Source organism: Dyadobacter alkalitolerans DSM 23607 (genome assembly GCF_000428845.1).
Lineage (GTDB): Bacteria > Bacteroidota > Bacteroidia > Cytophagales > Spirosomataceae > Dyadobacter > Dyadobacter alkalitolerans.
Window position 1 is genome coordinate 1 of record NZ_AUAS01000006.1, and the last position, 57671, is coordinate 57671.

Annotated in this window: 51 protein-coding genes (1 of these 51 running past the window's edge); 25 read left to right on the forward strand and 26 right to left on the reverse strand. The window is 44.9% G+C overall.

Translation table 11 applies throughout. The annotated features are described in order from the left end of the window. Positions 1-102: 102 nt before the first annotated feature. Both G395_RS33260 and G395_RS0113285 read left to right on the forward strand, forming a co-directional pair. Positions 103-504, forward strand: a complete 402-nt coding sequence (locus tag G395_RS33260) for a DUF4062 domain-containing protein (RefSeq protein WP_510185847.1) — start codon at positions 103-105, stop codon at positions 502-504. Next, entirely contained in the window at positions 501-1082 is a 582-nt protein-coding gene (locus G395_RS0113285; RefSeq protein WP_026630487.1) for a hypothetical protein, read from the forward strand. The genes G395_RS33260 and G395_RS0113285 overlap by 4 nt, the downstream gene beginning before the upstream one ends. A gap of 78 nt (positions 1083-1160) precedes the next feature. Here G395_RS0113285 and G395_RS0113290 read toward each other — a convergent pair whose 3' ends face one another. From G395_RS0113290 to G395_RS0113300, 3 genes are read right to left on the reverse strand one after another with little or no spacing between them, the layout of a single operon-like run. Then, complete coding sequence (locus tag G395_RS0113290; RefSeq protein WP_026630488.1) at positions 1161-1496, reverse strand: HepT-like ribonuclease domain-containing protein; 336 nt, start codon at positions 1494-1496, stop codon at positions 1161-1163. Continuing rightward, positions 1486-1971 (reverse strand): nucleotidyltransferase domain-containing protein, encoded by a 486-nt coding sequence (locus G395_RS32535; RefSeq protein WP_211237775.1) that lies wholly within the window; start codon positions 1969-1971, stop codon positions 1486-1488. Before G395_RS32535 ends, G395_RS0113290 begins: the two co-directional genes overlap by 11 nt. Beyond that, positions 1968-2414 carry a helix-turn-helix domain-containing protein gene (locus G395_RS0113300; protein ID WP_026630490.1) on the reverse strand — a complete coding sequence of 149 codons (447 nt, stop codon included), beginning with the start codon at positions 2412-2414 and terminating at the stop codon, positions 1968-1970. Before G395_RS0113300 ends, G395_RS32535 begins: the two co-directional genes overlap by 4 nt. A 189-nt stretch (positions 2415-2603) precedes the next feature. Between G395_RS0113300 and G395_RS0113305 the strand changes: the two genes are divergently transcribed. The 3 genes from G395_RS0113305 (at position 2604) to G395_RS0113315 (ending at position 4384) form a co-directional block, all read left to right on the forward strand. Beyond that, positions 2604-2849, forward strand: a complete 246-nt coding sequence (locus tag G395_RS0113305) for a hypothetical protein (RefSeq protein ID WP_026630491.1) — start codon at positions 2604-2606, stop codon at positions 2847-2849. Positions 2850-3072: 223 nt separating this feature from the next. Beyond that, positions 3073-3603, forward strand: a complete 531-nt coding sequence (locus G395_RS0113310) for a hypothetical protein (RefSeq protein WP_026630492.1) — start codon at positions 3073-3075, stop codon at positions 3601-3603. Between the two features lie 118 nt (positions 3604-3721). Then, complete coding sequence (locus tag G395_RS0113315; protein WP_026630493.1) at positions 3722-4384, forward strand: hypothetical protein; 663 nt, start codon at positions 3722-3724, stop codon at positions 4382-4384. A gap of 168 nt (positions 4385-4552) precedes the next feature. Here G395_RS0113315 and G395_RS0113320 read toward each other — a convergent pair whose 3' ends face one another. The 7 genes from G395_RS0113320 to G395_RS0113350 all read right to left on the reverse strand — a co-directional run bounded on the left by G395_RS0113320 (position 4553) and on the right by G395_RS0113350 (position 13163). Beyond that, on the reverse strand, positions 4553-5932 hold the full coding sequence (locus G395_RS0113320) for a putative oxidoreductase C-terminal domain-containing protein (protein ID WP_026630494.1): 1380 nt from the start codon (positions 5930-5932) through the stop codon (positions 4553-4555). Between the two features lie 45 nt (positions 5933-5977). Further along, positions 5978-6754 carry a glucosamine-6-phosphate deaminase gene (locus G395_RS32090; RefSeq protein WP_026630495.1) on the reverse strand — a complete coding sequence of 259 codons (777 nt, stop codon included), beginning with the start codon at positions 6752-6754 and terminating at the stop codon, positions 5978-5980. A 12-nt stretch (positions 6755-6766) separates the two neighbouring features. Then, on the reverse strand, positions 6767-7948 hold the full coding sequence (gene nagA / locus G395_RS32095; RefSeq protein WP_026630496.1) for an N-acetylglucosamine-6-phosphate deacetylase: 1182 nt from the start codon (positions 7946-7948) through the stop codon (positions 6767-6769). A gap of 31 nt (positions 7949-7979) precedes the next feature. Next, a complete protein-coding gene (locus tag G395_RS0113335; RefSeq protein WP_026630497.1) occupies positions 7980-9302 on the reverse strand; it encodes a sugar MFS transporter in 1323 nt (440 codons plus the stop codon). Positions 9303-9540: 238 nt separating this feature from the next. Further along, positions 9541-10893, reverse strand: coding sequence for a Gfo/Idh/MocA family protein (locus G395_RS0113340; RefSeq protein ID WP_026630498.1), 1353 nt, complete (start codon positions 10891-10893; stop codon positions 9541-9543). Positions 10894-10924: 31 nt separating this feature from the next. Beyond that, a complete protein-coding gene (locus tag G395_RS0113345; RefSeq protein ID WP_026630499.1) occupies positions 10925-11932 on the reverse strand; it encodes a Gfo/Idh/MocA family protein in 1008 nt (335 codons plus the stop codon). Positions 11933-12104: 172 nt separating this feature from the next. Then, the gene (locus G395_RS0113350; RefSeq protein ID WP_026630500.1) at positions 12105-13163 is read right to left on the reverse strand and encodes a LacI family DNA-binding transcriptional regulator; all 1059 of its coding nucleotides are present in this window, start codon (positions 13161-13163) and stop codon (positions 12105-12107) included. Between the two features lie 346 nt (positions 13164-13509). On the opposite strand from G395_RS0113350, the gene G395_RS0113355 reads away from it, so the two are divergent. Then, positions 13510-14964 carry an arylsulfatase gene (locus G395_RS0113355; protein WP_026630501.1) on the forward strand — a complete coding sequence of 485 codons (1455 nt, stop codon included), beginning with the start codon at positions 13510-13512 and terminating at the stop codon, positions 14962-14964. Positions 14965-15009: 45 nt separating this feature from the next. On the opposite strand, the gene G395_RS0113360 is transcribed toward G395_RS0113355, so the two are convergent. From G395_RS0113360 to G395_RS0113380, 5 genes are all read right to left on the reverse strand, one after another. Next, positions 15010-15717, reverse strand: a complete 708-nt coding sequence (locus G395_RS0113360) for a hypothetical protein (protein WP_051350156.1) — start codon at positions 15715-15717, stop codon at positions 15010-15012. Between the two features lie 72 nt (positions 15718-15789). After that, on the reverse strand, positions 15790-16203 hold the full coding sequence (locus tag G395_RS0113365) for a putative toxin-antitoxin system toxin component, PIN family (protein ID WP_026630503.1): 414 nt from the start codon (positions 16201-16203) through the stop codon (positions 15790-15792). Continuing rightward, positions 16193-16405, reverse strand: coding sequence for a hypothetical protein (locus G395_RS0113370; RefSeq protein ID WP_026630504.1), 213 nt, complete (start codon positions 16403-16405; stop codon positions 16193-16195). The genes G395_RS0113365 and G395_RS0113370 overlap by 11 nt, the downstream gene beginning before the upstream one ends. An 87-nt stretch (positions 16406-16492) precedes the next feature. After that, entirely contained in the window at positions 16493-17110 is a 618-nt protein-coding gene (locus G395_RS0113375) for a response regulator (protein ID WP_026630505.1), read from the reverse strand. A 44-nt stretch (positions 17111-17154) separates the two neighbouring features. Next, positions 17155-19083, reverse strand: a complete 1929-nt coding sequence (locus tag G395_RS0113380; protein WP_026630506.1) for a tetratricopeptide repeat-containing sensor histidine kinase — start codon at positions 19081-19083, stop codon at positions 17155-17157. Positions 19084-19283: 200 nt separating this feature from the next. On the opposite strand from G395_RS0113380, the gene G395_RS0113385 reads away from it, so the two are divergent. Beyond that, positions 19284-19688: a hypothetical protein gene (locus G395_RS0113385; protein WP_229204166.1), complete on the forward strand. Its 405-nt coding sequence runs from the start codon at positions 19284-19286 to the stop codon at positions 19686-19688. Between the two features lie 75 nt (positions 19689-19763). Here G395_RS0113385 and G395_RS0113390 read toward each other — a convergent pair whose 3' ends face one another. Continuing rightward, on the reverse strand, positions 19764-20927 hold the full coding sequence (locus G395_RS0113390) for a peptidoglycan DD-metalloendopeptidase family protein (protein WP_026630508.1): 1164 nt from the start codon (positions 20925-20927) through the stop codon (positions 19764-19766). A gap of 138 nt (positions 20928-21065) precedes the next feature. On the opposite strand from G395_RS0113390, the gene G395_RS0113395 reads away from it, so the two are divergent. Beyond that, positions 21066-22187 (forward strand): PDDEXK nuclease domain-containing protein, encoded by a 1122-nt coding sequence (locus G395_RS0113395; protein ID WP_026630509.1) that lies wholly within the window; start codon positions 21066-21068, stop codon positions 22185-22187. 2 nt (positions 22188-22189) lie between these two features. Here G395_RS0113395 and G395_RS0113400 read toward each other — a convergent pair whose 3' ends face one another. Beyond that, positions 22190-22687 (reverse strand): DUF1579 domain-containing protein, encoded by a 498-nt coding sequence (locus G395_RS0113400; RefSeq protein ID WP_026630510.1) that lies wholly within the window; start codon positions 22685-22687, stop codon positions 22190-22192. Positions 22688-22919: 232 nt separating this feature from the next. Between G395_RS0113400 and G395_RS29385 the strand changes: the two genes are divergently transcribed. Continuing rightward, positions 22920-23933 carry a GlxA family transcriptional regulator gene (locus tag G395_RS29385; protein WP_051350157.1) on the forward strand — a complete coding sequence of 338 codons (1014 nt, stop codon included), beginning with the start codon at positions 22920-22922 and terminating at the stop codon, positions 23931-23933. Positions 23934-24010: 77 nt separating this feature from the next. On the opposite strand, the gene G395_RS0113410 is transcribed toward G395_RS29385, so the two are convergent. The 3 genes from G395_RS0113410 to G395_RS32905 all read right to left on the reverse strand — a co-directional run bounded on the left by G395_RS0113410 (position 24011) and on the right by G395_RS32905 (position 29984). Next, the gene (locus G395_RS0113410; protein ID WP_026630511.1) at positions 24011-28171 is read right to left on the reverse strand and encodes a carbohydrate-binding protein; all 4161 of its coding nucleotides are present in this window, start codon (positions 28169-28171) and stop codon (positions 24011-24013) included. A 72-nt stretch (positions 28172-28243) separates the two neighbouring features. Next, the gene (locus G395_RS0113415; RefSeq protein ID WP_026630512.1) at positions 28244-29632 is read right to left on the reverse strand and encodes an alpha-amylase family glycosyl hydrolase; all 1389 of its coding nucleotides are present in this window, start codon (positions 29630-29632) and stop codon (positions 28244-28246) included. A gap of 94 nt (positions 29633-29726) precedes the next feature. After that, positions 29727-29984, reverse strand: a complete 258-nt coding sequence (locus G395_RS32905; protein WP_026630513.1) for a hypothetical protein — start codon at positions 29982-29984, stop codon at positions 29727-29729. A gap of 242 nt (positions 29985-30226) precedes the next feature. Here G395_RS32905 and G395_RS0113425 point away from each other — a divergent pair, with 242 nt between their 5' ends. From G395_RS0113425 to G395_RS0113440, 4 genes are all read left to right on the forward strand, one after another. Next, on the forward strand, positions 30227-30502 hold the full coding sequence (locus G395_RS0113425; protein WP_026630514.1) for an ArsR/SmtB family transcription factor: 276 nt from the start codon (positions 30227-30229) through the stop codon (positions 30500-30502). 191 nt (positions 30503-30693) lie between these two features. Then, positions 30694-31770 carry an efflux RND transporter periplasmic adaptor subunit gene (locus tag G395_RS29390; protein ID WP_051350158.1) on the forward strand — a complete coding sequence of 359 codons (1077 nt, stop codon included), beginning with the start codon at positions 30694-30696 and terminating at the stop codon, positions 31768-31770. 15 nt (positions 31771-31785) lie between these two features. Then, a complete protein-coding gene (locus G395_RS0113435) occupies positions 31786-34911 on the forward strand; it encodes an efflux RND transporter permease subunit (RefSeq protein ID WP_026630515.1) in 3126 nt (1041 codons plus the stop codon). Positions 34912-34943: 32 nt separating this feature from the next. Beyond that, the gene (locus G395_RS0113440) at positions 34944-36308 is read left to right on the forward strand and encodes a TolC family protein (protein WP_026630516.1); all 1365 of its coding nucleotides are present in this window, start codon (positions 34944-34946) and stop codon (positions 36306-36308) included. 110 nt (positions 36309-36418) lie between these two features. Here G395_RS0113440 and G395_RS0113445 read toward each other — a convergent pair whose 3' ends face one another. Both G395_RS0113445 and G395_RS0113450 read right to left on the reverse strand, forming a co-directional pair. Next, entirely contained in the window at positions 36419-37273 is an 855-nt protein-coding gene (locus G395_RS0113445) for a hypothetical protein (RefSeq protein ID WP_026630517.1), read from the reverse strand. Positions 37274-37439: 166 nt separating this feature from the next. Beyond that, positions 37440-38357 carry a hypothetical protein gene (locus tag G395_RS0113450; protein WP_026630518.1) on the reverse strand — a complete coding sequence of 306 codons (918 nt, stop codon included), beginning with the start codon at positions 38355-38357 and terminating at the stop codon, positions 37440-37442. A gap of 277 nt (positions 38358-38634) precedes the next feature. Here G395_RS0113450 and G395_RS0113455 point away from each other — a divergent pair, with 277 nt between their 5' ends. From G395_RS0113455 to G395_RS0113470, 4 genes are all read left to right on the forward strand, one after another. After that, complete coding sequence (locus G395_RS0113455; protein ID WP_026630519.1) at positions 38635-39456, forward strand: SHOCT domain-containing protein; 822 nt, start codon at positions 38635-38637, stop codon at positions 39454-39456. A gap of 102 nt (positions 39457-39558) precedes the next feature. Next, a complete protein-coding gene (locus G395_RS29395) occupies positions 39559-40425 on the forward strand; it encodes a mechanosensitive ion channel family protein (protein WP_035361385.1) in 867 nt (288 codons plus the stop codon). Positions 40426-40580: 155 nt separating this feature from the next. Then, entirely contained in the window at positions 40581-45065 is a 4485-nt protein-coding gene (locus G395_RS0113465) for a M4 family metallopeptidase (protein ID WP_026630520.1), read from the forward strand. Positions 45066-45069: 4 nt separating this feature from the next. Next, positions 45070-45486, forward strand: a complete 417-nt coding sequence (locus tag G395_RS0113470; protein WP_035361318.1) for a T9SS type A sorting domain-containing protein — start codon at positions 45070-45072, stop codon at positions 45484-45486. 91 nt (positions 45487-45577) lie between these two features. Here G395_RS0113470 and ahcY read toward each other — a convergent pair whose 3' ends face one another. Continuing rightward, a complete protein-coding gene (gene ahcY / locus G395_RS0113475; RefSeq protein WP_026630522.1) occupies positions 45578-46894 on the reverse strand; it encodes an adenosylhomocysteinase in 1317 nt (438 codons plus the stop codon). 299 nt (positions 46895-47193) lie between these two features. On the opposite strand from ahcY, the gene G395_RS0113480 reads away from it, so the two are divergent. The 7 genes from G395_RS0113480 (at position 47194) to G395_RS0113510 (ending at position 53073) form a co-directional block, all read left to right on the forward strand. After that, positions 47194-48294: a sensor histidine kinase gene (locus tag G395_RS0113480; RefSeq protein WP_026630523.1), complete on the forward strand. Its 1101-nt coding sequence runs from the start codon at positions 47194-47196 to the stop codon at positions 48292-48294. Continuing rightward, on the forward strand, positions 48294-49019 hold the full coding sequence (locus G395_RS0113485) for a LytR/AlgR family response regulator transcription factor (protein ID WP_026630524.1): 726 nt from the start codon (positions 48294-48296) through the stop codon (positions 49017-49019). The genes G395_RS0113480 and G395_RS0113485 overlap by 1 nt, the downstream gene beginning before the upstream one ends. Before the next feature lie 150 nt (positions 49020-49169). Beyond that, positions 49170-50639: a PKD domain-containing protein gene (locus G395_RS0113490; RefSeq protein WP_035361389.1), complete on the forward strand. Its 1470-nt coding sequence runs from the start codon at positions 49170-49172 to the stop codon at positions 50637-50639. Positions 50640-50641: 2 nt separating this feature from the next. Then, on the forward strand, positions 50642-50959 hold the full coding sequence (locus G395_RS0113495) for a hypothetical protein (RefSeq protein ID WP_026630526.1): 318 nt from the start codon (positions 50642-50644) through the stop codon (positions 50957-50959). Beyond that, on the forward strand, positions 50946-51425 hold the full coding sequence (locus G395_RS0113500) for a hypothetical protein (protein ID WP_157486697.1): 480 nt from the start codon (positions 50946-50948) through the stop codon (positions 51423-51425). Before G395_RS0113495 ends, G395_RS0113500 begins: the two co-directional genes overlap by 14 nt. 56 nt (positions 51426-51481) lie before the next feature. Then, the gene (locus G395_RS0113505) at positions 51482-52318 is read left to right on the forward strand and encodes a TapB family protein (RefSeq protein ID WP_026630528.1); all 837 of its coding nucleotides are present in this window, start codon (positions 51482-51484) and stop codon (positions 52316-52318) included. Beyond that, entirely contained in the window at positions 52315-53073 is a 759-nt protein-coding gene (locus G395_RS0113510) for a carboxypeptidase-like regulatory domain-containing protein (RefSeq protein WP_026630529.1), read from the forward strand. Before G395_RS0113505 ends, G395_RS0113510 begins: the two co-directional genes overlap by 4 nt. Before the next feature lie 119 nt (positions 53074-53192). Here G395_RS0113510 and G395_RS0113515 read toward each other — a convergent pair whose 3' ends face one another. The 3 genes from G395_RS0113515 to G395_RS0113525 all read right to left on the reverse strand — a co-directional run bounded on the left by G395_RS0113515 (position 53193) and on the right by G395_RS0113525 (position 55869). After that, positions 53193-53783 carry a carboxymuconolactone decarboxylase family protein gene (locus tag G395_RS0113515; protein ID WP_026630530.1) on the reverse strand — a complete coding sequence of 197 codons (591 nt, stop codon included), beginning with the start codon at positions 53781-53783 and terminating at the stop codon, positions 53193-53195. 11 nt (positions 53784-53794) lie between these two features. Continuing rightward, entirely contained in the window at positions 53795-54346 is a 552-nt protein-coding gene (locus G395_RS0113520; RefSeq protein ID WP_026630531.1) for a peroxiredoxin, read from the reverse strand. 218 nt (positions 54347-54564) lie between these two features. After that, positions 54565-55869, reverse strand: coding sequence for a UDP-N-acetylmuramoyl-tripeptide--D-alanyl-D-alanine ligase (locus tag G395_RS0113525; RefSeq protein ID WP_026630532.1), 1305 nt, complete (start codon positions 55867-55869; stop codon positions 54565-54567). Between the two features lie 104 nt (positions 55870-55973). Between G395_RS0113525 and G395_RS0113530 the strand changes: the two genes are divergently transcribed. Next, positions 55974-57671, forward strand: the 5' portion of a protein-coding gene (locus G395_RS0113530; RefSeq protein ID WP_026630533.1) for a T9SS type A sorting domain-containing protein. 552 nt of this gene lie beyond the right edge of the window; only the first 1698 of its 2250 coding nucleotides appear in the window; it begins with the start codon at positions 55974-55976; the stop codon falls past the right edge of the window.

Genomic DNA, 57671 nt, shown 5'->3' on the forward strand with positions numbered 1-57671 from the left:
GGACTCGGCAATATGACGCCTTTTGAATGGAAAGACTTGCTGCTGAAAAAGGAAATACAACAACAAATGGCTGTCTGAAAAACGGGGTACATACAAGCAGATATTTTCATATTAATAATTGGAGGCCGCTATAGATCTCTTGTTGATTCTGGAAAGTCAATTACTAATACTGAATACATGCATGCACGAAATAGAGGAATTCCTGTTTACGTCTTTATACAAAGGTCAGTCATTGGAATGCTTGGTTTCTGGGAATCTAATCCTGATTCCGACTTTTCGAAATATGTTGATTCAACTCGTGTGTTTGAATTTGTCAAAGAGGTAAGAGAAACTAATAGAAACTGGTGTTGGGAGTTTGATAGGGTCCAGGATGTTTATATTGTAGTTAAGTTACAGCTAACCCATTTATTTAAAAAGTGCCTTGATCTTCGAAAAAAACTCAGAAAATCTGCTCTACCAGACTTTTACATCAAGTTGTCTCCAACAGCAATTAATATTTGTTGAAAAAAGATGCCCTATTTGAAGCGCACTTTTTTATTCAGGTGCTAAAAGATGAGCTAGAAAAATATGAAGATTTGCGATTCGATTTCAAATATAAAATACTTACTAATAGTGTTCGTGCAATAAAACATAAGAATGAGCTTAGCGACTGGTTGCGGTTAAATGTAGCGTCTGTTACTAACCAGATTCTATCGTTGAACAAGTTATTTAACCAGGCTTACAAAGATTTTTATGGTTTGCCTGGCACACCTGCTGATATAAAGGGATTGTATTATGTTGCTTGCTCAATGGCAAAAGTCTATAAAGAATTAGCATTGTGGTCAATTGATATTAGGTCAACAATGGTAGAGGAGAAATTTGTTCTTATCAGAGATACACTTGCTGACTTCCCAGAGAAAGCATTGGACGAGATATGGATGTACCCAATTGATTCTATTTATAAGATTGAACAGGCTGTGAGGCTTTATCATAGCGGGCAAACTGAGCAGCCACCTATTGAATCTACCCTAACCTTGACGATAGACGAAGAAAAATCAAATATTTTTCATTCAGAACTAACTTTGATCCAGAATGCTATATAGCAACTTGTCGAATCAGTATGTGAAACCGCCGTTAGTTGGTTGACTAAAATTTTGCCAAGAGACTGCTTAATTGACTTTTCATTCAAGCAACCATTCAATCTCCACCCGCAAAACCGGCAAGTGTCTCACCACAATCCCCCAAATAACATCATCAGACACCGAATCATAACCATGAATAATCCGATTGCGGCTGTCGACGAGTATACGAGAATTGGTTATTTGAATAGTGGCATCTTTCTTGATGATCCGGTTCATAGCTTCATCAATAATTTCAATGTTTCTTTCGACGGCGCGTTTGGTGCGTAGGTCGGCTTGGTAATTTGCAAATAGCATTGGCCGATCTGCGAAGAAGCTTTCGATTTCTGCGATTGCGCTGAGGATGTCGTAGAGCCAGGATTTGATCTCAATGTCCATACACAAGCTGCTTCTTTTGATTTACGTTTTGCAGAAAATAGGGATTTTTGATCGCCTTTTCTTCAAGCAGGTCAACTTGACGTTGAAAAATATCTTGTAAGGAAAATTTGAAATCAAAGTAATTGTCCGCGTACTCTTCGACATCCATAGGAGTAAAGTCAACGATCAGATCAATGTCGCTTTTGCTGTCGAAGTGATCAGTAAGAACAGAACCGAATGCATATAAGCTTCTAACCTTGTATGCTTTACAAAGTTTTACAATAGCTTCTTTATATGTTTCCAAGATGTTCATTTCATTGTCATTTCTTTTCAATGTATGAAAATCCTCCGGCATAATCTTCACAATTTTGTCGCCTCTCATTACGACTAAGGGAGAATTTTTCTGTCTTTTAAATTCAAGAACACTTTCAAAGGTCTTTTTCATTCCCAGACGTATCTTCTGCTCTAAATCCTGAAACTTTTCCTCTTCCGTCATAGCGATTCTGAATTTGATTTCCCCCCAATCAACCGCTCCAACCTCCCCATCATCTCATCCTTCTCCTTCAACATCCGCTCATACAAAGCAATCTTCTCCTCATGAAGTTGAATGAGTTTTTCCATTGGATTAATGTTGAAGGTGCCATTCGAATTGCCAATGTAAGCGTCGTTCTCAACATTAAATGTATTCGCAATTATATTCACAGCCTGCTCCTCATCATAATTTCTGATCGCCTCGACGGGCATCTTTAATATTGCAGAAACCTGCTCTAAAATGTCAGAATCGATCCTTTCTTTTTGTTCAAGTAAGGAAACCTTTTGCTGGTTCCAATCGCTGCCGAGCTCCATGGCGAGGACGTCTTGTTTCATTCCGAGCATTTCGCGGAAGCGTTTAAGGTTGCGGCCTTCGTGGATTTTGGGGTTGGGTGTAGCATGTGTCATCGGGAAGGCGGTTGGTTAAAAAGGCAATTTAGATAAATCTATCGGGAAGTTTCCGAGTATTTTACAAGCATTTCAGCGTACGATACGGGCTGGATGCGTGACATTAAGTTAGCCGGAATGCCGTGATTTGCCATAACACAAACAGGAAGCCGCAAAGCACGGCGCTCATCACACATTAAAAACATAAAAATGGAATTAAAAACGCACACTAGCGAGTCGCCCGACGCAAAATGGATCGCCTATGGAAAGGCCGTAAGCGACCTACTCAGCAGCAGCACCGCCGAAAGCTGGAACCGCGAACTTTGGACCATGTTCAGCGGCTTCATGCTCGCCCAAAACGAAATGGGCCGGTCGGAGAATTTGAGTGATACATACTTTTCGTTTAAGGAGATGTTGGAGTTTTTTGAGAAAGTGGAGAGGATTAGGACAGGGTGAATAATTTTTCTTTGTAAAAAATGAAATTTAAGTAACTTGTTGGTTAGTAATGAGTAACGTATCGCTATCACTACACCAAATACATGTTATGAGAATTGCAATTTTACTTATAGGGTCGATTCTGACTTATTTTCCGGCACTTGCCCAAACACAAGTTCCACGCTAGGAATGTGGTATTCAAGCCGAGTATGGACAGGATTATTATCATAAAGAAGCTACACCTATGGGCTCTTACGAGGGTTCGAACATTGATTTTTCTTCAAGTCGCTCTTGGGGTGCGGGGTTTTATTTTGAGCGATCTTTGAATCCACGGTGGTCTGTGCTAGGCCAAGTGGGTTATGCGCAAAAGAAGGTGCATCAGCAGCTTTTTCATGAGTACAATCAAACTGCATCGCACCATTTTTTACGCGAAGTGCATCATAGGAGTGCCGTTGACGCGGGTTTCCGACTGTATCCAAATCCCCATTCCAAGATCCGCTTATTTGTGGATGGGAAGCTGGGTGCAAATGTTTTTATGTCTGTTGTCCAGCATGAACGCTCCCTCGGCAGAATCGTTCGCGGCAATGTCTTCGGCTTCCAACGCGTGGCCCCCGTCGCATCCGCCTCATTAGGAATCAAATGCTCACGCCTAACCATCTCCGCAGAATATCGGGACGATTTGACGGTTTCAAAACGGATTGGTGGAATGAGTGAGGTTTCGGGGAAGGGCGTTTTTGGGAAGGTTGGGTTTGCTTTGTTTAGGGGTGGAATGTAGTGATAAACCATTCGTTCATTCACTTGCGCCGGAAGGAAAGTCTGGATGCCTTTATTCGGGAAATAGGATTACATAGCATAAGCTGTTCGATCCTAATCAATCCAATCCCTCGAATGTTATGAAATCGATAGCCTTTGTTTTCCTTTTAACCATTTGCACTTCACTACACGCTTGGGCACAAGCTCGTTGGGAATTAGGCTTTCAATTAGAACACGGAAGAGATTGGTACAATCGGAAATATTACTACCTGGGAGAACTTCCTGGCGGCTACATTCAAAACTTCCCGACGTATTACTCACGAGGTGCCGGTATTTATGCAGAACGTGTGATCAGTCCAAGACTATCTGCTTTGACACAAATCAGCTACCAACAGAAGAAAATGTACGTGGATATGCTTGCTGAAGCTAGTAGAACACATGGAAGCTGGATTACCAAAGAAATGCATCACCGCGGAGCAATTGACGCCGGAATTCGATGGTATGTCAATCCAAAATCAAAAATAAGGCTCTTCGTAGACGGAAAGGTAGGAGCAAATATGTTCATCGCCGCGGTGCAAAAGGAAGCAGGGCTTGGAAACATTGTAAACCACGACGCTTTCGGTTATGATCGAATCTCTCCTGTTGCAACCGGTTCAATAGGAACGAAATGGCAAAGGCTGAGTGTTTCGGTGGAATACAGGCAGGACTTGGCTGCCGCGAAACGAGAAAGGACTGGGACGGGGATAATGGGTAGGGGCGTTGTTGGAAAGGTGGCTTTTGTGTTGTTTCGGGCTGGGAATTAGTAGCTACCTACTTCCGAAAGAAAACTAGCAAATCGTAACTAACCCTGTCAGCCTGAGCGGAGTCGAAGGCACGCTACTCCTTGGTAACGTGCCTTCGACTTCGCTCAGGCTGACAGGGTTAGATAACATTGTAGCTAGAATGCATTTGACAGTGTTTATTAGCATCTATCACTTAGCCTCCTTCAAAGCAAGCGTCGTCAAATAATACTTCGCAATCATATTGGGAACTTCCCACCTCGGCAGCTGCCCGGCTTTCAAATACTCCATATACTTATTAGCAACCTGTGCGAAATGCGCTTCGTGGCCATTATCATATTTTGCAGGGATGGACAATTCCCAGCCGGCGGCGTTCTTTTTTAGCTCGATGCCGGGATATTTGCCTTGCACTTTTTTGAAGCTTTCGGCTACGGCGTTTTCGTAAGCTTTTCCTTTGTCAACGGTCTCAATGTAAAGCACAGGCTTGTATTTCTGGTCTTTGCCCTGGCGGACGATGAGGTTGGCTTTGGAGCCTTTCATGATGGAGTAATGCGTGTCGCCGGTGCCTTCGGGGGCTTGGAAATTCCAGAGTACTGATACTTTGGCGTGCACACCTTTCAATGTATAATTCATTGCGCCATTGGCGTAAACGCTTAGTGTTGTGTCTTTTACGTCTTTGCTCAGGAAGTCGGGGAAGCTATCGCTTTTGGTTACGAGCTTGAATTGTGACTTGGTAAGTTTCGTCGCGGTGCGTTTTGCGGAAAGAAGTTTAATGTCTTTTTTGTAGTCCAATTCGGTGTTTGGGAAACAGCTCCACTGAACCAAGTCAACTAAATGTGTGGTAACGTCTACCATTCCTTCGCCTTGTTGTTTTACATCAAAAAACCAGGTTGGGCGAACGAGTGGTTCGCCGGAAATGTATTTGAAAAAATGGTGTACACTTTCTTTGGCAACGGCTGGATTTTCAGCTGTTCCTTTTTGCAATTCTCCGAATATATCCGGCATGTTGGCCAGCTCGCGCTGCAATGCATTGGTGATCTCGTAACGCTCGGTCATGATGTCGTAAAGGAGCACTTTGTTTTTCTCAGCGCTTGCGAATGCTTCTTTTAATTTTTCGAAACCCGCCGCATCAATCGCCATCGGTTTGTCGGCAAGCACATTCAGGCCGGCGTCCACGGATTGCTTGATGTAATCGGTCTTCTTTTGGTTATTTCCAGCCAGTATGACCACATTTCCTTTCTTTTCCGAAAGCATTTTTTCAAGAAAATCAGGACCCGTGTACACTTCCTCTTTCCAGCGTGTCGGGTCTTTGGGACTTGCATTGTATTTCTCCACTTTGTCCAGATACGCCTTCACATCGGGGCCTTCGGACGCATACACATGCACGACCGAATCTACATCCGGATACATGGATTTCTGAACCAACGCAGCATGGAAATGCCCCGGCTCAACCACAATAAGGCTCAATGGTTTTTTGGTTGTCTCGTCTTTGGCTTCTTCTTTTTTCGTGTCACATCCCTGATTTAATGCCATAGCGCTCATGAAAGCGATCGTCAAGAGTTGTTTTCTCATGTTGGTGGATTGAGGTAATAATGCAAGATAGGCCCAAAAAAGATGTTACGCCTGACTGTAAGACGAAATTTCTTTCAGCTTCCCTGAACTCGCCTTATCAATAAATAGAACGGCATGCGGATGCTTGCGGAGGATCGTAGACGGATATTCTTCCTGAATTTCTTCGGCAACGGTATGGTAAATGGCCTGCGCTTTTTTCTCGCCCGGAACCATCGCAAAAGCCCATTTCGCCTTCATTAATGTTGGAATAGTGAGCGTCAATGCCATTTGCGGCACTTCGTCGAATGTATCAAAACACGCATCATTCACTTGCTGCTGACGACAAGCCTGGTCCAGATCTACCTGTTTTACAATCAGCGGATCATCAAAAAATGCCACATGAGGATCATTAAAGGCCAAATGTCCATTTTCTCCAATGCCCAGACAAACAATGTCAATCGGATTCTCTTCCAATAGCAGCGCATAACGGTTGCACTCGGCTTCTATATTTTCAGCATTGCCATTCAGATAGTTAACCGATTTCAACGGCACAAAATTAAACAATTTGACTTTCAGGAAATTTCCGAAATTCTGGGGAGCATTGTCCGGCAGGCCCACATATTCGTCCATGTGAAAAGCATTAATTTTCTCCCAAGTAACGCCCTTTTCTTCTTTCAATGCTGCCAAAAACTCATTCTGGGATGGGGCAGAGGCGAAAATTATATTGACCGAATCTTTGGTTTGTTGCAATTCACGGATTTTATCAGCCACTATTTTGGCCGCATTGAGTCCCATTTCCTGTCTGGTGTCGAAAATTTTTATTTCCAAATCGTCAACCTTCATAATCTGTGTTCGTTAAAATTGCTTGTTGTATATAACCCTGCCTCTTACTATTGTCTTTTGGATGTTGATATCACTGTCGAAAATCACGATATCCGCATCCTTGCCAGCCACCAATGTGCCTTTTTTGTGATCCACGCCCATAATTCGTGCAGGCGTGGCCGTCATCATCCGCACCGAATCAAGGAGCGAAACATCTGCCATTTGCACCATGTTTCTAACCAGTCGGTCCGTCGTGGATACGCTTCCTGCGAACGAGGTGCGGTCGGGTAATTTGGCGACGCCGTCTTCAACGATCACTTTCAGGCCGTTTTTCAGGGAACCTAATGTGCTTTCGCCCTCAGGCATTCCGGCGGCGCGCATGGCGTCGGTGATCAGTGCAATGCGGTCGGGGCCTTTTATTTTGTATATCAATTTCAAAAGCGGTGCGGGCAAATGCACGCCGTCGGCAATGATCTCCACGTCCATATCAAGCAAAAAAGCGCTTTCAATGGTGCCCGCATAACGAAACGCATTCTTGCGTGTCACACCGGACATGGCTGAATATAAGTGCGTTGCTAACGTGTAACCGTTTTCATAAGCATCCAGCACTTCCTCATAAATAGCATCTGTATGCGCTACGGCTGCCAGAATGCCTTTTTGTTTTAGTCTTTTGCCAAAATCAATGGCTCCCGGAAGCTCCGGCGCAGCGCTCCACCGCGTGATCGACGAGGAGTAAGCCAGCACTTCTTCATATTCCTTCGGATCGGGATTGCGGATGTAACGCGGGTCCTGCGCACCGCGTTGGCTTAATGCGAAATATGGCCCTTCCAAATGCATTCCGAGGAATTGCGCGCCTTTCAAGTTCGTCGCATTGGCCTCTTCGTAATTGTCCAGCGTTTGCAGCAGATCCTCTTTTTCGCTGGTTAATGTCGTGGGAACCAGTGCTGTGGTTCCGTATTTGGCATGGGTTTCGGCAATGCGCAAAAAGGCATGCACGGTCCCGTCCATAAAATCATAACCGCCACCGCCGTGAATGTGAAGGTCAATAAAGCCCGGCGCAATGTAATTTCCGCCCGCATCAATGATCTCCGCATCCGGAAAATCGACATTTCCTTCATGTATGCCCAGTAGCGCACCATCTTCAACCAGCAATGTTCCGTTCCGGATGTAGCGGAACGGCGTGATGATGTGACCATTGGTTATTTTTAATCTCATATACTCTGTTCTAACTTCTTAATTAGGGTTCTTAAAACCCCCATTTTCTCAATTTATGCCCTTTCACCGCATAAAAAACGAGATACAAATAGCAAGGCAGCAGCACCCAGTAAGCCTGCCGCACATCCAGCGTATCTGCAAAATAGCCGTAGAAAAGGGGCATAATGGCGTTTCCGCACAATCCCATGATCATGATGGAAGCGCCGAGCTTGGTAAATCTTCCCAGATCATCCAGCGCCAGCGGCCATATTCCTGCCCAAACAAGGGAATTTGCCAGACCAAGCAGCACCACAAACCAGATTGAAATGTCTGCCGTATGCCCCAGGAACACCAATTCACCTTTGGCAAAAATGATCAGCAATGTAAAAATGGTCCCCAGCAATGTGCATATTCGGAGCGCCGTAACCTGACTAATGTATTTCGGAATGACGGTGATCCCGATCAAATACCCGCAAATGGTGCAAAAAAGCGTGTAGGAAGGGAAAACCTTCGCTTCTAGCAGATCAATGCCCATAGAATTGGCATAACCAATAATGGTGTCAATGGCGATCACCTGCGTTCCCACGTGCAAAAAGATCGCTAATGCGCCCAGAATGAGGTGTGGAAACTGAAAAATACTTGTTTTACCCGCATTCGCAGTGGCCAAATGTTCACTTTCATGCTCGGTGTCAATTTCCGGCAAGGGTGATTTGTAAACCAAAAAACCAAGGATAAACAGGAAGCTTCCCAGCCCAATGTAAGGGTTAATCACGCGCCGGATCAGCTCGTCCAATGCGGTGCTTCTTTCCACCTCGGTCATCGAGCTCAGTTGTTGGAACATCGCCGTGTCGGTAGGGCGGAGGATAACGGCTGCAAAAACGATGGGAGACAAAATCCCGGCTGCTTTATTGCAAATCCCCATGATGCTGATCCGCTGCGCTGCCCGTTCTTTTGCTCCGAGAATGGTAATGTAGGGATTAGCAGCAGTTTGTAAAATAGCCAGCCCAATTCCAATCGTAAACAATCCAAGCAGAAATATCTCATAAGTCCGCGACATAGCCGCAGGCACAAAAATGAAGGCCCCCAAAGCCATCGCCCAAAATCCGAACATCATTCCCTTCTTAAAACCCACCGCCCTCAGCAAATAGGAAGAAGGCACAGACATCACGAAATAGGCAATGTAAAAAGCAAACGCGACCAGATAAGCCTGGAAACTTGTCAGCTCGCAAGCGATTTTGAAATACGGAATAAGGATGGAATTCACCCAGGAAACAAAGCCAAAGATGAAAAACATGAGCCCGATCAAAAAGATCGAGATCATCGTTTCCCGCTTCGTCAGGTTCTCTACCTTTATTGCTACGGAGGCGCTGCTCATGTGTTCGTTGGCGTTAGGCCCTGGACTGAAGTCCGGGGTTATAAATCTTGATCCCCTGACGGGGATCCCTTTGTATTTGCCCTGGATTTTGATCCTTTAAACCCCAGATTGAAATCTGGGGCCATTTTACGTTTCTCCCCTGACGGGGATATTGCCATTATCCCCGTCAGGGGATTTTTATTTGCTTGCCCCAGATTTTAATCTGGGGGCTTAATAATCTCAGATTTAATCTGGGATCCTAAATAGTTGGTTCCCAGCCCTTTTGATATTCTCTTTTCCAAAGCTTTTCAGCCTCTTTGTTGTTTTTAATGTGTCCGTTTGAGGAATCCACATTCAATGTCCCCCCGCTGCGGAAGGCGATGTTGCCGAGTTGCGCCAGCAGTGTGCTTTGGTGCCCGCCCACAATCTCAGAAGCCAGTGGCGTTCCTTTTTTGATCGCGTCAAAGAAGTTCTGGATATGCAATGCATCCAATCCCTGCGAAGGGTTCATTTTATTTCTCGGATCAATCACAAAGTCATTTTTCACTTCCTTAACCACCTTGTTATCAAGACCATATATCGTATAAGTGTTACCTTCGCCAATTTGAAGTGAACCATTTTCACCATAAAAAACAACACCTACGCTGCTGCCTTCGATGGTGCGACCGTTACAGCTTCGTCCTTCCCAGGTCATGGCCGTGTTATTATCAAATTCCAGATTGATAACCTGCGTATCAGGCGTTTCCCAGTCATCTTTATAGCGGAAACGTCCGCCTGAGGAAGTAACACGGTTAGGATATTCCACTTGCAATCCCCAGCGCATCAGGTCCAGCATATGCGTGCCGTTGTTAAGCGCTTCGCCGGTTCCCCAGTTCCAAAGCCAGTGCCAGTTGTAATGGATCAGATTGTCCTTATAAGCACGACGGGGTGCGGGACCTTGCCATAATTCATAGTCCAGCCAGGCAGGAACGGCAGTTTCTTTTCCCACGCCAATGGACGCCCTGTTATTGGTATACCAACCCTTTACAAAATACGGGCGGCCAATCGCGCCACTATGGACTTCCTTAATCGCAGCCATCACATTCGGCCACGAACGGCGCTGGTTGCCCATTTGGATTACATTCTTATATTTTTTCGCTGCCGCAATCAGCATTTCGCCTTCATTCGGATTGTGGCTGCATGGTTTTTCGAGGTAAACATGCTTTCCGGCCTTGGAAGCCAGAATTGCCGCAGGCGCATGCCAATGGTCCGGAGCGGCTATCACCAATGCGTCCATATCCTTATTTTCCAGTGCTTTCCGGAAGTCAGGCGTGTTCGCGGGCCTTGATTTTTGAATGTCGTTGACCGTATTGATGCACTTTTCCGCGGCTCTCGAATCGACATCCGAAATTGAAACAACTTCACAATTTGGCTGCAATGCATAGTTGGAAGAAAGTGCCAGTCCACGGCTGTTCACGCCCATAACGCCCACGCGAACTTTCTCGTTTGCGCCAATGATCTTCGCATAACTTTTTGGACTATAACCCGGCAAAATGCCACCCACAGTCAGCAACGCACTACCAGCAAGCGTTTTCTTTAAAAAATCTCGTCTTTCGTTCGGAATATTTTTCATATCGTATTGATGATTAAGGGATTTGGCTGAGTTACTTAGCAGACTTCCGCGCTTTATTCAGCACACTTTCCAACATAACGCTTTTTCCACCCTGGCGCTTACTTTCGTCGGCTGCTTCCATAAATGCGAAAATTTCAATCGTTTCCTGAGGTGTCACAGGCATTTCACCCGTTTTGAAATACTTAATAATGTCCACCAAAAGTGGCTCATAACCTGCATATGGGCCTAAAACTTTATTGCCGTCTTCTGTAAAAACCGTCCCGCCGTAATCATGTTTGCCAGTCCGCGTTCCCCGGAATGTGCCCGTGCGGCCATCGCCCCATATGCCTACCACAATGTCGGTGTTGGGTGTGCTTACGCGGGTTACGCTTTTGCAGCCTGTTCCCATGACGGTGTAAAGCGTTTCGACACCATGAACGCCATACCAGAAAAAGTCAGGGTGTGTTTTTTCCAAAACCGCAGGGCTATATGTGTCAGCGCCCAAAACCTTGGCTTTGTCTATATTTTCAAGTCCTTTGATGTAACGTAGGGAAGAAGCCGAGAAAACAGGGATCTTGTATTTTTCAGCAGCATTATAAATCGCAATAGTGTCTGATAATGAGCCTGCTACTGGTTTGTCGATGAACATTCTTTTGCCAGCTTTGAAAACTTCCAAAGCTTGTTCCAGGTGCAACCGGCCATCATTGGTTTCCAGGAGGATCACATCCGTTTCTGCTAGTAATTCCTGGATCGAGCCAGTGATTTTGACGCCGAGCTTTTTGACTTCTTCAATGTAACCCGGAATGCGTTTTGTGCTGGATTCAATGTCCTTACTTCCTTGCGGATAGGCTGCTGTGACCTTGTAGCCGTCATAAACCGGGTCCGGCGTGGCAGCATTTAGTGCCTTTGTAAATGCAATGCTGTGAGAGGTGTCCAGGCCGATAATGCCCACCCGTTTTCCATCAGCAGGCCTGGCAATGGCAGGTAAATATTCCAGTAATCCGAGTCCCACGCCGGTCGCGACGGATTTGAGAATGAAGTTTCTTCTGCTCAAATGCATATACTTATTATAAAGTGTTTAGGAATAGTCGGTCCGAAAAAGTCGTTTCGGGCACGTACCCGTAAATATACAAACATATTTTTATTAACAACTCACTGTGCAATTTGATAATAAATTATTTTGAACAAGTTAGAAAACGAAAGATTTTATACTGTGTTTGGCTGAATAGTGATCAATTCTGATAAAACGCCTGATTCTCTTTTGTAATGATGTCAATTGGCATAAAATGTACCTTTTCAACAGGCGCGCCGAGGACCAAAGTTTGGTATAAGGCCATTAACCCCCGGTAACCCTGCTCCTCAGGTTTGTGGCATATCAGAAAATCAATCAACCCTTCATCTAAAAAGCGAATGTTCTCTTTAAGGAAATCATAGCCAATTAAAGAAATGTCTGTTCGATTGTCTTTTTCGAGAAAGGAAGCCACGGCGGAAACGCGTGAATTGGTTACAAAAATAGCCTCAATATGCTCGTGCGTGTGCAGCATGCGTTTCAGGTCTCTTGTCACGGAAAGGTTATCCGTATCCTTAAGGTCCATCCGAATGATCTCGCCAGGCAAGTTATGATCTTTGAAATAAGACCTGAAACCCTCTTCGATCTGCAAATAATTGTAAGTATCCGTGTCTCTCGAAATATTGACAACCAGCACTTTGTGATTTTCTTTTAAGCGGTAAGTCAGCAATTTGGCCCCTACATAGCCGCTTTGGAATAGATGAGGGCCGATATAGGTCAGGTTATCCTGGTCCGGAATGTCGGAATCGATGAAGGCAAACGGAATTTTCAGTTTGGTACATTCAGCCGCAAAACCACGCGCTTCCTCTACAAAGGAAGGGGCAAGCAAAACACCATGAAAAGTGCCCGCCAGAATTAATTTCGTCTGTTCGTTGAAAGAATTATGGTCATTTAAATCAAAGAGAAATGTGCTCACCTGAACGCCATATTTTTTGATCTCCTGCTGCGCCCGGACGATCCCTTTAAGCGGCGCTTCCCAGAAGTCTGTCTCGGCAGATACCTTCGGAAGCAGCACAGCCAGGGAAATGATTTTGCGTGAAGCCAGCCGACTTGCTAATATATTAGGTTGATAATCAAGTTCTTTAATGATCTCATTGATCTTCTTTTTGGTTTTTTCAGAAACGCCGGTGCGGTTGTGAATGACCCTGTCTACTGTTGCAATCGAAACATTGGCCCGCCGCGCGATTTCCTTCACGCCGAAATAAGTATTGTCTTTCTCCATCCGGGAAGTTAACTATTGGTAGATGTGCAAAGAAGTTTTATTTGAAAAAATCTACCTGTTGGTTAAGTATTATTGCTTTCGCCTGTTGTTTGTTTGATTTTAATATCTTTATTTTGTCTATCAAGTAAGTAGATTATACTTTCAAGGTCGCATTCAGGATAGATGTTATTGAACCCTGATACCCTATGAGACAGCTCAGGTCCGACTTGCCGGAATTTTCGGTGGTTGTCAATTCATGCCAGTCGTCTGTGCTGTCGTAGGGTATCAGGGCAAAGATAGCCGCCGATTTTCAAGTATTCCTGCGGTTGCAATGTCTTTTGGAGTATATCAAATATAGGAGTAAATAATGAAAAACGTTATTGCACTGTTTTGCTGCTTGCTAATTCTGTTCCCGGGAGCGCATTTACAAGCCCAGACGCCAGCTACAAAAACAGTTCGTCCAAATATCATTTTCATCCTCGCCGATGACCTCGGTTATGGCGATGTCGGATTTAACGGACAAAAACTCATCAGAACCCCCAACATTGACCGCCTGGCCCGCGAAGGGATGATTTTTAATCAATTTTATGCAGGAACTTCCGTTTGCGCACCTTCCCGATCTTCCTTATTAACCGGCCAGCATACCGGGCATACCTATATAAGAGGAAATAAATCCGTTTTACCCGAGGGACAGCAACCCATCGCAGATTCCGTACTGACCGTTGCCGAAATTTTGCAAAAAGCCGGTTACGTCACCGGTGCGTTCGGTAAATGGGGGCTTGGGCCAGTCGGCTCCGAGGGAGATCCTAACAAACAAGGTTTTAATCAGTTCTACGGCTACAATTGCCAAAGTCTGGCACATCGTTACTACCCGGATCATCTTTGGGATAACGCTAAAAGAATTGTTCTTGAAGCAAACAAAAATCTGCTCTATAATAAGGACTACGCACCTGATCTGATTCAAAAAAAAGCATTGGATTTTATGGATACCAGGGATGGCAAACAACCGTTTTTCCTGTTCTTGCCATATATTCTGCCTCATGCAGAGCTGATTGTGCCTGACGACAGTATCTTCCAATCTTATAAAGGCAAGTTTGAAGAGAAATTTCACCGTGGAGCGGATTATGGCTCCAATGCAAAAAGTGGCGGTTATACATCTCAGGAATTTCCCCGCGCCACATTCGCTGCTATGGTCACGCGTCTGGATCTTTATGTGGGGCAGGTTTTGGATAAATTAAAAGAAAAAGGACTGGACAAGAGTACGCTTGTCATATTCACCAGCGACAATGGTCCGCATGTAGAAGGCGGTGCTGATCCCAAATTTTTCAGAAGCAGTGGCGGTTTCCGGGGTGTAAAGCGTGATTTGTACGAGGGTGGGGTTAGGGAGCCGTTCGCCGCACGCTGGCCGGGCGTAATCAAACCGGGTTCGAAAAGTGATTTTATAGGCGCATTCTGGGACATTCTGCCCACCTTCACCGAACTCGCCCAGGCACAAACGCCGCGAAACATTGACGGCATTTCCTTCACAGATGCACTAAAAGGCAAGCCTACCCAGAAAAAGCACGATTATTTATATTGGGAATTCCACGAGCAAGGCGGCAGGCAGGCTGTGCGGCAAGGAAACTGGAAAGCCATCAGGTTAAAAGCTGCCGGGAACCCGGATGCGTTGGTAGAGCTATACGACCTCTCCAAAGACCCAGGCGAAACCACAAACCTAACCCCTCAATTCCCCGAAAAAGCAAAAGAGTTAGGCCAGATCATGAACAAAGCACACGTGTCATCTGCGTTATTCCCGTTTGGAAGTCTGGTGACGAATGAGTGACAAGCTGATCATTATCCAGTGCCATTTTCGTTACACCAGATAAATTCAGGGAACATAAGTCACTTGCAAGACCCAGCCTTGGGAGCCGTCGGCATTGGAGCGTTGCCAGCCAACGGATACGGGTAAATGTTTCAGGAAATAGATGCCGACACCAGCGGAAAGCTGGCCTTTGGAATGCGTGCCCGAAAGCCAATCGGCGAGTAAATGGATTTTTTCATACCAAATGCCGGCGTCAAGTCCCAGCTGCACACCCTCGATCGGGCCTTCACCCAGGTATCCATTGTTTGCCAGATAACCGCCGGCCGCTAATTTATAATGATCGTCTGCAAGCGATGCTGCCAAATTGGTGTATGTAAAATAAACCAAGTGCTTTTTATGGGCAAGATTTGACCCGATCAAGCCCCCAATTCCGATTCCCAGCACTTTGTTGATCTTAAATAATTTCTGCGTATTGACGAGAAGTAAAGGCGCATACGGTTCAACTACACTGGAATCGTTGTGGACAAAGTGATGTGAAGCCGGTTCATAATTTACATTAAACACATTGACCCCCACTTCCCAAAATTTCCCAAGCCCGTAAGTTGCAGTGGTTGTGGAATTAATAACGTCTTGGATTTCAAATTGCTGCTGAAAACTAAGCTTGTTCTTTTCAGTAATCTCGGACGAGGAAACATTAAAAATAGTAAGCTGCGCAAAAGAGCTCGTCGCTGAAAAAGTTAATGCAAAGAAGAAGAAGTAAATCGTTTTGATCATGTGGATAGGATAAATATTCTTAACAGGAATAAAAAATCCTTGCCAGTGCGTATACAGCTAGGAACGGAGCCGCTATATTTTTTGTAGAAATTCAGAGATAGTCAATATTTCCGTTCCCTTCATGTTTCTAATGTCCAGTAGGTCACTGTCACCTGTCAGCAAATAGTCAGCCTTGCCATCTATTGCGAGCGAAAGCAAAAAGTTATCCTTGGGGTCCCGACATTCCGTGGTAAGGGTTGTGACCTGAACGAAATCGGCATACTCTTCTATTGTTTCCAATATTGCTTCCAAATCGTCGGGAGAAAAGTACTTCGTGAATTTTGGGCGGCCTGCAACTTGTAAGAATTCCTGCATGAGTTCTGCGCTGAAAACCAAGCGACATTTGCCTGAGAAGAGGATTTTGTCAAGCTTCGAAAAGTCTTTTGAAATGAGGAAACTGATCCAAAGATTTGTGTCTAATATTATCTTTCCGGGCTTATTTCTCATATCGTTTGCTACGTACCATTTCTACTTCCCTGGTGATTTCATCCATATTGGGAACTGATTTGTTTTTAGAACGCAGTCGTTTGAGTAATGAAGCAAAACCAGCATTACGCGGTTTTTCAATTGCTATCAGGTTAAGATCAGCCAGATCTTTAAGCAATTTCGTTGCTTTTGGATTCAGTATGTTGATTCTTAATGTTGTCATTCTCAAATTTAATCAAAAATTCAAACCTTGCCTACATTTGAGCATTACATGCTAAGACTTCTAAGTTTCCCATCCTGGAAAGTAATATCAAATCAACCCCAGCCCAGCTGCCAGCTTGATAAGCGAGGCTGTGTTGGAGACTTCGAATTTCATTAACAGGTTTTGGCGGTGGCTGTTTACGGTGGTTACGCTGATGAAGAGTTTGTCGGCGATTTGGGGGTTGGTGAGACCTTCGGCGATGAGGAGAAGGACCTCTTTTTCGCGGCGGGTCAGGAATGGGATTGTTTTGGGCGTTGGCGTTGCTGCTGCCTGATCGAAATTGACATTCATAAAATATCCACCGGCTTGCACTTGCTGAATCGCTTCCAGGATCTCTTCCTTGCTCGAACTTTTGATGAGATATCCCGAAGCACCATTCTGGATCATGCGCGAAACATAAGCGCGTTCACTGAATGTGCTCAATGCAAGCGTCTTTACTTCCGGGAATTGATCCTTAACCTTCTTACAAAGCTCAATACCGCTGATATCAGGCAGGTTAATGTCCAGAAAAGCAATATCCACTTCGTTGGATTTTAGAAATGCAATGGCGTCGATGGCATTAGAGGCGGTGCCTACGACTGATATGCCCTCGCTTTCAGATAAAAGGGATTTCAGGCCTTCCAACACCATTGGGTGGTCGTCTACAATCAAGATTTTGGTGCTCATAAGTTGAGGCAAATTTGGGTTACGTTCTTTTTGATAAAAGCATTTTATACTTCAATTTCTACCAGGACCGACGTGCCTTCTTCGGGCTTGGATTGAATGTCGAGCTTACCATTTAGATAATCCACCCTTGCCTGCACGTTTCTGAACCCAGCGCCTTTGCTGGTTTCAAGGCTGTTGACATCAAAACCTTTACCATTATCTTCCACGGTAAGGCTTACATTGCTGCCTATTCTGGTAAGCTGCACCTGCGCTTCTGTCGCTTCGGCGTATTTAAGGACATTGTTCAAAAGCTCCTGTACGACGCGGTAGAGCACGATTTCGATGGATGAATCCAGGCGCTCTTCGAAGCCGAAGTCCTGCATCGTCACTTTTAACTGTCCGGATGCGCTGATCCCTTCGCAGAAATCGCTAAGGGCTTCGATCAGGCCAAACCTGACCAGCGTTTCGGGCATCATGCTGTGTGCTACGCGGCGCATTTCGCTGATGGCGCCATCCAGTTGTGTGATTGCCCGGGTAAAGGTCATAGCGCTTTCCTCGGGAAGAATTACATTTCCTTTCACGGAATTTAAAGTTAATTTAATACCAGATAATAATCCGCCGAGACCGTCATGCAGGTCCCTGGCTACGCGGGTGCGTTCCTCTTCCTGGCCCTTCAAAATCGAGTTTGTGGCTACCAGCTGTTTTTCCTGTTGTAATTGTAAAACCTCTTGTTCAGCGATCCGCTTGCGGATCGCAATGTTCCTGTAAATCAAAACTGCAATAACAATAAATGCGACAAATCCTCCTATAAGGCTGTAAATAAGTGTGTTACGGGTCTGTTTCTCTTTTTCCAAAGTCACGATCTGCTTTTCTTTTTGGGCTGTCAGATACTTTGTGTCCAGTTCCTGTAATTGTTTTTGAACGTCAAGACCCTGGATTGAATCATTCATGATGTTGTATTTCATCAGATAATCATAGGCGCCTTTGTAGTTGTTTTCCCGCGCCAGATCGGTTGCGTAATCCTCGTATAATTCAACCAAATGGTCTGTCATTTCATTGGCTTCTGCAATTTTCAGGGCTTCGCGAGTGTATTTGGCGGATAGGGCAGTATCATTGTAATCCTCCGCAACGAACATAAGCGCTCGCAGGCACTCCATTTCCAGAAACACATTGCCCGTTTTTCTGGCGAGGTCCAATCCTTTTTCTCCGTATTCGCGGGCAATGTCCAACTTTTTCAATCCTCGGTTCACGCGGCACAACCCCCCGTAGGCTTGCACGATGAAAATGTCCGATTTGATTTTTTGAGCCACCGCCAGTCCCTCATTATAAACCGCCAAACCTTCTTTATAGCGCTTCAAATTGAAATAGTTGCCGCCAAGATTGGTCAGGATGTCGGCCAGTTGCAGGCTGTCCTTCATTGGGCGGGCGAGCTGCAATGCTCTTTGTTTGTATACCAATGATTTATTGAAAAGGTTGGCGTGCTCAAATGCGGAGCCAATGCTGATGTAAAGTCTAGGCAAAAATTCCTTCATTCCCAGCTTTTCAAACTGATCCGCTGAGTGTTGGTAATATTTAATAGCTTCCGTAAAATTGCCCATATAGACGTAACTGGTGGCAATATTGGCCAGACTTTTACCAATGTTCACCTGATGTTTCATGTCTGTTGCAATTTTCAGGCTCTCCTTATTCAATTTAAGTCCCTGTTCAAACTTGCCTTGCAGGTTCAGTATATAAGTGTAGTTAGAGCGGAATTTGAATTTTCCAATGTTATAATCCAGCTTTTGACTTAATGCTTCTGCTTTGAGATAATATTTGCCAGCGCTGTCGATGTTCTGGTTTTCGAGCAGATTACCATATTCAATGTAAGCCAGCACGCGGTTTGTATCCTCCTTACTCTCCCTGATCTTCTTCAAAATTGCATTTGCATCGCCGCTTTGCGCGCTTACATGAGCATAAATAAGAATGAATACAGCCGTCGTAAAAACTAATTTCATCGATCGTGGAGGAGTTTTGACTTGAAAATTACGGGTGTAAAATTCCTAAATAAAACCTTTCAATAATATCCTCTAAAAGCATGATTTTTCGAAAATCCTACTTTCAGAGGATTGATTGGCGGGCTTGAACCGATCTACCTTTGTCGGGTCAAGAGGACATTTTATAACATTTACTTATTCAAACATTAATTAAAACAGCCATGAAAAAGATTTTCCTGATTTTATTCCTGAGTACATTGTTTTTTGCCTGCGAAAAGGACAAAGACAAAGATCCGGCACCCGAACTGGCCGCGCAGGTTGCAGGCACTTATAAGGTTACTGAGCTGAATGTGGACGGGGTTAAAACGCCGTTGAACGGAGCAGTAATAACGGTTCAGCTCGACAAGTTCTCTGCCGAAGTCGTAACTGCAAAAATGAAAGCTAATATTGATGGCGTTTCTGAGCCTGACGAAGATCTGGGGACATTAAATCTTAAAAATTCCGGAAGCACGGGAATCGACATTTACGAGGGTACCGAAAAAGTAGGCAGTGTGAAGTCCAATAAGCTGAACATATTCGTGGTTTTTGAAGATCAGGAAATTGAAATGATCGCTGACAAGCAATAGTGCCCCGCGTCTAATATAGCCATGAAACAGAAAAGTCCGGCACAGATATACCAGTTATCTGTGCCGGACTTTTTTTTATTTAATTGAAGAAATCTCTTTCGAATAAGCTTCCAGCCGCACGGTAGGGATATATCCTTTTGTTCCGTCTTCTGTTTCGACTCTGAAACCTTTTGCCATTTCACCCAATATCCGAACCAATGTATTAGCAGACAGGGAAGCAATCTGACTAGACTTTTCAAACTGCGGGGAAACATACAAATTGGCTTTACGCCGAATGCGGACCGTATCGCCAAGCCAGCGTGAGCGCTCGGGCAGGCGGGCAATTTTTTCTTTTCTATTGTCTATAAATGGTAACGGATTAACGGCCCCTGAACCACGGGCATAAATACCGAAATGCAAATGTGGCGCAGTGGTAATCGCATTTCCCGTGTTTCCAACCAATCCAAGTGTATCTCCAACCACGACGCGCTCACCAACCGAAACCAGCTGACTGTCCAAATGCGCATAATATAGGGAGTATGGGCTGCTCATGGAAGAGAGAAACACGACTTTTCCACCAAGATTATTGGTTCCTGTTTGTGTTATAAAGCCATTTTGCGCCGCAATTACGGGCGTTCCGCGTTTGGCCCGGATGTCAATCCCCTCGTGAGACCGCACACCTCCGTCGCGGTCGGCTCCCCAAAAACTGATTACAGACGACATGCTATGCCCGGAAACCGGGAAGCCTAATGCGGGTTCGGTTGTTAGTGAGAGCGAAACGGCCGTTTGCTCGTTCAGCCCGGTTTGTAAGCGAAGGAGTAGAGTGTCGGAGTCGTAGTTTGTATAGGTTAATGATTGTGTCTTGTCACTAATGTAATCGAGTCGCTGCGGCTTGCCGTTACGCTTGATTTTATAAAGCTCCATGAAGAAATGTGCCGACGTGTCGCCCGGCTCCCGCGAAGGCGTGATAACCAATCTCCTTCCCTCCGGAATGTTCAAACGGATTGCCTGCGCCGGGACAGAATCGCCGAGATAAAACCGCTCCTGATAGGGTGCAAGTGAAAATACCGAATCATTCAGCACCGCTTCACCGACTCTAAACCAAGTTTGCCCGGCCGCAGTTTTCTCCATTTTGGCCTTATACAGCTCTTTTTCATAATGTTCCCTCGGCGTCACAGGAAACCAATGCGAAACCGGCACCGGCTTACATGAAACGGCGAAGGCTATAATAACCAGGAATAATATAAAACGGACGAACATGCTTACTGGGATAACGGCAATGACCTATTTCCCGATAGTTAACAAATTCGTGCCATTGGAAAAGTGGATTGATCCGTTGCAGATCACCCTCCCTATATTATCCGGCAGTATCATTCATTCAACAAACTTATTCTAGCCATGCAGCAATTCGATTCATTGATCAGCGAAATCAAAGACCTCCACAGCGTAATGGAACAGAGCGCTGCGAAAGCCATCAACAGGCATATAACAGTTCGGAATTGGTTAATTGGTTTTTATATTATAGAATTTGAGCAGAAAGGATCGAATAGGGCTGCTTACGGAGATCGCTTATTAGAGGTTTTAGCAGAGAAGTTAGCAACAAACGGACTGAGTTTTCGTAACCTGAAGTTGTTCCGCCAATTCTATCTTGCATATCCTCAAATTGGGCAGACGGTGTCTGCCCAATTGCAATATTTTGGTTTACAATCTTTTATAAAAAATTTACCGTCAGGCGGCACCATTAGTGATAATGCACTTGCACCAATTGATAACATCATTTCAACAACGGATCAAGTGGATTCGAACACACTGATCTCAAAGCTTTCCTTTTCACATTTTAGTTTGCTATTACCATTGAAAAATGCGGAAAGCAGAGCCTTCTATGAATCCGAGTGCATCAAAGGCAATTGGAGTGTGAGTGAGTTGAAGCGTCAGATTAATACGCTTTATTATGAGCGATCGGGGTTGAGCATTGATAAGCAGAAGCTCCGTTTGCATGCGAATGAAACTTCTGAAAAAACGAACATGGCAGATCTTATTAAATCGCCATTCACATTCGAGTTTTTGGGGTTGAAGGCTAAGGATGTGGTTTATGAAAGCGATCTGCAACAGGCGCTGATTGATAATCTTGAAGAATTTTTGATAGAACTTGGTCATGGATTTTGTTTTGAAGCGAAGCAGAAACGCATTACGATAGGCGGGGAATATTTTTTCATTGACCTGGTGTTTTACCATCGCATTCTTAAATGCCATGTGCTGGTCGAATTGAAGACAAAGGAGGCTAGGCATGAGCATATCGGGCAGCTCAAAACTTACATTAACTATTATAAAAAGGAAATAGCGCAGCCAAGTGACAACCCGCCCGTGGGGTTGTTACTTGTTACGGACCAGAATAAAGCGCTGATCGAATATGCAGTCGCAGACAGTGATATGCCCCTGTTCGTGAGCAAGTATATCGTTGAGTTGCCTACAAAGGAGGAACTTGAAATTTTTATCAATAAAGAACTTGCACAGCTATAATGTTACCCAACCCGCTTATAAATGGTCTCCGTGGCTTTGTCTTCCTGGCCTTCGGGGGAGATGTTGTAGGCTGTGATGATGAGATTATCGTTGTCGAGGAGCTCGATTACGGTGCGCCAGCCCCAGGGTTCGGGGATTTCCGGGCCGCCGTAGCTGCCGAGGACTGAAAAGCCGGATGCTTGGGGAGCGCCGCTGGATAACATGATGCCTGTGCCCATATGGAAGCTGTCGATCCAGGCTGATTGCAATTTGTTGTTCTGAATGTCGAAACCGTAAATAGCGATGCCTTCGAAGGGCTTGTCGGTTAAGGAACCTTTGTATTCGTGCATGACAAATCTGCCTCCCAGTATAGGGCGGATCGTTCCTTCCATGGGTGACTCATCTGCTACTACGCCTGGCTCGAACCAGGTTTTGGTGGTTCCTTTCCAGGTTCCGATCAGGGATTGCAATTGATTATGGACGCCTGATTCAAGGGAGGTTTCAAATTTTGATTTGCTCATTGTTTTTTGTGTTTGGCCACGAATGCACGGAGTAACACGAATAGCATTTAAACCCGACAAATGTGCGCTGGATCCGGAATTACACTTCGTCGCATGTCAATTTAACGCTTTTATTTATAATAAAAATAAGCGTATCCCTTAATAATTTATGTCTTTTAAAGTTAATAAATGGGGGCATTTGAGACAAAAAAATATTATATTGTCGCGCATTTTGCTTTAAATCGCTATAACAATGATACAGTTAGGTCTTTTGATTACCAATAAGCATCGTTTGCTAAGTGTAGCGGCTATCCTGGATGTTTTCGAATCGGCAAACATGTTTTATGAACGCGAGCACGGAGCTCCGTTTTTCAATATTAATCTTTTTTCTCCCGAAGCCTGCCCATCTCAGTTTTATGGGGCTTATGAGATCAGTTCAGTCACTTCCGCCGCGCAGCAAAATCTGATTTTGGTGCCTGCCTTCGGCGCTGGCGACCTGAAATCGTCCATTGCAAAGAATCAAATCTGTATCCCCTGGCTTTGGGAACAGTATCAAAACGGGGCCGAGATAGCGAGTTTTTGTACAGGTGCATTTTTACTGGCCGCTGCGGGATTACTCAACGGAAAAGAGGCTACGACGCACATCGATTCCGCCATGGCGCTGGCGTCTAACTTCCCGGACGTGATCATGAAAAGTGACGCGGTTGTGACCGACGATAAGGGGATTTACACAAGTGGCGGCGCAACTAGCAGCTTTCATTTAATGCTTTATCTGATCCAGCGGTTTTGCGGAAAGGAACTGACATTGCGTACGGCAAAAATGTTTGCAATTGATATGGACCGTGAGCAGCAGACCTATTTCGGGACATTTTCCCCATCATTGGATCATGGTGATGGTTTGGTGAATATGGCGCAGCAAAAAATTGAAAAGGAATACCAGGAAGGAAGCACGATTGAAGCCCTTATCCAGGACATTCCGGCCAGCAGGCGCAATGTAGTTCGCCGTTTCAAGCAGGCGGTTGGCGTTACGCCTATCGAATATTTGCAGCGAACGCGCATTGAAGCTGCTAAAAAATTGCTTGCGCAAACGGATCAGAGTGTTCTGGAAGTGATGTTAAACTCAGGGTATAATGACCTGAAATCGTTTCGGCAGCTGTTTAAAAAAAGCACTGGCGTTACGCCAAAGGAATACCGTGACAAATTCAACATTTCAAAACTCGATGGCAGCCGGATGGCAAATCGCGGCACGGCGCATTATTTGAATTAAACGAAAAAACGCCTGGGATAACATAATGTCGAATCCCAGGCGTGATACAAGAATGACCTCAATGTAATAATGGCTTCTCAATGCACTTTCGCTACTTTGCGGAATGTGCTTTGGTTTCCCAGCTTCACTTCAATAATGTAAGCGCCGATCGGCATATGCGTCAGGTTCAGTTTGTGAGATAGCTTGTTTGCAGGCTTGTTCACAAGTTCATCTTTATATAGTCGTCCTGTTTTTGCATCAAAAACCTTCACTTCAACATTTGCACTGCTTTCATTCGCCAACTCAACGTTTACAAAGTCGGTTGCCGGATTCGGGAAGACATTTACATCTTCGTGCAAGGGCAATTCCGGGGTTAATTCAGGAGCAGGCGCTGCGGCGGTCCGTGCATTAGGCGCGTTTGAAGCGATTACGAAAATGGGTGTTTCTGTAACAGTAACTGTCACTTTTCCATCCACGATGCCTTTTTCCTGCACAGCCATATAGTCACTTCCTGCGGTTGGCGTGTAGACTTTTGCAATCCCGGATTCTCCTAGATTAAGCGTGTATTCTGCTGTGCGGCCCACTTCATCAGGGACAGCAAGGATAAACAGCGACTTGCCATTCAATTCATAACGGTCTACAACTGGGTCGGCGTGAATGGTCTCTTTGTAAACATAATCACCGAAAAGGTTTTTGGTCTGGATAAAATAATCTGTGACAGGTCTGCGTGAGAAATCGTCGTTGATCATTCCCGATGTTCCAAACATCCAGTCGTAAGCAGGATTGTCATCATACATTTGATAAAAGAACACTTTTTCAATTCCATGTCTGGCAGAGAAAAGCGAAGTCCTCAAAATCCAATCGGCCTGAGTTTGCTGCGCTGATTTATTGCCGATTGGGATGGCTTTGAGCGGGCTGCTCTGATGCAAGTCATAACCGGCTTCTGTAATCCAGACAGGCATATCCTGAGAAACTTCTCTTGATGCCTTTACAAAATTGTCGAGGATAAGGTTTGCGTTGGTCACTTCCGGCGCAGCTCCGCGGGTCGAATTTCCGCCCTGGCTGGACGAGGCATCATCTGTATAAAGGTGGAAGTTCACAACATCCCAGCACAGATTCACACTTCCATCCGCACGGTAACCTCTAAACTCTTTGCACCAATCCACCATTCCCCTGAGATAATCAGGCCCGGTTACCATTCCGGCAATGACCACTTTCATATTAGGGTCAGCGTTTTTCACACCAACGGCAGTTCCCATCGTATTCTTGTGACCATCATAAAATGCGGACATATTAGCCGCATATTCGCGGGCTGTCTGATAACCTTTGCGGCCTTTCCACCATTTATCCCGCTCGTTATCACATTCAATGTATTTGATCAGATCCATGCCGATTTTCACCTCATTAGGCGGATCATTGGTCCAGCGTGGAATCGTCGAGACACTCAGCAAGCTTGGATCAACATTCAAATTGCTGCCATAGCGGGCTACATACTGGAATGCAACTTTGGCCTGTTCAATGTAAGAAAGCGGATCCTTAAAGTCTTTTCCATAGCGTACAGGCACATTTTCGGAATCTCTCTCATTTTGCGGATACGATTGCAGCATCCATGGCGGCAATGTTTTCAAGCAAGCGAGCACTTCGATATTTTCCTGTTTTAGCCTTTGATAAATAAGGTCATAATTCCAGCTTCCGCTGCGCGTAGGGTTAAAAGAAAATACGCCCTCATCCGCTTCCAGTTTTTCCCAGTCCATATAGTGACGGAATCCTGAGAAACTTTTTGCTGCCGTCACTTTTGGTTCTACGAGCGATTCAATATGCGCGCCGTCCTGAAAGTTCCACTCGTAACCGTTAACACCCATCATGTCTTTCAATCTGATATTCTTGGCGCGGGTAGGGCCATTGGAAGGTGCTGCGGGCGTATGACTTCCGTAAAATTCTATTTCAGTAGGAAGGACATCAGGGAGAGTCAAAACGAGATAACGAATGTTGGAAACGGGTGCATCCAGGTTGAACTGGTTGTTCGAAGCGCGGTCGGGATAGGGGCCTACCCATCCATTATAAACAGTTCCCGTAAAGGTAGCAACAGGAATGCGCTGCCATTGATCATTTATGACCGACAAAATCATTGGGCGGTCAACCGTCGAACCCACATAGTCAAAGAATTTAACGCTTTCGAGCGTTATTTGCTCGCCATCCAGAAGCGGATAATATGCATCGTAATAGTTGACAACTTTTCCCCAGCCCGTCAAAACGTCCGTTTGCGTGTCGCCGTCAAAAAGTTTGTCAAGACCAGTCGTTGCATTGGTTACCTGATACCAGCGTTTTGGATCTAATGTAATTTTCGCCCCGGCAGTCGGATTCGTTGGATTGGATTGTCCTGTTACGGTTAAGTTCCTGCTTACATTTTCTGCGGCCAGGTAATGTTCACTGCCTGTTTGCGAAGCTGTTATCGTAGTCTGACCGGCACCAACAAGTGTTGCTTTCCAGGAACCCGTTGCATTGGAAACGGTTGCTACTGCGGTGTTGGAAGACGTGAATGTGATTGGCGACTCACTGTTATTGCTGCTGGCTACCAGATCAAATGTTCCTATTTCCAAGCCCTTATCGCCTATTTCGTTGAATGTGATCGTCGATTGTTCCTGAACCGAGCCAGCCGAAATCTCAAACCAGTTCAGATTGAATGCGCCGCGATTGGCATAAATGCGCAGGATCTGACTTCCTGCCGGAAGATTTACAGTTGTGCGGATTGTGTTATAGTTGTTCCAGCCACCTGTCTGCGGAACATTAATGCTGCCCAAGACAGCACCTGCACCATTTTTAACTTCAATGTTGCCATTGCCATAACTGTTGGAAACCCGGAACCCGATCGTATACGCACCGGCTGCTGCGATTTTTACATTGTAATCAAGCCAGTCGCCGTCGTCGATGTAGCCAACAGTCGTACCGCCATCCGTGTCGGTTGTTGATTCCAGTCGCACGTCGCTGGATAGGTCGAAAGTTTCTGCTTCCATTTTGCCTGCCAGCGGGCGCGATGCCTTAGCTTCAAACCAGTTGAAATTCCAGCCGGTTTTCAGCGCCTGCACCCTCAATGTTTCGTTTCCAGCCGGAAGTGAAACCAGCATATTTACTGTTTTGTAAACCTGCATTCCCCCGGTCTGTGGCACCGTGGTTCTGCCCAATTCCGTTCCATCACTTTTTTTAAGGGCAAAGGAGGCTTCGGGGCTGTAACCGTTCGATACGCGATAACTCATTGTATAAATACCTGATTCAGCAGTGTTTACCTGGTATTCCATCCAGCTGTCTTCTTGGATCCAGCCCACATTTTCACCGCCGCCATCGTCAGCAGTTGTTTCGGTTCCTACATTATTAGAAGCGTCGAAACTTTCAGCCTGAATTTTTGCTGGTAACGCTGTACCGCTGGCTGCCGCCGCTGGGGGAACAAGCTCAAACCAATTGAAATTGAACGCCCCCTGAGGCGTTGCAAGGTGAATAACCTGGCTTCCGGATGGTAAAGTTAATTGTGTAGATATGGTGGCCCAATTTTGCCAGCCGCCCGTTTGCGGTACATTCAGTTGCCCTAGTAATGTTCCGGCTGCGTTTTTAATCTCAATTATACCTGATCCATAACTATTGGCAATCCGGAAATTGGCCGTGTAAGTGCCGCCTGCAAGATTAATGTTGTAATCCAAAAAATCGCCGTCGTCAATGTAACCGACATTCAGGTTTCCGTCTGTATCGGATGTGGTTTCGGTCCTGACATCGCTTACCGCGTCAAAATCTTCCGCTTCAATCCTTCCCGAAACATTACGGGACGCCGCAGCTTCGAACCAGTTCAGGTTGAAACCGCCTTTCTCTGCGTATACTCTTAATGTTTGATTGCCTTGCGGAAGGAATACTACAAAGTTTACGGTGTGGTAATTTTGCATTCCGCCCGTCTGTGCCAGAACGCGTTGACCTAGCTTATCGCCATTCGCAGATTTCAGGGAAAGGGCAGCTTCCGGACTGTATCCGTTGGCAACTCTGAAACGAAATGTGTAGTAGCCTGCAACTGTGGTGGTAACATTATAATCCATCCAGCTGCCATCCTGGATCCAGCCAACATTTTGGCCGCCATCTGCATCTGCCGTGGCTTCAGTGCCAACTGAGTTCATGGCTGCATAGTCTTCTGCTTCTACTCTGCCGGGAAGTGCTTTATAGGACTGTGCCTGAATCAGAAAAGAAGCAAATAGAAAATAGGAGAGTAAAATTTTTTTCATTCGTGACGGGTATAGTTTTCGTCGGAAGATACAATTTGTTTACAGTATTTTATAAAATATGTAGAAAGTTTTCTAGGCTTTGTTTGTTACTACTTCCATTAAGTAGAATCCGTATGGTTCCAGGACTAAAAACTCAGCATCATTTCCGGGTTCAACACAAATTTTCCTCCAATGGTCGTATAGGTTTTCAGGGGCAATGCCGTTGTGCCTGAACGCCTGCCAGGTAAGATAGGCGCTTTCATTACTGTAATTAAAAATGCAGTAGAGTGCTTTCTCCCGGCCATTTCTTACAAAACCGGCAATGTGAATATTATGCCTGGGCAGCCATCTGGTGTTTTTTGTATCAGAAACGACGTCAAGGCTTTTTCTGATCCGCAGCAATCTTTTAATCCCTGAAATAATTTCGCTTTGAATGTTGCTTTCGACCTCATTTTCATAAGACAGAAAAGGAAGCCCTCCGAGAAAGAGGCTGTTTGCTTGCATCAGTAAAATGCGTTGAATAGCCATGCTGATCTGCATTTCACTTTTCTCCTGAATTGCCTTGTCCAGACCGCATAGCGAGGCCAACGTGGCGCTGTTCTCGTCATCATCTGGTGTTATAAAGTTAATCCAGGTTGTGCCAAAAGGTTTCTCAGCTAAAGTCGCTTCTGCTTCGATCATGGCCGTAACCTGACCAGAAGCCAACGCGTCCCATTGCAAGGACATTTGCGTATCGTTATATACAAAATCACATTCCTTGGCACTGTATCTTCCCTCACCAAAGAACTTCAAAGCTTCTTCTGATGAAGTCGTTGCTTTTACAGCCAGAGCTAGGCCAGGTGCCGTAACCTGCAAGCATTGTTTGATTAATTGGAGCGTGGTATGAATTTGCGATTGGGCGTCCTGAAAATCCGAAGCATTAATCCGCAAGATATCCACACCATGATTGGCATAGAGAAAAATTTCCTGCAATAAGTTTATTATCGACGCAGATTGAGAATAATCCGATCTGTCCTTATCTTTTAATGCAAGGTCGAGCATCAGATACATGCTATGCTCATGAATTATTCTCGTTACATCGTCAATATTTTCTTGCACCTGTGTCAGATGCAGGACATTGACACCCAAATCCTGTAAATAGGGAAGCCTTTCGGTTAAATTGTTCAGAGTGCCATTTAAACGGTCCGTCTGAATATGCATTCCGGCAAGCTCGTTGCTCAGATACCAATTTTCCGACTTTCTATTGTCACGTTCCTTTAATTCCTGGGGTCTGCTCAGATGAGCGGATATCAGCACTTCGATCAGCTTTGTGAAGTTGGCGCTGGATTCCGGATGGTCATTGTAAAGTTGTGTGTATAAGTCACGAATTTCTGCCGCATGCAAGACAAGTTTTGTATAAAATTTCTTATCTGCGTCGGCAATGTCAAGGTTGTTGTTTTGTACGGCGTCAAAAAGTGCCGTTACGATCTGATTGTTATCCATGATTCTAAAAATTAAGCCACTTCACTCCGAACTGATATTTAATCGACAGAACTGTAATAGGAGTAGATGAGACTTATTCAGGCGGTACCGCGGCTTAATTAAAAGCAGGGTAACCGGGTTCTCCACCTGGTTCACGCAGTGGTTCAACCTCTGGAATAACCGGCTCGACAGGCGGAAGTTCAGGTTCCGGGGCAATCGGCGGCGTTTCAGGTTCCCGTTCAAATGGGGGAGTTTCTTCCGGTGATTCGGGCGACGGCACTTCCGGGCGCGGATCAAAAGGCGGTGTTTCGCGCGGATCAGAAGGGTCATTCGCCCCTTCCCAGTATTCAGAAGCTATTTGATAAATATCCATGGTTTCAAACGTTTGTTGCTTGGTAGAAATGTAATGGCAAGAATACAATAACTGTGCCGAGGCAAGATGCACATTCCGGATTGTCAATGCTTGCTGATGCAGATTGATTTTAAGCTTGTTTAGTGCTCTTTCAAAATTTTTAAAAGTTTTCCCTCCTATGGGAATTTTTTGTGGGGTTGCTTTGTAATGTACGCACTGTTCAGTTTATTAATACATTCAAATTTATCTATATATCGTAAATCATGGAGGTCAGAAGAGTGGAGCGGATATCGAAAGCGTTGAGCGACCCCAGCCGTATCCTCATATTACAGGAGTTGCGCCAGAAAGAAGATTGTTTGTATTGCCACGAGATTTCTGATTTTATTGATTTAACCCAACCCTCGATTTCTCATCATGTTAAGCAACTGGCCGATGCAGATCTGATCCTGGTTGAAAAGGAAGGAAGAAACGTGAAATACAAATTGAACAAAGAGGTTCTCAATGAATACGTTCAGTTTTTGAACAAATTAAAAATCTGAGTTTTTTTACCCCAATATATTGATACATTTCAATGTATTAATAAGTAACCGAAGTTTACTTGATCCTGCCGGGTTTCGGGAATGAAGTAAGTTCTGCGAAGCAATATTAGCCATGAAACGCAAAGCACTATTAGCCATGAAAAATAATAAACCATTATCTAATCTATCGAAATATTTAAATTAATCTATATATGGAAAAGACCATTCAATCAGCCAAAATCATATCAGGCCTCATTATTACGGGCGTGATATTGCTTTCCGTATTCTTCAAAGGATACACATCCGAAAAACCAAAGCCAGCCACGCCGGCAGCTGCCACGCAGCCAACCGGAACTCCGGTCGACGGGCAAGTGCTGAAAGCGGAATCGTTAAATGAGGAAATGACCGTTTCAGGAACGCTGATGGCGTATCAGGAGGTGAACATTTCAAGCGAGCTCAATCGCAAAGTGGTTGCGGTGCATGCCAGAGAAGGAAAATTCGTAAACGCAGGTACATTGTTGTTCAAACTTGATGATGCGGACCTTCTTGCCGAATTGGAACAATTGAAACAACAGGAAAAACTGGTTCTGCTCAACGAAAGAAGGCTTAAAGATCTGATTGACAAAGAAGCAGCGATTCAGCAGGACTACGACCAGGCATTTACGAATCTAAAAGTTTTACAAGCAAAAATTGAACAACTAAAAGTAATGATCGCGAAAACGAGCATACGTGCTCCGTTCAGCGGTTACCTGGGCATTGTGAATGTTTACACCGGCGCTTTCGTCACGCCGGGAAGCCCGCTTGCCTTGCTAACAGACAACAGCCGCCTGAAAATCGACTTCGCCGTTCCTGAAAAACATGCAAATACGCTGAAAACGGGCGATGAGGTGCAGTATCATGTTGAATCCAACGACAAAATATACAAAGGAAGGATCGTAGCGCATGAAGCCGGATTGGATCAGAAAACCAAAACGTTGCTGATGCGCGCGGTGACGGATAACAAGGGAAGTGAACTTTTACCCGGCCAGAGTGCGCGCCTGACATTACGTTTAAGTAATACCGGTAATGCGTTAATGGTCCCGAACCAGGCTCTGATCCCTTCTTCAAAAGGTTATAGCGTGTATGTGGCCCATGCAGGCAAGGCAGGTTTCAAAGCCATTGAAGTAGGCGAGCGAAACGCTTATGCTGTGCATGTTACGAAGGGACTTGCGCCCGGCGACACGATTATTACAAGCAATATGCTGCGTCTGACACCCGGTTCCGCCATTCAATTGGTCTCTGTTAAATAAAATAATCTATTAGTCATGAGTGCTATTTCACAAGTAAGTATTTCCCGGCCGGTTCTGGCCGGGGTGATGTCCGTACTGCTTATACTTTTCGGGATTGTGGGTTACACATTCCTTGGGACACGGGAATATCCCGTTACAGATTCGCCGATTGTGATGGTAACAACGGTTTATCCCGGTGCGAGCGCCGATATCATCGCTTCCCAGGTTACAAAACCATTGGAGGAAGCCATTGCCGAAGCGAACGGAATCCGTTCCGTATCATCCACTTCCCGCGAACAGGTGAGCATTATCACAGTTGAATTTGAATTGAATGCAGACCTGGAAGCAGCTGCGAATGATGTTCGGGATAAGGTTTCAAAATCCCGCCAGCAACTGCCGACAGACATTGAACCAACCATTGTAGAGAAAGCCGGGCCTGCGGATTTCCTGGTTTTTCTAACTGTTCAGAGTAAGACCAAAACACTGGAAGACGTTACCGATTTTGTTAATATCAACATTAAGGAAAGGCTTCAATCCATTCCTGGGGTAAGGCTGGTGGATTCGTATGCAGGCAGAAAGCGCGCAATGCGATTGAGAATGGATCCTGTGAAACTGGCTTCTTATGGTCTGACGCCAACAGATATTCAGACTGCATTGCAACGTGAAAATGTGGATTTGCCAAGCGGTCGCATTGAGGGCCAGAACACAGAAGTCACCTTGCGGACGCAGGGAAGGCTCGTTACCGAGGATGATTTTAATAATATGATCCTGCGGGAAAGTGACGGCGCCATTGTTCGCTTCAAAGATGTGGGGCAAGCGGTAATGTCATCACAGAATGAGCGCACGGCGATGATCATTTATAATGGTAAAATAGCTGAATATGGCGTTGGAACCGGGGTAAGCCCGCAGCGTGGCGCCAACTCGCTGGCTATTGTAGATGAGTTTAAAAAACGTTTTGAAGAAATTAAAAAAACAGCTCCAAAAGAATACGAAATCGCCCTTGGTAAAGACTTTACAGTTCCCGTAAGAAACTCGTTATCAGAAGTTGAAGAGACATTATTGCTTGCCTTCGCATTGGTTTCGCTCATTATATTTGTCTTTTTGAGAGACTGGCGAAGCACATTGATCCCGCTGCTGGCCATCCCTGTTTCGATCGTTTCGGCATTCTTCATCATGTACATGGCCGATTTTTCCATTAATGTTTTAACACTTCTTGGTTTGGTCTTGGCGATCGGTTTGGTGGTTGATGACGCGATCATTGTTTTGGAAAACATATATAGCAAGGTCGAGGAGGGGATGTCGCCCATTCAGGCTGCGCGGGAAGGTTCCAATGAGATTTACTTTGCTGTTATTTCAACTACAATTACGCTCGTTGCAGTGTTCCTTCCAATCCTGTTTCTAGGTGGTCTGACGGGGCGTTTGTTTAAAGAATTTGCGATTGTCGTGGCTGGTTCGGTGACCGTTTCTGCATTCGTAGCGCTTACTTTGACGCCTATGATGAGCGCCTATCTGCTCAAACCCGGCACTTCGCACAATTGGCTTTACAAAAAAACAGAGCCCTGGTTTATAGCCATGAACGGTGCATACGGCAGATCGCTTTCTGCATTCATGAAAGTGCGCTGGTTGGGAATTGTGCTTCTTTTGGTCTCGTTTGGCGTCGCTTTCTGGCTTGCGCCGAAGTTACCTTCCGAGCTTGCACCATTGGAAGACAGATCCATGATCGGGCTGGCCGTAATGGCTCCTGAGGGCACATCTTATGAAAGTATGGAGCAGAGCATGAAGGAAATTGGGAATTTTATTAGTGACTCCATTCCGGATTTGAACCAGCAGCGCACCTATACAGCCGTTGCGGCGGCTGGCGGAACATTAGCTCAGCCTGTAAATGGCGGGTTTCAATGGATTTTCCTGGAAGAACCAAAAGACCGGAAAAGCGGATTGACACAGGGAGAGATCTTCAATAAACTGGTTGCTGCTTCTCAGCGGTTCAGAAATGTCCTCATTATTCCGGTTCAAACACCGACAATTGGAGGTTACGGAAATACGCAGCCCGTCCAATATGTGGTGCAGGCCCCTGATCTGAAAGCACTTATCGACATAATGCCCAAGTTAATGGGGGAGGTAAGTGCAAATAAAAAACTCGTTTTCGCTGACGCAGATTTTAAAATAAACCGTCCCGAAATCAGTATCAGCATTGACCGTCAGCGGGCTGCGCAACTGGGCATTTCCACCCAGGCCATCGGGCAGACGTTGCAACTTGCGCTGAGCAGCAGGAGATATGGCTATTTTATTCACAATGATCGCCAGTACGAGGTGATCGGCCAGCTTGATCGGGAAGACAGATCCGCTCCTTATGACTTGAAATCGTTGTATTTGAAGTCAGGAAGCGGTCAAATGGTGTCCCTGGATAACCTTACCAAGCAAAATGAAGGCATCAGCCCTCCCGCGATTTACCGTTACAACCAATCTTACAGCGCAACCATTTCTGCAACACCGGCAGCGGGCGTAAGTTTGGGGGAAGCCATTCAGGAATTGGATAAAATTACGTCCAAAGAACTTCCTAAGGGTTTCAGCACCGCATTAGCAGGACAAAGCCGGGATTACTCCGAAAGTAGTTCAAGCCTGATTTTCGCATTCATTTTTGCTATCGTGTTGATATATCTGGTTCTGGCAGCGCAGTTTGAAAGCCTCGTGGATCCGTTTATCATCCTGCTGACTGTTCCTATGGCATTAACCGGGGCATTGCTAAGTCTTTGGTTCACAGCACAAACTGTCAATATTTTTAGTCAGATCGGGATTATTATGCTCATTGGTTTGATCACCAAGAACGGAATTCTGATCGTGGAGTTTGCCAACCAGAGCAAAGAAGGAGGTGCGTCCACATTTGAAGCCGCAAAAATAGCAGCCATATCCAGGTTCCGCCCGATCCTGATGACCACGCTCGCCATGATTTTCGGAACATTACCCATCGCATTGTCGCTCGGAACAGCATCGGGAAGTCGCCAATCGCTCGGTATCGTGGTTGTGGGAGGCTTGATCTTCGCCGGCGTGCTCACACTTTATGTCATTCCTTCCATCTATTCTTACCTGTCCCGACCACACAAAAAGCGAACGGAAGACGGAAACGAGCCGGTTGCAGAAGAGGCCTTACTACACACGCATTAATCCTTTCAGGAATATTAATACCACGTGAAATCATGAAAAAGTCAATTTTAAATCCATATAAAAGATCGGCACAAGCATTTGTTATTGTATTGCTGCTGAGTCCCTTACTTTCTTTGGGGCAGAGCCAAACATTGTCTTTGCAAAAAGCCATCGAGCTCGCGCAAAGCCGGAACCGCGATCTCCGGATCGATTCGATCAACATTCACAAAGCCAAACAGCAGACCGCCATTACGCGCGGTTTGTTGATGCCAAACATTAGTCTGACAGGCCAGTTTCAGCATTATTTTCAAAAGCCGGTTTTCTTCGGTTTGAATGGTAATACCGGAAGCTCTGAAAAAATCGGTTATGCACGTTTTGGTGGTGAAGACATTGGTGCAGCACAAGTTTCGCTGGGTCAGCCCATTTATAACTCCGGCGCTAAGCGCGAAATCGAGCGCCGCAAGCTGCTTGAAAAACAAAGTCAGCTTTCATTTCGCCAGAGAGAAGTGGATGTGGTGGCTCAGGTGAAGCAAAATTACGTTCAGCTGCTCGTTTTGAATGAAAGATTGAAGTTGCAAAAGGAAAGCATTGTCAGAAACCAGAAAGCCTTGAATGATTCACGCTCGCTACTGGCGCAAGGCCGCGCATTGCGGGTGGATACATTACGCGCATATACATCTGTAAAGAATCTGGAACCAGACGTGCTCAGGCTGACGTATGCATTGCAAATAAGCCAACAGCAACTGAGGAATTTGTTAGGGGACGTTTCGGATACAAACTACGTTCTTTCAGATTCGTTGGAGCTTAATGCCAGTGAATCAGTCCCGGCAGAGGACGGAACCTACAAGCTGTCCATCCAGCAGCGCCCTGATTTACAAATTCTGACATTGAACAAGGAAATCAGTGACAAAGAAATTGAGTTATACAAATCTGCGCGTTTGCCGGTTGTGAGCTTTATCAGCCAATATCAGATCCTTACGCAAACCAATCAGTTTCGCTTCGGGAATGCTGCTTATCCACCTGTTTTTTATGCCGGCGTGCAGTTTGCTATTCCCATTTTCAGCGGAAACCAGAACATTAACAAAATAACATTAGGCAAAATTGAAAGACAGCAAGCCGATGTCATTTACAGCAATGCGCAGGAGCAACTTAAATCCGAAGTAAAACAGGTCCTGGCTAGTTTAATTGAAACCTCCGAAAGGATCAAAACCCAGCAGAATGTTTCCGAAACGGCAGAACTCAGCTATTCCATCACCAAATACCGCTACGAAAAAGGCGTAGCATCGCGCCTGGAATTGATCGATTCCGAATTTGCATTAACCTCCGCCAAATCCAATTACCTGGAAGCGGTCTATGATTATCTCTCTTCAAAAATAGAGCTGGATCGTATTACAGGAAATGTAAAGGAGCAACTCTAATATTTTACTCAGCGTTAATTAGAAACAACAGGTTGTGTTCAGGTTGTGTAATGAAAAAGAACCCCGGATTGTGTCTGGGATTCTTTTTTGTGTTTGGGAGGGACTTATTATTATAGCAAACCGTAATTTTTATATTGCCTTACTTTCGTAACCACATAATTTCCCACATCTTCTTTTACAGTTTCTGTTAATCCATTTAACGTATATTTTATGCTGCGAACAGCCTTATATTCTTTAACTGGATTACCTACGAAGGTAGTTTCAACAATCTGTTTGATTTGGTTTACTTTAAAATAACCGAAAATAGGAATATACTTTCCACGCCCATTTGCTAAACATTCAGGGTTTATTTTAGCGATATCTTCTTCAACGCTGTAATAGCTGTAAGCTAACTGCTTTGTTTCTACATTATTAGCATTATAAAATTTGATCTTACTTAAATTAAATTTCCCTGTTGTTTTAAGACTATAGGTAAATTCCTGTCGTTCACTAGGCGAATTTTTGTTGTATGCTTTTTCGAGTAAACCATCGGTGTTGTACTCATATTTGTATACTGTTTCATTTGGCGAGCTACTTACAGTATGATGGCTCTCTATGCATTTTCCTTCGGAATTAAGTATAAATTCGGATACTCCAATTTTCGTCTTGTTTTCGTTTGCGCCAGTAAAGTGTGATGCCAGTAATTTATCTTTACTATAATTAAGGCTGTATATTGTAAATTCACTGGATTGCTGATCTACTTGCGTTTGAAGCATTTTTTGAGGTCCTCCGTATGTCAGAGCTATCTTATCATCGCCAACCAGTCTTCTGAAATAGTAAGATACATTTGTCTTTAAATTATTAGTTTGTTCGGCTTGTTCTGCAACTGGACTTACAATCGCATCCTTCTCATTCTGGCAAGCACCAAGCATGCCGACGACAATAATTGCCTTTGTAATTGTGGGTACATTTTGAAGTAATTTCATACTGTTCGTAGTTGTGTTTGAAAAATTCATTTTAACTGTATCAAGTTATCGCTTGATTGTGCCCAAGTAAAAATTAAATGGCTGAGTGGCTAGCTTCATTTAATTGGCGAAAACAGAGGTGGTCTGTTAACATTTGCTGACAGACCACTTTGTTAACCTAATATGATTACTGACCTATCATTACAGCCTGGGGTGATGTAGAATATTTCCTTTCAACTTTGGATAATATCTTGCCAAAATCATCTTTTGTTATAAAATCATATGTTGTAATTTCTCCTCCCAAGCTTTTTGCTGATAAGTAATAATTAAAAACTGGGTACGGATAAATGATCTGCCCAACAAATGCTTTATGAATAGTTTGTTTTAGGACATATCTGCTGAATTTGCCGAATATTGGCAGGTACGCGCTATTTGCTTCTGCGAGTCCTACAGGGTTTAAAGGTTTATCTTCTAGCGAAGTTTCATAGATATTGCCACTACTATTAGTTTGCGCTACGAACTTACCATTGGCGTGTTTGAAAATAATCTCTTTCTCTTTTTTGTCATATTGATCATAGAAAGTGATCTTGCTTAAAGATTTTCCCTGCAGGCTGTTGTCGGCATCTTGTTCGTATTCAAATACCTGGCGCAGCTTAGGAAGGGATTTGTGATACACCAAGGCAAGTTGGTTCAGTTCGTTGTATACATAAATGTAGGTTCCTCCAATAACTTTGTCAGTGCTGGTATGTACACTTTCTACACATTGCCCTTGCGCATTCAAAGTATAAGTAATAAAGTTTTTGTATGCCGTAATCCCATTCTTTTTGAGGGCACAAGTAATTTTGTTGCCGCTGTAAGTGTACTCTTTGAGCCATCCGGCACCATCTAGTTCTTTTACCAATTGATTTCTGATTCCGGAATAAGTAAGCTTGGTTCCGCCGTCTTTAATTAGATATGTAACAGCTGTTTTTGCATTTGCATCCGTTTCCTGCTCGACCGATGTTGCAGGAGAAACAATTGCGTCCTTTTCATTCTGGCAAGCGCTCATCATGGCGGCTAGAACGATCGCCTTTGTAATCGCAGGGGCATTGTGAAGTAATTTCATAATGTTTGTGTTTTGTTAAAAAAATTTTACTGCATCAAACTTATTGCAAGCTTGCTATGGAAAGAAATGCGTTGGTTGAATGGTACGGTTGGATGAGCCTGCGGCAGAATGGATCATGCAAATGACGTTGCCCAAATAGTAATTTGACAGGTTATTAATAGTATTAATTAGTGGGCTTCGGATTGAAAACAGACGCTGGTATTTTATAGGATGAGTTGCTTACAATCCCCTAATGGCACCATTTTTTAATACATATAGGAAAAGAAACAACAAGATCATGAAGGCACTTACAAGTTCAGGCAGGCAATATGTTGAAGACATTGCTGCGAAATATAATCTTAAAACTGAGACCGTTGAGGCACTTTTGCGTGCTGTGATCAGCGGGAACGGGACAATGGCCCAGTTTAACATTGCCGAATTGGGTGGTTCGGGGCAATGGATGAAGGGAGGGATGACCATGGTAGGGGATATGTTTAACAATTCCCTCAAGAGCACGGTGGATAAGCTTTCCAGTGAGCTGTCGGAGCAGGTTTCGACGAGGGTTTTATACGAGGACTCGGCTGAGGAACTGAATGAAGATCGCTCGAATGTGCAGCGCCAGGAAAGCGGCGCATTGTTTAGTCGGGATGGTTCCTGGCCTTCGGTTTTTGGTAATCCTACTGCCAGCGGTTCTCAGAATAATTTTCGTTATGCCTATTTTGCGCCCGTAAGAAGGCTGGTTATTGAGGAAAATGGTAAACGGACTATTTATGACACGAAACACTACCACATCACCGGCATTGCGCAGCAGCAGGGAGGAGGGAATTCATATACATTTACGAGCCAGGATGGTTCGGTCGATTTGCGAAGTCTGGCCCTGATATCCGAACCGGGCGAACAGACACAGCCCACACCGGAAATTGCATATGACGTAACGTCTAATGCCGATTTGCACGCCGAAACGCTTGATCTGAGTGCTGCTGACCGAAGCGCGGCTGACCGCAGCCCGCAGGACATTATCATTGCGACGATTGAAAAAGTTAATGTTTTGTTTGAAAAAGGACAGATTACAGAGGAGGAGTTTAAAGCGAAAAAACAAGAGCTGCTTTCGAGGTTGTAAGTTCGCTTCGTTTAAGATAACATTGAAGGGCCGGGAAAGTGAGTTTCCTGGCCCTTTTGCGTGATGATTGTTATTCACGTTATTTGCGTGAAACTTGCACCCATGTTATTCGCGCAGATTTCAAAAATAACGGACCCCATCGTAGTGAAGCTGGACAAATGGTTTGACGAGAGCATTCGGTTTGTTCCTAACCTCGTCATTGCGATCCTCATCCTGGTCGTTTTTCGTTTCCTGGCGCGTTATGGAAGTCGGTTTATGGAAAAGGGCCTTGCCAGGGCGTCCCAGAACATCGCGCTGGTAAGTCTCATTTCTGCTATAACGCGCATTGCCATTGTGATGACAGGCCTGTTTTTCGCGTTGGGTGTTTTGGGATTGGATAAGACAGTAACGTCGTTGCTGGCAGGGGCGGGAGTGCTTGCTCTGGCACTTGGGTTTGCTTTTCAGGATCTTACCACCAATTTTATTTCCGGCGCATTCATCGCCATTCAGCGTCCTATCAAAGTTGGTGACGTTATTGAGACCAATGGATTTACGGGCAAAGTGCTTTCCATAGGTTTGCGGTCTGTTAAGCTGGATAACTTCGCTGGCCAGCTTGTAGAGCTTCCGAGCAAGGATATTTTTCAAAAACCCATCGTAAACTTTACCAATTCAGGCGATCGCAGGGTGCAGCTCGAATGCAGCATCGGCTACAAAGACGACCTGTTTATGGTAGAAGATGTCGCGCTCTCAGCCATCAAGCCCCTTCCTTTTTTAGACAAGAAAAAGCCAGTCGAACTCAACTTTATCCGGTTCAGCGAAAAAAGCATCGACTTTGAAATCCTGTTTTGGATCGACCAATCAAAAATCGGCCCTGGTCCTGCAAAAAGTGTCGCTATGAAGGGCATTAAAAAGGTTTTTGATGAAAATAACATTGCATTCCCGACGCCGGCGCGACCGGTGGAGCTCTTACCTCCGCTGACGAAGGATTAGCATTAACCGTAATTTTCTTACACCCTCTGGATAGCTCACATTCACCGGAGGCTAATTGCATTCGTGCTCTTGGATGGCTTGTCGTATCCTTTGCATTTCAATACAAAGGATAGCATAAGCCATCTTTTATTTAGCACATTTTAACCCGACTTTTTATGCAAGAATTCTATCCAATGACTTGGAAGGAAAAAGAGAGACATGCCCTTTTTCGAAAATCTTTGTTAACGCTGGCCTTGTCCATTTTATCTTTCTTATGCTATTCACAGCTCTATTATTTACCTAATGAAAAACCGGGTCCGTTTGGGACGATGTATGCTCCGCAGTCCTATAAAATTCCAGCTGGAAAAACTTATTATCATGACAAAGTCCCTTTGTATGCGACCAAATATTTACGAGATCCAAATGATCCAACATCAACCTCGGTTGCACTATGCTCTTTTAAAGATGAATTAAAGGGGTTGTATAGTAATACAGAAGTTATCGGCGAAGGTATAGATCCGGTTAATGGCGTGGATAAGATTGCCTTACTTTTTGCATCGCCCCTAACTGCAAAGGGGCAAAATGGGCCATTTAACACAATGGAATTTTTAAATTCCTTGCCAGTCGACTTTACACATCCATATCCTACGGTGCACGGAATCAGCGCTTTGGCCCATACTCAGGAATTCTATCGTATGACATATGATCTTTTTGGTTGGAAAGGAGTCGATATTGGCGGCTTAAAAACGGTTACAAGCGTCATCACAAACTCTCAGCCGACAGCCGTAACCCAATATGACCCCCCTGTAGTTGCTTATAATGTAGGGCAGGGATTATCCAATCCATGTTTGACCAGGGACGTGATAGGTCACGAGCTTACTCACCTTATCTGGCTGTCAGCTTGGGGACAAGGTCAGGATAATAAGGAAAGCAGTTCGCTGGGTGAAGGTTTTGCCGACGTCATTGGTAGTGCCTTGAAAAACTATTTTGCGGTTCAAAATGCACCAGGAGCAGGCTTTGCAAATCCTGACTGGGGATTTCTGATACAAGAAATGGGGCTGGACAGCAAAAGGAATTTTTCAATTTCACCTCATTTTTCGTCGTTACCTGAGTGTTACAAAGGGCTATTTTGGAAAAACTCTGGTGAGCCTGGTTTTGATCCGCATGGTAATGGTATGGTCCTGAGTAAAATCTTCTTTCGTATGAACGCTGGCGAAACAGGTTACATTGACCAGAACCCCTCGAACGGAACTTTCATCGTATTACCACTTATTCCTGACAATCCAGCCGCAACTTATGCACTATCGCTGAAACTATTTTTCAGAACCTTTACAGAAAAGCTTTCGTGGTCATCAACATTTCCAGACGTTCGTGTCAAAATGCTTGAAATGGCTGAGGAAATGGGATATCCCGAAGGGTCGCACGTTTACCAACAAATAAAGAATGCTTTCAAGGCAGCCGGGATCGGTGATGGATGGGGTTTTGATAATGCAGATTGTGTTTCAGGGCCAAATACGCTGGCACAAGGTTGGAGTGGCTTGGTTCCAATCAGCGTACAAGTTGCAAGCCTCGACAATGATCCCCAGGGTAAAAAAGTACATTGGATTGCGGATTGTCAGGATGTTGATGTTTTAATACTTACGGAAGTTTTTAATCCAATAAGTCCCGGTGCTCCCTATTATGCAATTGATCTAGATAACGATGGTATTTATACTATTGATAACAATGTATCGCTGTCTAAGTCGATTGTCAGTCTCAATCATGGTATAAGAGCAAGCGTGGACCATTTTGCTAAAAAGTTTAATTTTATAGGGCTTAAGGGCACAAGTAAATTTATTGAACACCTTATTGGCTCTCCGAGTCCTGACTTTATCCCAGGAGCATATCTTGCTCAAATCAAATCTGATTCAAATCCCGCAAAAATGACCTTGGATCAAATTGCAGGAAATTACTTCGGCGGAATTTATAACACGGTAAAAAGTATACAGCTTCCCGAGTCCAAAGAATCAATAGCCATTCGCAATGCTTTGATAGATATTTTCGGCTTGGAAGTCAGCAATGAATACCGATTAACTAAGGGTGATGAAGCATTATGGACAATCGGTTCTGATCTATTTGGAGACGGCAATTATTTAAGAAGTTTTTCCAACCCGAAGTCAAAAGGCCAATTCAATTTTTACAAATGCCAAGGTTGGGACGCTGCAGTTCCGGAGCAAATGGCCGGCGTATGGACCCAGTTTTATTACTTAATCTCTAAGGGAACCCCGCTGACTGGCTTTACTAATGAAAAGGGTCAAACCCGCTTTTTTACCGGGCTTGAAGAGGGCGTTCCAGAAAAGATCATGTTTGCTGCCTTTCTGTATTTCCTTCCCTCAAACCCAACTTTCGACGATGTCGTTGCTGCCATCCAATCCTCAATTTTGTTTCATGGCTACAAGGAAACATCAGGAACCTGGAAGAAATGTAATGATGCGCTAACCTGTGTAATCGGCAAAGAATTTCTTCCTCAACCCAGATTATGGGCGGTTGATGATGATGGTAATGAAGTCAAAGTTGTGGACCCATTTAATGCACAATTTCGCTCAGACGAGTATTTCCCTGACAAGATTGAGTATCGCCTATTCGAAGTTTCCAAAGATGTAGCATTCAACGATTTGATATCACCGGTTTACCGCGCCTTTCAGCATACAACCGAGGTTCTGCTTCCTTACATTGATGAAAAAGACCCGGGTAAGCGCACCAATACTGCCAAGTTTTTCTTGGAAGAAGGGACATACTACGTCAGAACCAGACTTTACGCCACTGGCGGGCCGGGTTGTGCAAGTTCGCTGGGTGGCAATTTGGAATGTCGTGCTCTTGAAATGATGGTTAACAATTGGAGCCCTATCCTACAAGTAACAGCTGCTCCAATTACCACCAAACCAATCAGTCCGCTGGAACATGATAAACTCACCGCCTGGAAAAGCGTCTTTGAGTGGCAGGCGACACCTGGCGCGGCCGGTTATATTCTGAGAGTAACCGATTTGACAGGTAAAGTGCCTGTGCAGGATGTTCCAGTGGAAGCGACCAGTGATGAGGCAGAAGCCAAGGAGCTTGCATTGGCTAAGGAACGTGATTATAGCTGGCAAATCACAGCCACACACAAACTCGGTTCAGAAGAGGGTGTTACCTGGGACAAAGGGTTGAAAAAGTTCGTACAGACCGGGCTGACCGAGACTGACATTTTCGGCACCTGGACTGATGCAATGTCATTTCAGACTAATCTGCCGGAGACCCCTTTGCTTGTTCCTCCCAGTCCTGCTAATGGCGAGCATGTTGCTCCCTTTGGTAAAAAGATTCTTTTGGAAGCCAAGGAAGTTCAGGGGGCCAGTTATTATCGCTATCGTATCCAAGACAAAAAAGACGATAGGAATATGCCCAAGATGCTCTATGACCATGAAAACGCAATACTGCCCGATGTCTCTGACGGAAAAGTATATACATGGTCATTCGAGCCATGTAAAGAAATTACGTTGCCGTTTATTACCGAACAGGAATTCGGCAAGAAATACTTTTCAACGTTTGTGGTCGACTACTCTCTGGTGCCTGCGCCAGTGCTTGTCTCGCCATTTAACGATGAGGTGCTCGAATTCCAGGAACAAGCGTCGCATAGCTTTGAGTGGGAGGATGTGCTTGGCGCGGAGCAATTTGACTACACTGTTTCCCGGACATTTGACGATGCAGTACTTGCCTGGGCAGATGGTAGCACTTATTTGACAGGGGAATCCATCGACCATGTCAGGGATTTGCCGGACAATGTCAATGGCGGCTTTAAGTGGCGTGTCCGGGCGAAGGCACGGGATGGAAAGGGTGACTGGATTTACGGACCCTATTCCGATCCGTTCTTCTATTGGTTACGTCCTACCAAGTCACATTTGAATTCTCCAGCCAAAAGTGCCCAGGATGTAGGGGTTGATAAAGTGGAGTTTACATGGGAAAATCAATGGGCGCCCGACGGTTTTCTATTTCGTATCTATGGGAATAACGCCCTTCTATTCCAGAAGGTAGTGCATGGCACGAGTATCACCTTGACGAATCTCAGATATGATTCAGATTATACATGGGATGCTCCGGCCATGAGCATTACTCCAATAGGTACACATTATCCTGCGGATTATACATTCCGTCATTTCTATACCATGAGCGGGGCTAATAAAGGGGATGAGGAAATTAAGGAGTATGATCCTAATGAAGTACCTGAACCGGAGCCAAACGATCCAAGCCCAGATCCAGGGATTGATCCTGAAAAACTGCCTAAGCTTACCGTAACATTCGGATGGGGTAGCCCTGGAAGCAGTACTATTTCAAGTTTTGATTGCGAAATTACAGTTTCGGGACCTGGGGTGTATTCTTCATCTGCCGATAGTGACCCCTATGATATTTGGTTAAGTTCTCAAACTAGCGGAAATGCATTTGAGCTGGACCATGCCCTGCCAGGAACTTACACAGCCATGCTAACCATGAAAAATGTATCAGGGGAAGAGGACGCGCTTCACCCGGCCTCTTATTACGTCACTTGGTTTGATGCAAACGGATTTCATGAATTGAAAGGTCCTTTTGGCTTTTTCTCGGAAGGGTCATCCGTAACATTAACTATCCCCTATACACCTATAATCGAATGATACCATGAAGACAATAAAAATGATCTTGCTCTTATCACTTATAGCCTATACTGTGAGTAATGCAAATATGCTGTCCACAATTACTGCTAGTGTATCAATAAATTCAGCTAGTGCCGATACTTTGCCTCTAAGGAAAGGCCGGTTTGTCCCTTTTGGGTATTTACAGAATGACAAATTCAGGAAGCCTTCCATCACCATTTATCCAAATCCAGCTATCTTAACAGCGAACGTGAAAAGCGAAGGCAATCTTGAAGGTTTCGATTTAGAAATCTTTGATCAAAGAGGATTAAGATGTATGAAGCAAGCAAACTGGAATGCACAGACAATCGATGTTTCGAAACTGCAAACTGGCATATATTTCGTTCGGTTTAAGAAAGGAAAAGAAAGCTATTTGGAGAAGCTGGTAGTGCAAAATGAATAAGATATTACTTTTGAAGTTGAGCAATAAAAAACTCCCCATGGCGAAAACCAGGGGAGTTTAAAAAGTCAACCGTTTAGGTCAAACTCAAATATCAATAACGATAAGTTTCAGCCTTAAACGGTCCTTCAGTGCTAACACCAATATAAGCCGCTTGCTCGTCCGATAGCGTTTCCAACTTCGCGCCTACGTGCGCCAGGTGGAAGGCTGCTACTTTTTCGTCGAGTGCTTTTGGAAGTACGTATACTTTTTTCTCGTAAGCTGCAGTATTGGTCCAAAGTTCGATTTGAGCCAATGTCTGGTTCGAGAACGAGCAGGACATTACGAATGATGGGTGACCCATTGCGCAGCCCAAGTTTACCAAACGGCCTTCTGCAAGAATGATAATGTCTTTGCCAGCAACAGAATAAATGTCAACCTGTGGTTTGATCTGTACTTTTGAATCGCCATAAGTGGAGTTCAACCAAGCCATGTCGATTTCGTTGTCGAAGTGACCGATGTTACAAACAACCGCTTTGTCGCGCATCGCCAGGAAGTGACGATCTGTGATGATCTTGTAGTTTCCTGTTGCTGTTACAAAAATGTTCGCACGTGTTGCAGCTTCGTCCATCGTAACTACTTCAAAACCGTCCATAGCAGCTTGAAGCGCACAAATTGGATCGATTTCGGTTACCAAAACACGGCATCCTGCGCCACGAAGTGATTCTGCTGAACCTTTACCAACGTCACCGTAACCAGCTACAACTGCCACTTTACCAGCAAGCATTAAGTCAGTTGCGCGACGGATCGAATCCACAAGTGATTCGCGGCAGCCGTATTTGTTATCGAATTTAGATTTAGTAACAGAGTCATTTACATTGATTGCAGGCAAATGAAGCGTTCCGTTTTTCAAACGGTCGTACAAACGAAGCACACCTGTTGTTGTTTCTTCTGAAAGTCCTTTAATGCCTTCGATCAGCTCAGGATATTCGTCGAAAACCATATTGGTAAGGTCACCGCCGTCATCCAGGATCATATTCAATGGCTTGCGGTCTTCACCGAAGAACAATGTTTGCTCGATACACCAGTTGAATTCTTCTTCGTTCATGCCTTTCCAAGCATAAACCGGGATGCCCGCTGCTGCGATTGCCGCTGCTGCGTGATCCTGCGTAGAGAAAATGTTACATGAAGACCAGGTAACCTCAGCTCCTAATGCTGTCAATGTTTCGATCAAAACCGCAGTCTGGATAGTCATGTGCAAGCAACCGGCAACACGTGCACCTGCAAGGGGCTGTGATGGACCGTATTCAGCGCGGATTGCCATTAAACCTGGCATTTCAGCTTCTGCAAGCGTAATTTCTTTACGGCCCCATTCGGCCAAAGTGATGTCTTTTACCTTATAAGGAATGTACGTTTCTGTTGACGTTGCCATTATTTGACAGTTTAGTTAATATCTTTATTTTAATACAAAACTAAGTAGAAAAACCACGGACGGGAAGAATTTTAGATACAAATTGTGATTTTGTGCGTGAATTTGGATGTTTTATCTTCCTATTGCGCCCTATTGCTCGGTTTGTAAGTGAGTATAGGCTCAATCCACATGCCTGGCAGATATTTTGTCTTAACAGGGCTGAAACTATGGCTTTTATGCTGTTTGTCGATCTTACGGTGACCTTTGTCGACAATGTTTTCCGGTTCAGAAAATAGGCGCCGAATTATTTATATTTGCCTATGCGCCCAAACGTTTACCCTACTCATCAGACCGGATTAAGGATTTTGCAGCATGCCGCATTCTGGATTGCCGTCCTGGTCATCCTGACAGTGATTTACGGTGCGGGAATGCCGGATTATTGGATTGCGATCGGGGTTGTTGCCTTGTTTTTGCCTATACACATTGCCTATTTCTATTCGATCGGGTATGTTATCATCCCGAAATTTTTCAACAGGAAAAAGCGGGTTGAATTTTTTGTCCTGCTCATTGCCGCCGTGCTGCTATCCACGCTGGCGTTCCGATTAATGGAAATTTTTATCGCTGATCCGATCATCTACGGCGCAGTTAGAAAGACGGACCCGACATTTGTCTGGAAAAAACTGGAAGGGGATTTCTGGCAGCAGCTTTCGAAACCGGTGTATCTGATCAGCGCATTCGAGCAGACCAATATTTTTGTGTGGATCGCATTATCGGTTAAATTTTTTAAAATGTGGTTTGAAAGAAGACAGGCGGCGATGGAGGCTGAGCTGAACTTTTTGAAAGGTCAGTTACACCCGCATTTTCTGTTTAACACACTCAATAATCTCTATGCATTAACATTGAACCAATCACCACAATCACCTTCCGTGGTCATGGGGCTGGCAGAAATATTGCGTTATATGCTTTACGAGGCCAATACGGATGTGGTTGATTTAGAACGTGATATAAGCATTGTCGAGAGTTATATAGAGCTGGAAAAAATCCGTTATGAAGAACGCTTGGACATTAATTTCAGCATTAATGGCCTTTCCAACGGGTACAAAATTGCGCCGCTCCTGATCCTTCCATTAGTTGAAAATGCATTCAAACATGGCGCCAGCGAGCAGGTAGGGCAGGCTTGGATCAATATGGATCTGCGGGTCAAAAACAATTTTCTTAAATTTAAAATATCAAATAGTAAACCCGAAAAACCAGATCTGAAAGACAACCGAAGCCATCATGCAAGCATCGGCTTAGCCAATGTCCGGAAGCGCCTGGATATCTTGTATCCGTCTGCATATCAGCTCAAAATCCTGGAAGAAGATGAGGTTTTCGCGGTGATTCTGGAATTGGAATTGGATAAGAAAATGGAGATAGCCTGATGATTAAAATCAAAGCAATTTTGGTCGACGATGAGCCGCATGCCATTGAAGTGCTGGACAACTACCTCCGGAATTTCAGTGAGATCGAGATCGTTGCGCGATGCCAGGATGCCATTCAGGCTTTTCAGGTGCTGCGGCAGCGGGAAGTGGATCTGATGTTTTTGGATGTGAAAATGCCTGGGTTAACCGGGACTGAACTGTTAAGAAGCCTCAAAACGCCGCCAAAAGTTGTTTTTACAACGGCTTACCAGGATTATGCCGTGGAAGGTTTCGATTTAAATGCAGTCGATTATCTGCTGAAACCTATCCCGTTCGAGCGATTTCTGAGGGCTATGGACAAAGTTTTCACAAGCTTGAATGTCACCAATCAGTCCATTTCCATCGCACAAAAAGCCCATGTGAGTAACCAGGATGTTTTTTTATATCTCAAAGTGGACCGGAAAATGGTGAAGGTCAATGTGAATGATATCTTTTGGGTTGAAAGCCTTCGTGATTACATTAAGGTGGTTTTGAAGGATAAGGTGTTGATTACAAAACAAAAAATCAGCCTGCTGGAAGAGTTGCTTCCCGAAGACAGTTTCATTCGTGTGCACCGTTCTTTCATCGTGGCGGTGGATAAAGTGGAAAGTTACCACGCGCATAAAATTGAAATCGCAGGTAAAGAACTTCCTATCGGCCGGAATTTCAGGAATGATTGTCAGCGACGCTTCAAGCTGACTTTTTAGCAAACGGTCAAAATTAGCGTCTACTGACGCCTTTTGTCGATAAAACCTGCTGTTAATCGACAGTAATTTCTCGCGTCGCTATTTTGATTTACCATTGCACCGCCATTGAGCCGATGGCGAAAATCAGTGTCCAGTAAATCAAAAATAGCCATGTTAAAAAGTAAAAGAATTCTGCTTGCCCTCTTTTCGCTTGCCCTTTTCGTAACAAGCTGTAAGGAAGATGAAGACGTAAAACCAGGCAACACGCTTACCGCCCGCGCTGGTGCGGACCAGAATGTGAAGGTCGGTGACATCGTAACCCTCGACGGAAGTGCTTCGACCGACAGCGAGAACAAGCCATTCGATTTCCGGTGGACGTTTACAAAAAAACCTGCCGGAAGCACAGTAGCGCTGAGTTCAGCAACGGTTAATAAGCCAACATTCAAAACGGACCTCCCCGGTGAATACGAAGTTGAGCTGACGACCAGCAATGCGAACGGCGAAAGCAAAGACAAAGTCCTGATTACGGCAACGGTGATCCAGCCAATCGTGCTGGAAGCGAATATTTCGGCGAAAACCACATTGGAAGACCGGATCGACAATCCAGATGTGCCCGATTACATTGCCAATGGAAACGTTGCGGTGAATGCTGAACTAACATTGAAACCAGGCGTAGTGATCGCTTTTGCAAGGGACGCGCGTTTTGAAGTAAATGATAAAGGCGGGATATTGCTTGCATCCGGTGAACCTAACAAACCCATCCGCCTGATAGGCCAGGAAGCAAAAAAGGGCTTTTGGGCTGGCGTGATTTTCCGTTCTGCAAGCAGTGCCAATACATTGGAAAATGTGCATGTACTTCATGCGGGCAGTAAGGTGCTTTACAGCGGAATTAAAGCTGGTATGGCCGTTACGGGTGTTTCCAAGGCAGAATTGTCAATCAAAGACTGCCTTTTTGAAAAGAATGACGGTTATGGTTTGTGGGTTGAAGATGCTGTTATTTTGTCCGCATTTGCTTTCAATGTATTTAAAGACAACACTGAAGCAGGCATTTTGCTGACTGCCAGAAACGTTGCGAAACTGGATCCTAACTCCGTTTTTACGGGTGGAAACGGACGGGATGTCGTTGAAATATCTGCATCGCAGCTTTCCAAGAGTTCTGCCGGTGAAATTGTTTGGCAGGGTTTCAAAGACAAAACACCTTACCGCGTCCTGGAAAGCCTTACGGTGGATGCAAACTGGAAATTATTACCAGGTGTAATCATTGAAATGTCCGCAGGCGCCAGAATGTCCATCGACGACGGTTATATCAACGCAAAAGGAACCCAGGCTTCGAAGATCATTATCAGAGGCGCCGAGAACAAGCCTGCTTACTGGAGAGGGCTGATCTGCTTCTCAACCAGTGCAATGAATGTATTCGAATATGTGGAAATTTCTGGCGGCGGCAGCACAGCGCTGGTTTCGGGTAAGAAAGTGAACATTGCCGTTTACGGAAGTCAGGCCAATTTGCAGATCAAAAACTCGAAGATCTCGGGCAGCGGCGGATACGGTGTTTATGTAAATTATCAGGCCAAAGTGAATGAAGACATTGAGACCGCGAACACATTTGCGGACAATGTTGAAGGCAAAGTCCTGAAAGAATAACAATGGTGAAGCTCAATGTAATGCTCGTGGCCATGCTCATGGTCGCGGGCATGCAATACACGATGAAGTCTCCAAAAAGACCATTGCGGCAACCTTATCCCGCAACCGGTTTTTGGGTGACCGAAAGCAAGCCCGGGAAAACTGGCACGATCGTGCGGTATTATGCAAACAGCAATCACCTTGTTTCGACAGTCGCCGAACCTGCAAACCTGGATATTACCAAACTTTCGGTTAGGAAATATTTGAACAGAAAACTTGCCGGAGAGCTGTCAAGGGATACGACCAAAGCATCAATCCAAAAACTGTATGAAACCAATTGAGTTAATTTCCGTGGTGCGGATTGTTGGCATTGTGCTTTACTTTTTTATCGCTGCACAAGGCGCATTTTATCATTTTGGTTTTGGGAAAGCATTGTATAACATTCCGTCCGAGGATTTTATAGTGTTGCGCAAAGCCGTCGATCCGATCGTAAGGGGCAGATTCAAAGTGCTTTATCTCTCGGCATTGGCGATCATGTTCATCTGGTTTCTGATGAGTGATAAGAATGCGGGATTCCTTTCCTATGCGCCCGTTTTGCTGGCTTTCCTGTTGTTGGTGGCTGATATGGCGCTGATCGTGAAGGTTAGTGAACCAGTTAATGCATTGATTAACAGCGATACGCTGAGCACAGCAGCTGAATTTTCCACTGTAAGATCCGAGTGGCTGAAATTCATCATGATACGGGGCTATCTCTCCATTGCAGGGTTTCTTTTATTACTGATCCATCTCGTTTTTAAATTCAAGTGAGTCCATTTCAATACGTATAACATTACCCGTTTCATATTTCAACTTTTACAAAAGCCATGTTAAATAAAAATCAAACCTCTATTTCTTTCGCCCGGCGCACACGGCTGGCGTTTTTCTCACTGGCCATCGCGGCTGTGTCACTGGCATCCTGCAAGGACGATAAAGACAATGTTAAGCCGGACGACGGGAATCCGGCGACCGAAGACAAAGGATTTTTGCCCAATAAGGATGAAATCTACACGTACAAAATCTCCGACAGCGATGGCTCTAAAAGCACTTCCACAATGAAAGTGGTCAGTGTGAAAGATTCAGCGGGCATTTCGGTGTATAAAATTGAAAATGAGATTAAAGAAGGAAATGTTTTCGTTACAACCACCAACCGGGCTTTCAGCAAGGGTGGGCTTACCACTTATGAAATGGCTTACGAGGATGCCATCAACACATTGTATACGCAGGTTGAGGATTTTGCGGAGATCGGGGATGTGACTTTGAAAGGCTTTCCGCACAAGCAAATGATGGAAAATAAAGGGACCGTAGGCAGCAACATTACATTCGGGAAAGAGCCTATGGAAATTAACCTGGCCCTCAAAATTCCGATTGATGAAGATGATTCCATCGATGCAGAAATGGAAACAAAAATCACTTATATCGATGGAAAAGTCACCAAACAGGAAACGATCACGACACCGGCAGGAACATTCAATTGCAGCAAGTGGGAGTATAAGTATGAGATGTATATGAAACTGTCGGGCATGTTCATTCCGGTAGAGGAAGAGGAAACCTTGTACACCGTTGAGTTATGGACCGCTCCGGGCGTAGGAATCGTGAAAACCATTGAAACCGCCGACGGCGAAGTCTCGACCACGGAATTGCAGAAAATTGCAAAACAATGAGACGCTTTTCGCTATTGCTGCTCTGGGCCTGTATTTCGTTGATTCCGGTTTCTTGCCAGGAATCTGACGGGCCCGCGCCGGATGGATCGAGCCCGCAAGAAGGATATACAACCGGAAAAATCACAAGTACGGACGGCTCGCCCATGCAAGGGGTGAAAGTGGTGGTCGATAATACGATGTTCTATGCTTCCTATTCAATCGGTTTGTCGGATGAGAATGGCAATTATAAAATCGAGTTGCCGAAAGTAGGCACATTCATGGCTTCCGCGCACATTGTGAAAAAATACAATGGCCGGGAATATGAGCTCGACCTGCATCCCGATGTTTACGAGGAGTTCAGCATTAATGGCGCCGTCAGGAATTTTCAATGGAAACTTACGGGCAGGCGGCCGGTGGAAGCACAAGGTTATTATGGTGTCACGATTGAGGTTAATAAAGACGTGATGAGCAGCATTTATGACTCGGAAAACATTGAGTTTACACTCGTTCCGGTCGGTAACCTGATTGATGGCTCAAAAGGTAAAACCTTAAAATTGAAGCATGGAAAGCCTTTCACTGACGATTATGGCAAGCTGGTTGACATCCCGCTTGGGCGATACGCCATGACCGCCTATTACAACGGCGAGGCTGGCAAAATGCCATTGAAGCTTAGAAAACATTTTTCTGAGGACGAATATGAGAGCGAGATCACCATTGATTTTGAACCTTCGACAATGTGGGGGAATAACATTGCTTTCATCAGCTATTCAGAATAGAAGCAAAAATCCCAAGTCTTGGAGACAGGATCGCCTGGACTTGGGATTGTAAAAAGTTACGGAGTAAAGAGTAGTAGTGCAGACTTCCCGACCCGTTTAAGGGACGGGAAGTTTTTATTTTACACCAATACAGAAAAGCTTTTGAAAATAGCGCCAACCCTAACCGCGTCGAAAATACGTGCAGGCGTTCCGCCATGGTTCAGCACCGACTGTTCGTGTGAAGTCACGCACATTTCGCAGCCGTTCAATGCAGAAACCACAAGGCTCAGCAGCTCAAAGAATTCTTTACCCAGAACCGGGTTCACCATAATGCTCATTTTAATTCCCGCAGGCGCATTGTCGTAAAATTCCTTGTGCATGAAGTGCCTGAAACGATAAAAAACGTTGTTGGCATTCATTAAAGAAACGCAGGCTGTAACTTCTGCAATTTCCTTTTCGTCAGCGCCTTCCGCTTTCGCCAGTTCTTCAAGACCCGTGATCAACGCTGCATTTTTCTCATTCACAGCCACCGAAAGCGCAATCAGCAATGCCTCTTTGCGGTTCAATGTCTGAGATTTCAGCACATTACCAACATTGATCTTCAAATCTTTAAGATAACGATGGTCCAATGCCGCCAGCTTGTTGATCAGCACGCTTTCAAATTCAGCTGGCAAATTCACTTCTTTATACAGGGAATCTTTTGTATTTCCTGTTGTTGCGAATGGATACATTTGGTTTTTGATTAGGCTAATGTTGCTTCTCCTTTAACCCAGTTGCAAGGGCAAAGTTCGTCTGTTTGCAAAGCATCCAGAACGCGGATCACTTCACCAACATTACGGCCAACAGAAAGGTCATTTACACTCACCCAACGAATAATTCCTTGTGGATCAACGATGTAAGTTACACGGTAAGCGATTTTTTCATTTGCTTCAAGAATGCCCAGTTCTTCTGCCAATGACTTAGAAGTGTCGGCAAGCATTGGGAATTGCAGGTCGCGAAGATCGTCGTGGTTTTTTCTCCAGGCCAGGTGAACGAATTCACTATCCGTAGAAGCACCGATCAGCATTGTGTCGCGGTCAGCGAAGTCTTCAACGTGTTTTCCAAACTCAGCAATTTCAGTAGGGCATACAAATGTGAAATCTTTTGGCCACCAGAACATTACCATCCACTTTTCAGCGTTCTTGTGATCTTCTGAGGTAATATCGTAGAATTCATTTCCTTTTTCAAGAGAAACAACAGATGTTTTTTTAAATGCAGGGAAGGTAGATCCCACGGATAAAATCCTATTTGACATGATATGCGTTGATTATATAATTTGTACTTTTTAGTGTTACAAAACTACAACCGCCGCTCTCAGAAGGCAACTTTTCGCCTGGTACTATATCAGGAAAGAGTTGTTAGAATCAAATGAATTTGATTTTATTGATTAGAAACTGATAGTTATCAATTTTGTCGATAACAGGATAGATTCAGCCAATATAATTTAACTAATAATTACTTAAATTATAAAACTCATTTCGGCATCAGGTTCAGTACCGTTTCCAGCGCCATCCCGCGCGAGCCTTTTATGAGAATGTATGTATTTTCTTGCTGGTTGTCCATAACCCAGTTATGCAGGGAAAATTTGTCAGGAAAATAGTAGGCTTTCGGCAGTGCAGGCAATGCATGCTGCATTAAGGAGCCGGCCAGAATCACGATATCAAAATTATGCTTTGCAATTTGTTCACCCAGTGCCAAATGTTCTGCCGGAGCGGCTTCGCCAAGCTCAAACATATCGCCCAGGATTAGCATTTTCCTTGGCGCATCAATCGTAGCAAAGTTGGCAACAGCAGCCGACATGGAGGATGGATTGGCATTATAGGCGTCCATTATCACTGTGTTACTTCCTTTTTTTACAATCTGCGAACGGTTATTGTCGGGTTTATACGTTGCCACGGCTTCATTGGCATCGCTATCTTCCACACCGAAGTATTTTCCAATGGCCAGCGCGGCGCACATATTGTCAAAGTTATAGCCACCCGTTAGCTGCGTGGAAACAGTTTTTCCATTGTTTTGATAAATTACAAAAGGGCTTTCCTGCATCAAAACAGGATTAACCGTAGCATTCTCCGAGCAGTAAAACACGATTTCTCCAAATGCCCGGCGCTTGCTTGCCATTTCCATGATCACGTCGTCTTTGGTGTTGACGAAAACGGTGCCCTTCTTTTTGGAAAGAAAATCGAAAAGCTCTCCTTTGCCTTTCATAATGCCCGCTATTCCGCCAAAACCTTCCAGGTGCGCCTTGCCAATGTTGGTGATCAGGCCATGCGTGGGAATGGCAATGGTGCTGAGCAAGGCGATTTCCTGCTGATGGTTTGCGCCCATTTCCACAACCGCCATCTCGTGTTTCAGTGGATCAATCGACAGGATTGTCAGCGGCACACCAATGTGGTTGTTCAGGTTTCCCTTGGTTGCGTAAGTGTTGTATTTCATGGATAACACCTTCGCAATCAGCTCTTTCGTCGTGGTTTTTCCATTGGAGCCGGTTAATGCGATCACTGGGAAAGTGAATGTTTTGCGATGATGCCTTGCCAGGTCCTGTAATGCTTCCAGCACATTTTCAACCAACAAAAATTGCTCGTTAATAGCGACTTCCGGATCGTCCACCACAGCATAAGCGGCGCCTTTGCCCAAGGCCTCGGCCGCATATTGATTGCCGTCAAAATTGTCGCCTTTTAATGCGAAAAACAGACATCCCTCGCTGATTTTTCGGGTGTCGGTGGAGATGGCAGCGCCGTTTTGAAAGTGGGTATAGAGCGTTTCGGTCGAAGTATACATGAAATCTGGAATCAATATAAAGTAATAAGCGCTTATTTCGTTAGGTTTAAAAGCCCGATCAGTAAGCCCTTTAACCTGCAAAACTAACAGATTATTCCTCAACGATGCGAACGAAATTTACCTCCTTTTTTCTCTTCCTTTTTTACATTATAACGCTTACGAATGCTTTTTCACAAAAGTCGTGGTTTAAAATTGACACCCTGACCAGCGTAACATCCAAAGGCGTGAAACTGACCAATCCCTGGGCCGGTGGTCTTAATGCCTCGCAGTTTTTGAAAATGCATTTGAACAATGATGCAGACGAGGATCTGGTCGTTTATGATCGTACAAACAGCAAGATCACCACATTCATGACCGCTGCCGACCCGCTGAACCCTGCCAAAAAAACATTCATTCACGCGCCTTACTACGAATCACTTTTCCCAAAAGCCGACAACTGGATGATCCTGGCCGATTACGATGGCGACGGGCATAAAGATCTTTTTACCAGCACTTCGCTGGGAATCAGCGTGTACAGGCAGGTAAAAACCGCGCAATCCTGGACATTCAGGCAAATGCAGGAAGTGCTTTATACCAAAGGTTTTTCAGGAAATATCAATTTGCAAGTGTCGGGAACGGACATTCCGGGCATTGTGGATGTGGACGACGACGGTGATCTTGACTTGTTGCTTTTTGATTTTTCCGGAAATTACATTGAGCTGCACCAGAATCTGAGCATGGAAAAATTTGGCAAGCCGGACAGTCTGGGCAATGCGCAAAATACTGTTTTTCAGCGTAATGGGGATTGCTGGGGCAATTTTCACAAAGGCACAAGTGAGGGTTTCGACTTCGGCCTGGATTGCGGCGTGACCGTTAAATCGGGCAACCGCGAAATGCATGCGGGGAATTCTATTCTATTACAGGATTTGAATGGGGATGGCAAAAAGGACCTTCTGGTTGGGCACGTTAGTAACACCCACGTTTCTTTCCTTACCAATTCGGTGAGCGGCTTAATTGGAAATTTTACTGCGTACACCAACACTTTCCCAGCCGTTAATCCCGTGCAATTGCACATTTTTCCCGCTGCATATATGGAAGATGTGGATTTTGATGGAAAAAAAGACCTGTTGATCGCGCCTAATGTGGCTTCCAATGATGGCAACCTGACTGATTTCAAATCGTCCGGCTGGCTTTACCACAACGCCGGAACGGACGCAAAGCCTGATTTCAAGCTCTCAAAAAAGAACTTCTTACAAGATCAAATGCTGGATGTCGGTGAAAATGCCGCGCCCTCGTTTTTTGATATCGATGGTGACGGCGATCTGGATATGCTGGTCGGCACCGGCGGAATTCCGGGTCAAAGCGGTTTTAAGGGCAGCTTCTGGCTTTTGAAAAACACCGGAAATAATGCAACGCCTGCTTACGAAGTCGAATCGGAAAATTATCTGAATCTGGCTTCGGTATTCGCAGTTTACAATATTAAGCCGCAATGGGCTGATTTCAATGGGGATGGGGTTGTAGACCTCGGTTTTGCAGCCACTTCAACCTCAACATTAAAACCCGAATATCGCTACATTCCTAACAAAGCGCCAGCTGGCGCGCCAGCGCAATTGAACCTGGCCGATGCCCTAACCATTACATTGCCAACCGAATCGCAAACGGGCGATTCGCCACATTTTTACGATGTGGACAGCGACGGCGACCTGGATCTGCTGGTAGGCAAGACGCAGGGAAATTTATATTATTATGCCAACACGGAAACCAGCAAGCAGTTCACTTTCAAGCTGGAAAGCGATGCTTTTGCGGGTGTTAGCATCAGTTTT

What these genes read in the sequence shown, in the direction of transcription:
- ahcY (WP_026630522.1), bottom strand. Translation starts at nt 46,894, where the DNA reads ATGGCAACGTCAACAGAAACGTACATTCCTTATAAGGTAAAAGACATC.
- G395_RS0113505 (WP_026630528.1), top strand. Translation starts at nt 51,482, where the DNA reads ATGTTAAATAAAAATCAAACCTCTATTTCTTTCGCCCGGCGCACACGG.
- G395_RS0113390 (WP_026630508.1), bottom strand. Translation starts at nt 20,927, where the DNA reads ATGTTCGTCCGTTTTATATTATTCCTGGTTATTATAGCCTTCGCCGTT.
- G395_RS0113395 (WP_026630509.1), top strand. Translation starts at nt 21,066, where the DNA reads ATGCAGCAATTCGATTCATTGATCAGCGAAATCAAAGACCTCCACAGC.
- G395_RS0113450 (WP_026630518.1), bottom strand. Translation starts at nt 38,357, where the DNA reads ATGAAATTACTTCACAATGCCCCTGCGATTACAAAGGCGATCGTTCTA.
- G395_RS0113470 (WP_035361318.1), top strand. Translation starts at nt 45,070, where the DNA reads ATGAAGACAATAAAAATGATCTTGCTCTTATCACTTATAGCCTATACT.
- G395_RS0113500 (WP_157486697.1), top strand. Translation starts at nt 50,946, where the DNA reads ATGAAACCAATTGAGTTAATTTCCGTGGTGCGGATTGTTGGCATTGTG.
- G395_RS29395 (WP_035361385.1), top strand. Translation starts at nt 39,559, where the DNA reads ATGTTATTCGCGCAGATTTCAAAAATAACGGACCCCATCGTAGTGAAG.
- G395_RS0113400 (WP_026630510.1), bottom strand. Translation starts at nt 22,687, where the DNA reads ATGAGCAAATCAAAATTTGAAACCTCCCTTGAATCAGGCGTCCATAAT.
- G395_RS29385 (WP_051350157.1), top strand. Translation starts at nt 22,920, where the DNA reads ATGATACAGTTAGGTCTTTTGATTACCAATAAGCATCGTTTGCTAAGT.
- G395_RS0113515 (WP_026630530.1), bottom strand. Translation starts at nt 53,783, where the DNA reads ATGTATCCATTCGCAACAACAGGAAATACAAAAGATTCCCTGTATAAA.
- G395_RS0113335 (WP_026630497.1), bottom strand. Translation starts at nt 9,302, where the DNA reads ATGAGCAGCGCCTCCGTAGCAATAAAGGTAGAGAACCTGACGAAGCGG.
- G395_RS0113365 (WP_026630503.1), bottom strand. Translation starts at nt 16,203, where the DNA reads ATGAGAAATAAGCCCGGAAAGATAATATTAGACACAAATCTTTGGATC.
- G395_RS0113340 (WP_026630498.1), bottom strand. Translation starts at nt 10,893, where the DNA reads ATGAAAAATATTCCGAACGAAAGACGAGATTTTTTAAAGAAAACGCTT.
- G395_RS0113375 (WP_026630505.1), bottom strand. Translation starts at nt 17,110, where the DNA reads ATGAGCACCAAAATCTTGATTGTAGACGACCACCCAATGGTGTTGGAA.
- G395_RS0113495 (WP_026630526.1), top strand. Translation starts at nt 50,642, where the DNA reads ATGGTGAAGCTCAATGTAATGCTCGTGGCCATGCTCATGGTCGCGGGC.
- G395_RS0113385 (WP_229204166.1), top strand. Translation starts at nt 19,284, where the DNA reads ATGAAAAAGATTTTCCTGATTTTATTCCTGAGTACATTGTTTTTTGCC.
- G395_RS0113355 (WP_026630501.1), top strand. Translation starts at nt 13,510, where the DNA reads ATGAAAAACGTTATTGCACTGTTTTGCTGCTTGCTAATTCTGTTCCCG.
- G395_RS0113315 (WP_026630493.1), top strand. Translation starts at nt 3,722, where the DNA reads ATGAAATCGATAGCCTTTGTTTTCCTTTTAACCATTTGCACTTCACTA.
- G395_RS0113415 (WP_026630512.1), bottom strand. Translation starts at nt 29,632, where the DNA reads ATGGATAACAATCAGATCGTAACGGCACTTTTTGACGCCGTACAAAAC.
- G395_RS0113305 (WP_026630491.1), top strand. Translation starts at nt 2,604, where the DNA reads ATGGAATTAAAAACGCACACTAGCGAGTCGCCCGACGCAAAATGGATC.
- G395_RS0113380 (WP_026630506.1), bottom strand. Translation starts at nt 19,083, where the DNA reads ATGAAATTAGTTTTTACGACGGCTGTATTCATTCTTATTTATGCTCAT.
- nagA (WP_026630496.1), bottom strand. Translation starts at nt 7,948, where the DNA reads ATGAGATTAAAAATAACCAATGGTCACATCATCACGCCGTTCCGCTAC.
- G395_RS0113435 (WP_026630515.1), top strand. Translation starts at nt 31,786, where the DNA reads ATGAGTGCTATTTCACAAGTAAGTATTTCCCGGCCGGTTCTGGCCGGG.
- G395_RS0113425 (WP_026630514.1), top strand. Translation starts at nt 30,227, where the DNA reads ATGGAGGTCAGAAGAGTGGAGCGGATATCGAAAGCGTTGAGCGACCCC.
- G395_RS32090 (WP_026630495.1), bottom strand. Translation starts at nt 6,754, where the DNA reads ATGAAGGTTGACGATTTGGAAATAAAAATTTTCGACACCAGACAGGAA.
- G395_RS0113480 (WP_026630523.1), top strand. Translation starts at nt 47,194, where the DNA reads ATGCGCCCAAACGTTTACCCTACTCATCAGACCGGATTAAGGATTTTG.
- G395_RS0113345 (WP_026630499.1), bottom strand. Translation starts at nt 11,932, where the DNA reads ATGCATTTGAGCAGAAGAAACTTCATTCTCAAATCCGTCGCGACCGGC.
- G395_RS0113360 (WP_051350156.1), bottom strand. Translation starts at nt 15,717, where the DNA reads ATGATCAAAACGATTTACTTCTTCTTCTTTGCATTAACTTTTTCAGCG.
- G395_RS0113525 (WP_026630532.1), bottom strand. Translation starts at nt 55,869, where the DNA reads ATGTATACTTCGACCGAAACGCTCTATACCCACTTTCAAAACGGCGCT.
- G395_RS0113485 (WP_026630524.1), top strand. Translation starts at nt 48,294, where the DNA reads ATGATTAAAATCAAAGCAATTTTGGTCGACGATGAGCCGCATGCCATT.
- G395_RS0113310 (WP_026630492.1), top strand. Translation starts at nt 3,073, where the DNA reads ATGGGCTCTTACGAGGGTTCGAACATTGATTTTTCTTCAAGTCGCTCT.
- G395_RS0113510 (WP_026630529.1), top strand. Translation starts at nt 52,315, where the DNA reads ATGAGACGCTTTTCGCTATTGCTGCTCTGGGCCTGTATTTCGTTGATT.
- G395_RS0113455 (WP_026630519.1), top strand. Translation starts at nt 38,635, where the DNA reads ATGAAGGCACTTACAAGTTCAGGCAGGCAATATGTTGAAGACATTGCT.
- G395_RS32905 (WP_026630513.1), bottom strand. Translation starts at nt 29,984, where the DNA reads ATGGATATTTATCAAATAGCTTCTGAATACTGGGAAGGGGCGAATGAC.
- G395_RS0113410 (WP_026630511.1), bottom strand. Translation starts at nt 28,171, where the DNA reads ATGAAAAAAATTTTACTCTCCTATTTTCTATTTGCTTCTTTTCTGATT.
- G395_RS0113300 (WP_026630490.1), bottom strand. Translation starts at nt 2,414, where the DNA reads ATGACACATGCTACACCCAACCCCAAAATCCACGAAGGCCGCAACCTT.
- G395_RS0113520 (WP_026630531.1), bottom strand. Translation starts at nt 54,346, where the DNA reads ATGTCAAATAGGATTTTATCCGTGGGATCTACCTTCCCTGCATTTAAA.
- G395_RS0113440 (WP_026630516.1), top strand. Translation starts at nt 34,944, where the DNA reads ATGAAAAAGTCAATTTTAAATCCATATAAAAGATCGGCACAAGCATTT.
- G395_RS32535 (WP_211237775.1), bottom strand. Translation starts at nt 1,971, where the DNA reads ATGACGGAAGAGGAAAAGTTTCAGGATTTAGAGCAGAAGATACGTCTG.
- G395_RS0113370 (WP_026630504.1), bottom strand. Translation starts at nt 16,405, where the DNA reads ATGACAACATTAAGAATCAACATACTGAATCCAAAAGCAACGAAATTG.
- G395_RS0113490 (WP_035361389.1), top strand. Translation starts at nt 49,170, where the DNA reads ATGTTAAAAAGTAAAAGAATTCTGCTTGCCCTCTTTTCGCTTGCCCTT.
- G395_RS0113445 (WP_026630517.1), bottom strand. Translation starts at nt 37,273, where the DNA reads ATGAAATTACTTCAAAATGTACCCACAATTACAAAGGCAATTATTGTC.
- G395_RS0113290 (WP_026630488.1), bottom strand. Translation starts at nt 1,496, where the DNA reads ATGGACATTGAGATCAAATCCTGGCTCTACGACATCCTCAGCGCAATC.
- G395_RS0113320 (WP_026630494.1), bottom strand. Translation starts at nt 5,932, where the DNA reads ATGAGAAAACAACTCTTGACGATCGCTTTCATGAGCGCTATGGCATTA.
- G395_RS0113350 (WP_026630500.1), bottom strand. Translation starts at nt 13,163, where the DNA reads ATGGAGAAAGACAATACTTATTTCGGCGTGAAGGAAATCGCGCGGCGG.
- G395_RS29390 (WP_051350158.1), top strand. Translation starts at nt 30,694, where the DNA reads ATGGAAAAGACCATTCAATCAGCCAAAATCATATCAGGCCTCATTATT.
- G395_RS0113465 (WP_026630520.1), top strand. Translation starts at nt 40,581, where the DNA reads ATGCAAGAATTCTATCCAATGACTTGGAAGGAAAAAGAGAGACATGCC.